Source organism: Fannyhessea sp., assembly GCF_986145555.1.
Genome location: NZ_CFRCNA010000001.1, coordinates 1 through 57671, shown reverse-complemented (window position 1 = coordinate 57671; position 57671 = coordinate 1). Strand labels below are relative to the sequence as shown.

43 protein-coding genes and 4 tRNA genes (1 of these 47 running past the window's edge) are annotated in these 57671 nt (G+C 42.2%); 29 read left to right on the top strand and 18 right to left on the bottom strand.

Annotated elements, in window-relative coordinates:
- The 4 genes from recF to AC5GD6_RS00220 form a co-directional block, all read right to left on the bottom strand.
- Positions 1-742, bottom strand: the 5' portion of a protein-coding gene (recF, locus tag AC5GD6_RS00235) for a DNA replication/repair protein RecF (protein WP_491845969.1). The gene continues 407 nt to the left of window position 1, outside the view; the window shows 742 of its 1149 coding nt (coding positions 1-742); the start codon lies at positions 740-742; its stop codon lies beyond the left edge, outside the window.
- Between the two features lie 15 nt (positions 743-757).
- Positions 758-1867 (bottom strand): DNA polymerase III subunit beta, encoded by a 1110-nt coding sequence (gene dnaN, locus AC5GD6_RS00230; protein WP_491845968.1) that lies wholly within the window; start codon positions 1865-1867, stop codon positions 758-760.
- 268 nt (positions 1868-2135) lie between these two features.
- A complete protein-coding gene (locus tag AC5GD6_RS00225) occupies positions 2136-3839 on the bottom strand; it encodes a DnaA ATPase domain-containing protein (RefSeq protein ID WP_491845967.1) in 1704 nt (567 codons plus the stop codon).
- 214 nt (positions 3840-4053) lie between these two features.
- Positions 4054-5193: an ATP-binding protein gene (locus tag AC5GD6_RS00220; protein ID WP_491845966.1), complete on the bottom strand. Its 1140-nt coding sequence runs from the start codon at positions 5191-5193 to the stop codon at positions 4054-4056.
- Between the two features lie 476 nt (positions 5194-5669).
- Between AC5GD6_RS00220 and rpmH the strand changes: the two genes are divergently transcribed.
- The 8 genes from rpmH (at position 5670) to AC5GD6_RS00180 (ending at position 10850) form a co-directional block, all read left to right on the top strand.
- Positions 5670-5810 carry a 50S ribosomal protein L34 gene (gene rpmH / locus AC5GD6_RS00215; RefSeq protein WP_006302258.1) on the top strand — a complete coding sequence of 47 codons (141 nt, stop codon included), beginning with the start codon at positions 5670-5672 and terminating at the stop codon, positions 5808-5810.
- A gap of 29 nt (positions 5811-5839) precedes the next feature.
- Positions 5840-6157: a ribonuclease P protein component gene (gene rnpA, locus AC5GD6_RS00210; RefSeq protein WP_276769469.1), complete on the top strand. Its 318-nt coding sequence runs from the start codon at positions 5840-5842 to the stop codon at positions 6155-6157.
- Between the two features lie 55 nt (positions 6158-6212).
- A complete protein-coding gene (gene yidD, locus AC5GD6_RS00205) occupies positions 6213-6437 on the top strand; it encodes a membrane protein insertion efficiency factor YidD (protein ID WP_491845965.1) in 225 nt (74 codons plus the stop codon).
- A 17-nt stretch (positions 6438-6454) separates the two neighbouring features.
- Positions 6455-7213 carry a YidC/Oxa1 family membrane protein insertase gene (locus tag AC5GD6_RS00200; protein WP_048596601.1) on the top strand — a complete coding sequence of 253 codons (759 nt, stop codon included), beginning with the start codon at positions 6455-6457 and terminating at the stop codon, positions 7211-7213.
- 30 nt (positions 7214-7243) lie between these two features.
- Positions 7244-8071 (top strand): Jag family protein, encoded by an 828-nt coding sequence (locus AC5GD6_RS00195; RefSeq protein ID WP_353585180.1) that lies wholly within the window; start codon positions 7244-7246, stop codon positions 8069-8071.
- A gap of 246 nt (positions 8072-8317) precedes the next feature.
- Positions 8318-9163, top strand: a complete 846-nt coding sequence (gene rsmG / locus AC5GD6_RS00190) for a 16S rRNA (guanine(527)-N(7))-methyltransferase RsmG (protein WP_276790096.1) — start codon at positions 8318-8320, stop codon at positions 9161-9163.
- A gap of 39 nt (positions 9164-9202) precedes the next feature.
- The gene (locus AC5GD6_RS00185) at positions 9203-9994 is read left to right on the top strand and encodes a ParA family protein (RefSeq protein ID WP_061103329.1); all 792 of its coding nucleotides are present in this window, start codon (positions 9203-9205) and stop codon (positions 9992-9994) included.
- A complete protein-coding gene (locus tag AC5GD6_RS00180) occupies positions 9987-10850 on the top strand; it encodes a ParB/RepB/Spo0J family partition protein (RefSeq protein WP_491845964.1) in 864 nt (287 codons plus the stop codon). The genes AC5GD6_RS00185 and AC5GD6_RS00180 overlap by 8 nt, the downstream gene beginning before the upstream one ends.
- Positions 10851-10981: 131 nt before the next feature.
- Here AC5GD6_RS00180 and rlmN read toward each other — a convergent pair whose 3' ends face one another.
- Entirely contained in the window at positions 10982-12232 is a 1251-nt protein-coding gene (gene rlmN / locus AC5GD6_RS00175) for a dual-specificity RNA methyltransferase RlmN (RefSeq protein ID WP_487317409.1), read from the bottom strand.
- Positions 12233-12348: 116 nt separating this feature from the next.
- Here rlmN and AC5GD6_RS00170 point away from each other — a divergent pair, with 116 nt between their 5' ends.
- Together AC5GD6_RS00170 and AC5GD6_RS00165 are read left to right on the top strand one after the other, a co-directional pair.
- Positions 12349-13302 (top strand): D-alanine--D-alanine ligase family protein, encoded by a 954-nt coding sequence (locus AC5GD6_RS00170; RefSeq protein WP_491845963.1) that lies wholly within the window; start codon positions 12349-12351, stop codon positions 13300-13302.
- A 23-nt stretch (positions 13303-13325) separates the two neighbouring features.
- Positions 13326-16352: a helicase C-terminal domain-containing protein gene (locus AC5GD6_RS00165; protein ID WP_491845962.1), complete on the top strand. Its 3027-nt coding sequence runs from the start codon at positions 13326-13328 to the stop codon at positions 16350-16352.
- A gap of 42 nt (positions 16353-16394) precedes the next feature.
- On the opposite strand, the gene AC5GD6_RS00160 is transcribed toward AC5GD6_RS00165, so the two are convergent.
- Positions 16395-18677, bottom strand: coding sequence for a WYL domain-containing transcriptional regulator (locus AC5GD6_RS00160; RefSeq protein ID WP_311431232.1), 2283 nt, complete (start codon positions 18675-18677; stop codon positions 16395-16397).
- A gap of 300 nt (positions 18678-18977) precedes the next feature.
- On the opposite strand from AC5GD6_RS00160, the gene AC5GD6_RS00155 reads away from it, so the two are divergent.
- Together AC5GD6_RS00155 and AC5GD6_RS00150 are read left to right on the top strand one after the other, a co-directional pair.
- A complete protein-coding gene (locus AC5GD6_RS00155) occupies positions 18978-22232 on the top strand; it encodes a M28 family peptidase (RefSeq protein ID WP_491845961.1) in 3255 nt (1084 codons plus the stop codon).
- Positions 22233-22302: 70 nt separating this feature from the next.
- Positions 22303-22377, top strand: a tRNA-Gly gene (locus AC5GD6_RS00150).
- A 131-nt stretch (positions 22378-22508) separates the two neighbouring features.
- Here the strand turns inward: AC5GD6_RS00150 and AC5GD6_RS00145 are convergent.
- The 4 genes from AC5GD6_RS00145 to AC5GD6_RS00130 all read right to left on the bottom strand — a co-directional run bounded on the left by AC5GD6_RS00145 (position 22509) and on the right by AC5GD6_RS00130 (position 26803).
- The gene (locus AC5GD6_RS00145; protein ID WP_276769311.1) at positions 22509-23243 is read right to left on the bottom strand and encodes a methionine ABC transporter permease; all 735 of its coding nucleotides are present in this window, start codon (positions 23241-23243) and stop codon (positions 22509-22511) included.
- Positions 23244-23270: 27 nt separating this feature from the next.
- Positions 23271-24425, bottom strand: a complete 1155-nt coding sequence (locus AC5GD6_RS00140) for a methionine ABC transporter ATP-binding protein (RefSeq protein ID WP_311431230.1) — start codon at positions 24423-24425, stop codon at positions 23271-23273.
- Between the two features lie 177 nt (positions 24426-24602).
- Positions 24603-25685, bottom strand: coding sequence for a MetQ/NlpA family ABC transporter substrate-binding protein (locus AC5GD6_RS00135; RefSeq protein ID WP_491845960.1), 1083 nt, complete (start codon positions 25683-25685; stop codon positions 24603-24605).
- A gap of 344 nt (positions 25686-26029) precedes the next feature.
- Positions 26030-26803: a hypothetical protein gene (locus AC5GD6_RS00130; protein ID WP_311431228.1), complete on the bottom strand. Its 774-nt coding sequence runs from the start codon at positions 26801-26803 to the stop codon at positions 26030-26032.
- A gap of 381 nt (positions 26804-27184) precedes the next feature.
- Between AC5GD6_RS00130 and AC5GD6_RS00125 the strand changes: the two genes are divergently transcribed.
- The 13 genes from AC5GD6_RS00125 to AC5GD6_RS00065 all read left to right on the top strand — a co-directional run bounded on the left by AC5GD6_RS00125 (position 27185) and on the right by AC5GD6_RS00065 (position 41874).
- Positions 27185-27260 (top strand) — tRNA-Lys (locus AC5GD6_RS00125).
- Positions 27261-27581: 321 nt separating this feature from the next.
- Positions 27582-28958: an adenylosuccinate lyase gene (gene purB, locus AC5GD6_RS00120; protein ID WP_491845959.1), complete on the top strand. Its 1377-nt coding sequence runs from the start codon at positions 27582-27584 to the stop codon at positions 28956-28958.
- A 29-nt stretch (positions 28959-28987) separates the two neighbouring features.
- Positions 28988-30277, top strand: coding sequence for a transcriptional initiation protein Tat (locus AC5GD6_RS00115; RefSeq protein ID WP_491845958.1), 1290 nt, complete (start codon positions 28988-28990; stop codon positions 30275-30277).
- Between the two features lie 82 nt (positions 30278-30359).
- Positions 30360-31085 carry a response regulator transcription factor gene (locus tag AC5GD6_RS00110; protein WP_006302277.1) on the top strand — a complete coding sequence of 242 codons (726 nt, stop codon included), beginning with the start codon at positions 30360-30362 and terminating at the stop codon, positions 31083-31085.
- 121 nt (positions 31086-31206) lie between these two features.
- Positions 31207-32790 carry a sensor histidine kinase gene (locus AC5GD6_RS00105; protein ID WP_491845957.1) on the top strand — a complete coding sequence of 528 codons (1584 nt, stop codon included), beginning with the start codon at positions 31207-31209 and terminating at the stop codon, positions 32788-32790.
- Positions 32791-32937: 147 nt separating this feature from the next.
- On the top strand, positions 32938-33609 hold the full coding sequence (locus AC5GD6_RS00100; protein ID WP_311438855.1) for a hypothetical protein: 672 nt from the start codon (positions 32938-32940) through the stop codon (positions 33607-33609).
- Between the two features lie 63 nt (positions 33610-33672).
- Positions 33673-33748, top strand: a tRNA-Arg gene (locus AC5GD6_RS00095).
- A gap of 483 nt (positions 33749-34231) precedes the next feature.
- Positions 34232-34537 (top strand): hypothetical protein, encoded by a 306-nt coding sequence (locus AC5GD6_RS00090; protein ID WP_048596615.1) that lies wholly within the window; start codon positions 34232-34234, stop codon positions 34535-34537.
- Positions 34538-34559: 22 nt separating this feature from the next.
- Complete coding sequence (locus AC5GD6_RS00085) at positions 34560-36725, top strand: heavy metal translocating P-type ATPase (RefSeq protein WP_006302281.1); 2166 nt, start codon at positions 34560-34562, stop codon at positions 36723-36725.
- 303 nt (positions 36726-37028) lie between these two features.
- On the top strand, positions 37029-37724 hold the full coding sequence (locus tag AC5GD6_RS00080) for a response regulator transcription factor (protein ID WP_491845956.1): 696 nt from the start codon (positions 37029-37031) through the stop codon (positions 37722-37724).
- Positions 37725-37798: 74 nt separating this feature from the next.
- The gene (locus AC5GD6_RS00075; RefSeq protein ID WP_306722883.1) at positions 37799-38770 is read left to right on the top strand and encodes a sensor histidine kinase; all 972 of its coding nucleotides are present in this window, start codon (positions 37799-37801) and stop codon (positions 38768-38770) included.
- Between the two features lie 163 nt (positions 38771-38933).
- Positions 38934-39809 (top strand): ABC transporter ATP-binding protein, encoded by an 876-nt coding sequence (locus AC5GD6_RS00070; RefSeq protein ID WP_491845955.1) that lies wholly within the window; start codon positions 38934-38936, stop codon positions 39807-39809.
- On the top strand, positions 39793-41874 hold the full coding sequence (locus AC5GD6_RS00065; RefSeq protein ID WP_491845954.1) for an FtsX-like permease family protein: 2082 nt from the start codon (positions 39793-39795) through the stop codon (positions 41872-41874). Before AC5GD6_RS00070 ends, AC5GD6_RS00065 begins: the two co-directional genes overlap by 17 nt.
- A gap of 141 nt (positions 41875-42015) precedes the next feature.
- On the opposite strand, the gene pknB is transcribed toward AC5GD6_RS00065, so the two are convergent.
- The 6 genes from pknB to AC5GD6_RS00035 form a co-directional block, all read right to left on the bottom strand.
- On the bottom strand, positions 42016-43923 hold the full coding sequence (gene pknB / locus AC5GD6_RS00060; RefSeq protein WP_276778103.1) for a Stk1 family PASTA domain-containing Ser/Thr kinase: 1908 nt from the start codon (positions 43921-43923) through the stop codon (positions 42016-42018).
- A gap of 183 nt (positions 43924-44106) precedes the next feature.
- Entirely contained in the window at positions 44107-46995 is a 2889-nt protein-coding gene (locus AC5GD6_RS00055; protein WP_416429042.1) for an FtsW/RodA/SpoVE family cell cycle protein, read from the bottom strand.
- The gene (locus AC5GD6_RS00050; protein ID WP_303869935.1) at positions 46992-48344 is read right to left on the bottom strand and encodes a Stp1/IreP family PP2C-type Ser/Thr phosphatase; all 1353 of its coding nucleotides are present in this window, start codon (positions 48342-48344) and stop codon (positions 46992-46994) included. Before AC5GD6_RS00050 ends, AC5GD6_RS00055 begins: the two co-directional genes overlap by 4 nt.
- Entirely contained in the window at positions 48341-48754 is a 414-nt protein-coding gene (locus AC5GD6_RS00045) for an FHA domain-containing protein (RefSeq protein WP_061103308.1), read from the bottom strand. The genes AC5GD6_RS00050 and AC5GD6_RS00045 overlap by 4 nt, the downstream gene beginning before the upstream one ends.
- A gap of 1 nt (position 48755) precedes the next feature.
- Positions 48756-50063, bottom strand: a complete 1308-nt coding sequence (locus tag AC5GD6_RS00040; RefSeq protein WP_311431219.1) for an FHA domain-containing protein — start codon at positions 50061-50063, stop codon at positions 48756-48758.
- Entirely contained in the window at positions 50050-52032 is a 1983-nt protein-coding gene (locus AC5GD6_RS00035) for a serine/threonine-protein kinase (protein WP_491845953.1), read from the bottom strand. Before AC5GD6_RS00035 ends, AC5GD6_RS00040 begins: the two co-directional genes overlap by 14 nt.
- Before the next feature lie 131 nt (positions 52033-52163).
- On the opposite strand from AC5GD6_RS00035, the gene AC5GD6_RS00030 reads away from it, so the two are divergent.
- A tRNA-Leu gene (locus AC5GD6_RS00030) sits at positions 52164-52250 on the top strand.
- 97 nt (positions 52251-52347) lie between these two features.
- Here the strand turns inward: AC5GD6_RS00030 and AC5GD6_RS00025 are convergent.
- Positions 52348-52569 (bottom strand): DUF6724 family protein, encoded by a 222-nt coding sequence (locus AC5GD6_RS00025; RefSeq protein ID WP_061103305.1) that lies wholly within the window; start codon positions 52567-52569, stop codon positions 52348-52350.
- Positions 52570-52750: 181 nt separating this feature from the next.
- On the opposite strand from AC5GD6_RS00025, the gene serS reads away from it, so the two are divergent.
- Together serS and AC5GD6_RS00015 are read left to right on the top strand one after the other, a co-directional pair.
- Positions 52751-54034 (top strand): serine--tRNA ligase, encoded by a 1284-nt coding sequence (serS, locus tag AC5GD6_RS00020; RefSeq protein ID WP_061103304.1) that lies wholly within the window; start codon positions 52751-52753, stop codon positions 54032-54034.
- A 151-nt stretch (positions 54035-54185) separates the two neighbouring features.
- Entirely contained in the window at positions 54186-56114 is a 1929-nt protein-coding gene (locus tag AC5GD6_RS00015; RefSeq protein ID WP_491845952.1) for an acyltransferase family protein, read from the top strand.
- 129 nt (positions 56115-56243) lie between these two features.
- On the opposite strand, the gene AC5GD6_RS00010 is transcribed toward AC5GD6_RS00015, so the two are convergent.
- The gene (locus AC5GD6_RS00010; protein ID WP_491845951.1) at positions 56244-57101 is read right to left on the bottom strand and encodes a MurR/RpiR family transcriptional regulator; all 858 of its coding nucleotides are present in this window, start codon (positions 57099-57101) and stop codon (positions 56244-56246) included.
- A 397-nt stretch (positions 57102-57498) separates the two neighbouring features.
- Here AC5GD6_RS00010 and AC5GD6_RS00005 point away from each other — a divergent pair.
- A partial coding sequence (locus tag AC5GD6_RS00005) for an NAD(P)-binding domain-containing protein (protein ID WP_491846007.1) occupies positions 57499-57671 on the top strand: 173 nt, incomplete at its 3' end.

The window sequence follows — 57671 nt, the reverse complement described above, 5'->3', positions numbered from 1 at the left end:
AACATAAGCTTTGTGGTGTATACATATAGGGCTCTTCTACCTTATGTTCTAAATCTTTTATCAAAGGTATTGAGCTCTTGTACGTAATTTCAAGTTGCTCAGCAGGAGAAATTGTATGATATACCTCACAAGCTTTATGGTAAAGCTGATTAATGAGTTTAAGGCGAGCAGCAACTACACTTGCAGATCCGTGCGCCAAAGACACGCTCCATGCATGCAATATTTCTGAGTCTACAAAATTCAGTTTAAGTATGTTGTTTCTTTGCTCGAGAGCGCGAGAAAATGTTTTAATGAGCTTTCTATAACCTTTATGGGCAAGTATGCCAAATCCATCTATCTCACTTCTACGATAACGAGCTGTTTGCTTAACAAACAATAAGTCGTCTGGAGAAAAAAGTACCGAAGGCATAACAGAACAAAATGTAGATACGGAACACTTTTTGTCGTTTTTGAGGTAGGTTTTTACATGCGTTGATATATTACATGCCAACTCAACACTATGCAGCTCATCTTCATAAACTCCGCGAAGATGGGCTGCGTTTTCGTTGTGATAAATCATTTGAGCTAGCAAAGGTTTCCTAAATGATGTACCTGTAGTAATCATTTGCACAGCTTCGATGGTATTCGTTTTTCCAACAGCATTACTACCATGTAAGACGGTTGTTTTATCACCTAAACTTATATGAAGATGTTGAAAATTTCTCCAGTTTGTGCAGGTAAGCTCACGCAATACAAAACTCATGCTACCTCAAAGCTACTAATTAGTACGAAGTGGTATCAACAAACATTGATAGTTCATTGTTCCAAATGACTTAATGACAATAGGTTGAAAACTGTCAACTATCTCAAAAGTCATTTCATCGGCATGAGTCGTAGAGCGGCAACATTCAAGAATAAACTGGTAATTCATTGAAAATGAGATAGGATTGCCTTCAATAGTTGCGCTAAACTCTTCTTTTGAGGCGCCAAACTCAGAAGAATCTGCCTTAAGTGTTATGAGTTGATTTTGAGGATCTATATCAAAGATAACACCGAGATTTTTATTCGTGGTAACTAATGCAACACGCTTAATTGCCTGCGTAAGCTGCTCAGGATTAACGGTAAGCTTAGTATTGCAAGTTTTAGGAAAGAGATTTTTATAATTGGGGAACATACCTTCAATTTTTAGGCTTACATACGTTGTATTTTCAAAACTAAAAATAACCTGATTATCAGTTAAACCTATTTGCAACCGAGGTGTAATGGTTGGTAGATTAAGAAGCTCGTGAAAACAAACGGCAGGGATAATTGCGGTAAACTCAGAATCAATAGAGGCAGTCTCTGTGTTTGTATCGATGATAACCAAGCGATGAGAATCTGTCGCATACATAGTAAGTTTATTTTCTTGTGCAACAAGGGTAATACCACCCAAAATAGGATTGGATATATCCTCTTTTGTTACACGATACACGCGTTCTACCATATCGTTAAGCAAATCACTCGGCAACTCAATGCTTTGCGAAGGTGTAATATCTGGAAACTCGGGGAAGTCAGCGGCATCAAGGGTAGAAAGTTCATACGTTGACTTAAGACACGTTAAAACCGCCTGAGTTGGTGTTGTTTCTACAGTAATAGGTGCGTCAGGTAGGTTCTTGACCAACTTTGATAGAAATAAACCAGGGACAACGGTTTGGCCTTCTTCTTCTACCGCAGCTTCAAGCTTGTGACGTATTGAAACTTTAAGGTCGCATGTTTGTAAGGTTAGTGTTGATCCTTGCGCGTGGATATAAATGCCACCCAAAACAGGAAGCGTAGCTTGAGAGGCAACTCCACGTAAAACTATGGTAATCGCCTGATTAAATTCCTTTTGACTTACAGAGAATTTCATATGCTTCCTTTCAATTAAAAGTATCTACATCTCATTATATAAATAATAATAAATATCTAAATACTTTATTACTAATAAGTAATGTTCATATGTTAATAACCTGTCATTTATGCAGTTGATTCCTACTTTTTTACTGACCAAATCTTTTATAAGTTCTCATCACTTTTAACACAAAAATTCAATCATCTCTGTTTGTGTAGGTATTTGAAGCTGTTTATATACAACAATCAACACGTGTTAACAAAATTATAAACATACACTGGTAAATCTATTCTTTTGTTAAGATGTCTTTCAATTTTTGTAGTTGATCATAGAACACTCTGTCTTTCTTCTTTTTTTCGATAATTGCAATACTGTGTTTTATAGTTGCATGCGTGCGGTTGCCAAACTTTTGACCTATGTCAGCTAATGTAATATCGGTGAGCTCGCGTGCTAACCAAATACAGATATGGCGTGGTTCAGTAAGCTCTTTATTTCTATGATCGCCTACTAAATCGTTATGAGAAATGTGATAGGTATCCTCTATGCATTTTTGGATTTCTTCAATAGTGGGGATATGCTGACGAGGTTTCCATTTGGTAGCTGCTATCTGTGCGATATCGTTATTAGAAAAAATTCTCCCCTCTTTTTTTCTTTTACCTGCATTAATTAAGCATGTTTGAACAAAGCCTTCGATAACTCTAATATTGCTTCCTGCAATTTTTGCCATATACATTCGCTGTTCTTCGGTGATTGTTCCAAAATCGATAAGTAGATGTTCTACCTCAGCATCGTGACGAATATATTTATAAAAGTTGTTAATCAGATTAAGTTTTAGCTCATAATTTGGTACCTGAATGCTGATAGTTATACCAGAATCCATACGACTCGTTTCGCGTTCGTCAAACTTACTTTCACCTAATTGAAGCTCTTGAGGCGATCGGTCAGCCGCACATACAATTTGTTTTCCATTAGAAATAAGCGAATTAAATGTATCAAAGAAAAACTTAATGGTTCCAGCTGCTGTTCGCATGTTTTGAATATCGTCAATGATAAGTACATCAATATTTTTATAGCTTCGAGCTAAAGCATTTCTTTCGAGTGGTGACTTTTGCCATGCTAGTGTGTACTCTTCAATAAACTCTGTTGCCGTTTTGTAAGCACAGGTGCGCGTGGGGTCGTTCTTTATAATGTAGTTTTGTATGGCACGTAAGAGGTGAGTTTTTCCCAACCCACTTTTACCATAGATAAAAAGCGGATTATATGATTGATTACACGATCCACATGCAACCTGATTTGCCGCTTGATATGCTAACTGGTTTTCCTCGCCTTGTACAAAACGGTCAAATGTAAGCTTAGAATCAATTTCGCTTTGTATGGGGTTTTCTACTTGTCCTGTTTCAAACGAAATGATTTTATGATCGCGATTAAGACGTTCCATATGAGAAGTTTTCATTTGATCAAAATACTGATCGATGAGCATATTATCCTGGTTTTCAAGCTTGTCTAACTCATCCTTAGTAATTTGAGTTTGCACGTTAATTAGTTTATCGCTTGTCTCATTGGTATTTGGTATGGTAGTTTCATCAACTTGTATTTGATGAGATGGCTGTGTGGTAGCTGATTCTTGACTTGTTTGAACTGTATGTGTTTGGCTGTCTATATGAACTGCATTGCCATTATCTTGTACGCCATTGCTAAAAGGTTTGAATAGAATTTGCAGCGAAATTGGCTCAAATGCCGCTTCTTCCATTTTTGCAACAATTGCGTCTTTATGTGTTGTTAATTTTTTGTATGCAAAATTTAAGGATGTACTGATGGTGAGAACGTTGTGAGTAAAGCTCACAAGAGTGCATTTTTCTAACATCGCTATAACCGAAGGAATATAGCCGTCCTCACGAAAGAGATTGATAACATCTTGCCATAAACTGTATGCGTCGGACATATCATGCTCTGTTGCCTGCAGGTCTGATGTGGTAATCTCTTTATCCATCTATACTCCTGAATTATAAATAATGTCTTACTAAGGTAGTTTCCTCAATAATGTTGAAAACTTGTTCTAGTATATGATGAAAACTCATAAAATACAAAAATTGTTGAAAACTCCCCTAGCATATCTGGGGAGCAAGATGTATCAATATAAGATATGAGATGTGTCACTATAGAATAATTCTAAGGTGATTCATATAAATATCTACCACGAAAAACTATTGTTGTAGATGAGAGCTTATATATGCATATCCAAGTTTGGTTATGACTCTTTTTTGTTCCTTAGGATTTTTGTGGAGTATACCCATATCTTCTAATGCTTTAAGCTCGCGCGACCATGTTGGTTGTGACAAGCCATAAAGTTTTGTCAATTCAGTTGGTCCTACATATCCATAGGTTTGAGCACATCTTAATATTTGTTGTTGTCTGGCTGTTAACGGTAATGTGGTAAGAGGAGATGTGACTTGCGTTTGCTGTACCTGCATGGGATATGACATTTGTGCTTGTTGTTGCGGATATTCTTGTGGTGGCATTTGTTGATATTCTTGTGACGGTATCTGCTGATATGTTTGTTGATACATAGGAGCATAATTTGTAGGTATGTGTTCAGCGGTATATGCCGCATAGTCGTTAACAGGATAGCTGGTATTAGCTTGATATGCTCCGTTAAAAGCATTTGAATTATTAACTCCGTAGTTTTGTACAGGATTCATGGGCGGATGAGCTGTATACCCTTGCGTATCGGGGTATGTATTATCTGTTGATGTTTTATCATATGTTTTACGTGAGTATTGTGTACCGCCTTGCGCACATAAGGTAACGATAGTTCCACCATTGATATTATCTTCAACATCTAAAAATCCGTGTGTGCTTTTCATATACTCACGAACATAAGGAAGTCCCGATCCTACACCGCGGATATAGCGTTTCATCTCGGTTGTCGCAGATGTGGTGCCAAAATCCAGCGCCTTGTCCTTTTCTTTAATTCCAGGACCTTGGTCTGCAAATCGTATGGTCATACCTTTATCTAAAATGCTAATTGAAGGTTCAATAAAATATGCATGAATAAAATTTTCGACAATTTCTCTAATGACCATAAAAGGTATAGTACCTCCTTGCTCGGAGGCAAGTTTGGTTACTTGTTGAGTGATTTCTTCCAAATAATCGCGCACATTACAAGGCTCAATTACTACCACGCGTGGCGCGGCATTTGCAGCGTCAAATACTGCAATTCTAGCTGCGTAATGAGGTAATAAAGCACTGTCTTTAGAGGTGGAGTCTGACACTGTTTTGTCTTTACTATCTAGTTCCTTTTTACGTTCGTGATCCTCTACGAAAGGATAAAACGCATGTGCCATATTCTCACCTCTTTTACCATACATAGATTTTATTGAGTGCTGCAAACTTATATATTACGACACATACCTTCTTTTTCATTGTTCAATCTCAGTTTCTTTCATAATAAATGCATTCTCTTTCATAAATGAAAGGTATTGAAAATAAGTTTTCAACAATTGTTAAAAAGATGTAGATAACTTTATAAACATAGCTAAAAAAGAATGAATAAAACTGTGAAAACTTTTATAAAACAGCAGGTAATATATGGTTATTGCAACAAAACTTTCAAACATCTCTCATAAATTTTCTTAAACGATGAAAAGTTATGAAAACAAAAGAGAAAATTTTCTAAAGGTTAAAAACGTTTCTAAACACGGTGAATTTAAGGTGTTCATGTATAAATATTGACATACACCTGCATAAACTCCTATACTTTTTTAGCTTATTACAAACAGGCATCGTATACCGTATATAAAACTAGTATAAAGGGGTTTTTATGAAACGTACGTATCAACCTAATAAGTCTAAACGCGTTAAGACTCACGGCTTCCGTGCTCGTATGGCTACTAAAGCAGGTAGACTCGTTCTTGCTCGTCGTCGTGCTAAGGGCCGCAAAAGACTTACCGTAAGTCTGTAATAACGTAGATAGTTTATAAGGAGAGGGGTATGCAAACCATAAAGTCGAAACAAGACTTTGCTATGGTTTTCAAAAACGGGAAAAGATTGTTTCATCCTGCTGTGAGAATAATTTATATCCCGTCTACACAAACAACCCGTATTGCGTACTGTGCACCTAAGAAAATAGGATGTGCACCTCTTAGAAACAGATGTAAAAGACTTTTAAGAGCGGCTGTTCGTGACGTAGATTGTGTTCCGCAAAATTTTGATGTGATTTTATTTGCCACATACAAAACAAAAGCGTACTCCTCTTGTGAACTAAGTAAGATTGTAAATAAACTCCTACATTCCATAACAACAACATAGGTGTTATAGACCATAAACTGTAAGGTACTTAAACACTTATCTTAAGAGCTATAAGATGAAATTAGGCAAAACAGAAAACGTCTTTATTATGCTTATCAGAGGATATCAAAGGTATCTATCCCCTCTTATGCGTCCTTCATGTATTTATAGCCCTACCTGCTCTGAATATGCATGTGAAGCACTTAGAAGGTATGGATGGTTAAAAGGAAGTTATTTAGCTCTTCGCCGTATTTTACGTTGTCATCCCTTTCATAAGGGAGGATTTGATCCAGTGCCCTAAACAGTTACGGAGGACGTATGTGGGATTGGTTTATAGGAATATTAACTCAAATTCTTGAGCTTCTACAGTCGCTGTGTGGCGATTGGGGCTTAGCGGTTATTATATTAACTTTGATTATACGTGTGTTGTTAATACCACTTATGACCAAATCAACCGAATCTTCTGCACAAATGCAGGTACTGCAACCAAAAATGCAAGAGATTAAAGACAAATATGCCGATGATCCTGCGCGTATGAACGAAGAAATGCAAAAGTTTTATTCCGAGCATAAATTTAATATGCTTGGCGGATGTTTGCCAACACTTTTGCAAATGCCTATCTTTTTTGGTTTGTTTACCGTTGCAAGTAAGATTCCTCAAGACGCTTCGTTCTTTAATATACTTCCTTCTATTTCATTATCACCTCAAACAGTTTTTGAGCAGCAAGGTTTGTCTGGTGCGGCAATTTACATTCTTTTAGTTATTACCTTTAGCGTTATGACATTTATTCCAATGGTTATAACTTCTTCTACAACATCATCTCAACAACGTTCTCAAACGATAACTATGGGCGCTGTAATGAGTGTCTTTATGCTTTGGTTTGGATGGACTGTTCCAACTGCAGTTTTGCTGTATTACAACACTTCATCGGTTTGGCAAATTATCCAGCAAAAACTTGTAACCGATAGAGTTATGGCACGCGTTAAAAAAGAAACCGAAGAAAAAATGAAAAATCAGAGCGTGCAACCAGATGTTGTGAGAAAAGAAAAGAAAAATCGTCCTCATAAAAAGGGATAACCATTCATATCACTAAGGAGAGTTTATTTTATGAGTACCGAGTCACAATTTATGCCAGATAGCTTTGATTCACTGGATGAGTCTGATTCTCAGGTGAATCGTAGTGATTCTATGTTTAAAGATACTAAAGCTTCACTTGATGCGTTTTTAGCTCAACAACGTGCAGATGGTTTCTTTTCTGAAATTACTTCCACATCAAACCAGGAATATAAACCTTCCAAAGACGATAAGAAGCCTGTTCAACGTGAATTTTCCTCAAGAGCACTTAAAGATCAACACATTAAGGATGAACATATAGAAACTGAATATGTTCCAAGTGATAACCCTGTTATCAATGCAATTCATGATCATATGGTTGCTCGTGAGCCCCTGTCTGAAGAGGAAAAAGACTTTATTGCCTCTATTGTTGTAACACATCTTAAATCTATTCTGGGATTTTTTGGTGAAACAAGTGTTTCTATAGATGAATATGAAAGCGAAACAAACTCTCTTATTTTTGATATTTCTGGTGGCGATTTAGCTGTCCTTATAGGACGTCATGGCTTTACCCTAGAGGCGCTGCAAACCATTATTAATGCATTTGTAAGTAACGAACTGCATTTTTATTATCCAGTTACTATAGATGTTGAAGAATATAAGGTTCGCAGGAAAAAGAAAGTTGAAGCTATTGCCTTAGCCGCTGCTGCACGTGCACGTAATCGTCATGGCAAAGTTAGTTTGTCACCTATGAGTCCTGCTGAACGTAGATTAGTTCATATTGCACTTCTGGGGGATTCTTCTGTGGCAACACATTCCGAGGGCGTTGAACCCCATCGTAGAGTTGTTGTTACCTATGTAAGAAAAAATAGACAACGTTAATATCTTTTGTATATATTTTGAAAGAGCTGCAACTGTATGTGTTGCAGCTCTTTTTTATTAGACTTAAAACTATGTTTGTTTGTTACAAACTTTTATATGGCTAGCGATAAGTGATTGACCATAATCTACAATAAGATTTATCTAATAGGTATGAAGACTGCTTGAGATTTTGTATTTTACAATAAATAACATTTGGGTTAGCAGCTCATACTATTGTTCTGTTTGTTACAAAGAGAAATGATATATATGACAGCTTCTAATACTCAAACTAACATTACTTTACACGACATACCTCTGCCCTATCGTGACTTCTTAGCAACAGACAATAGTTCATACAGTTTTAATCAGACATTTTTAGATAAAGAGGAATCTTTTTTTATTAATGTGCTTTGTTATTTAGCGGATATGTTTGGTATAAGTCTTACCAGCAGCGAGGCAGATGTGTTGTATAAGCACTTCTGTTCAATGCGTGAGTATAACAAAGTTACAAACTTAACACGTATTACTGATACATGGAGCGCCCTTGTTCTGCATTATCTTGATTCGCTTTTGAATATGTTAGTTATGCAAAACTTAAATATTAACTTGCAGACACAAACTATTCTTGACTTAGGCACAGGCGCGGGATTTCCAGGTATTCCTTTATCAATAAAGGTGCCAAAAAAACTCGTATTATGTGATTCTGTCGGAAAAAAGACAAAATTTCTTTCACATTATATTAAAGAAAATCGTATTAATAACCCTATTTATATTGAGAATAAACGTGTCGAAGAACTTTCCCCTCAATACAATCAGCAGTTTACTCTGATTGTAACAAGAGCTGTAGCGCGTCTTTCTATTCTTCTTGAGTACGCTTCTCCCCTCTTACACAACAATGGTTTACTTATATGCTCTAAAGCACAACTCTCAGAAGAAGAGTTTCAACATGCAGAAAATATATCGTCTACATGCGGATTTAGATTTGTTTCACGTGAAACATTTGAGTTACCACTTCAAATGGGTCATAGAGAATTTGTTGTATATCGTAAAGAAAATAAAGCAAAGATAAAACTTCCAAGAAATATCGGTGATGCTGTTCATAAACCGTTGTAAAATGTTTCACGTGAAACAATAATCTCTGAGAGGTGTTTAATGGAGACAGAAGCTCAAACGAAACAATATAGGGGTCATATTATCCCAATCATTAACCAAAAAGGTGGTGTAGGGAAATCTACAACTGCTATAAATCTTTCATCATGCTTAGGCGAGCAGAAAAAGCGCGTTTTGGTTATTGATTTAGACCCACAAGGAAATACAACATCTGGTTTTGGCATTGATAAAACCTCACTCGAAAAGGATATTTATAATGCATTGCTGGATAACACTCCTTTGGAAGATCTAATTTATGAGACACCTCAAAAAAATGTTTGGGTTATACCAGCTACAATCCAACTTGCAGGTGCTGAAATTGAACTTGTGTCAAGTATAGCTCGTGAAAATATACTAAAAAGTTTGCTTGAACCCATTAGATATCAATACGATTATATTTTTATTGACTGTCCCCCATCACTTGGATTGCTTACTATTAATGCTCTGGTAGCAGCAGAAAACCTTCTCATTCCTATTCAATGTGAGTTTTATGCTCTTGAGGGAGTAAGCAAACTTATTGAGTCGATGAAAATGATTAATTCGAGGCTTAATCCAACACTTGATGTTTTTGGAGTAGTAATGACAATGTACGATCCACGTACCACGCTCTCAAAACAAGTGGTAAGTGAAGTAAGAAAATATTTTGGTTCCAAGGTGTTTAAAACGATTATTCCTCGAAGTGTTAAATTATCCGAAGCCCCAAGTCACGGACTTCCAATTAATCTTTATGCCCGTTTTAGCAAGGGGTCATTGGCATATCTTAAACTTGCAAAGGAAGTGAGTCGTCGTGGCTAAAAAATCTGGGTTGGGAAGAGGTCTTGAATCTCTTCTAACAAGTAGTGATACTGAGGCTGGAACTCCCAAGGAATCTGAGCTTATATCACTTGATAAAATCAAACCAAATAAAAATCAACCGAGAAAACATTTTGATCCAGTTCAACTACAAGAACTGGCGGATTCTATTAAGCAAAACGGTGTTTTACAGCCAATTTTAGTAAGAAAAAAAGGTTCAGCTTATGAGATTGTTGCAGGGGAGAGGCGTTTTCAGGCGGCAAAACAGGCTGGTCTAAAAGAAATACCAGTATGTGTTCGTAATATTTCAGACGAGGAAATTTTCAAACTTGCCTTGATCGAAAATCTGCAACGAGCAGACCTTAACCCCCTTGAAGAAGCTTTAGGCTACAAAAAACTTATTAAGCAACTTAAGGTGACACAAGAAGAACTGAGTAAGGTGTTATCAAAGTCGCGCTCGGCTATAAGTAATACTATGCGTTTGCTCGATTTACCTCAAGAAATCCAAAATTTGCTTGGTGATATGCTTATAAGTGCTGGACACGCTCGGTCATTATTGAGCATTCCTCAAGAAGAAGCACAAATAAAACTTGCAAAGAAGATAGTTGAAGAGCATTTATCGGTAAGAGAGACAGAAAAACTTGCTCCATTGTTTTCTGGCGCTACGTTAGATAAAAAACCTCGTACTGTGTTACCACAAGAATACAAGCGCGCTGCTCGCCAATTACATATTGCCCTTGGTGCCAAAGTTAAAGTTAAACAATCTGGTACCAAACATAGGATTGAAATTGAGTTTGCAGATAATGACGACTTAATGAGGCTTGTTAAGCGTATACAATCAGGTTCGTTAGAGGAATAAAGTCTTTAACATAGTTCTTTAACATAACAGTAAAAAGTGCCCATCTTATACAAGGTGGGCACTTTTGTAGAAATAATAATAAATTAAAATGTATGAAAGATAAATGTTGTTTTATACACGAATTTACACAGTTATATGCGTTTCTTTCCTACTACTTTTTGTTTAAGTTGGCCGCATGCAGCATCTATATCTGCGCCACGTGAATGACGAATAGTTGCCTCGACACCAAAACGTTTAAGTGTTTTAACAAAATGTTCAGCACGTTTTTCGCTGGTTGGTAAAAAGGGAGAATCATCTATCTTATTAAGTTGAATGAGATTGACATGTGCAAGCGTTCCAGCGCAAAAATCGCACAGTGCTGCAAGCTCTTCATCAGTATCATTAACACCCTTTATCAGTGCATATTCATAGGTTGGACGTCTGCCTGTTGCTTCTACATATAAATTCATGGTGTCGTGTAAGTGCTGCAGATTAAACCGTTTAACACCAGGCATGAGATAATCTCTGGTAGATTGAACGGCGGAATGCAGAGAAACGGCTAAGGTAAATTGCTCTTTTTCGTGAGAAAACTTTATGATGTTCGGCAGTATTCCACAGGTAGAAATAGTAAGATGTCGAGCTCCTACACCTAGGCCGTCAGCTGAGTTCATCATTTTAAGTGCAAATATGCTTGCGTCATAATTAGTAAGCGGTTCGCCTTGTCCCATAAGAACTGCACTCGCAACGCGCATTTGGAAATCGTCCTGTATGAATAGTGCTTGTTCGTAAATTTCATAACCCGTAAGCGAACGAGTAAGACCAGCTTTGCCCGTTGCGCAAAACACACAGCCCATGGCACAGCCAGCCTGTGTTGAAACACATATCGCAAGCTTGTTTTTAGTTGGCATACCCACACATTCTGCCATAACCCCATCTTGAAAGCGTAAAAGATACTTTCTACTACCGTCTTGTGAAACCTGCTTGCTTACGAGGGTAGGGGAGTATAAAGCAAATTTTTCTTCGAGCTGAATGCGCAACTTTTTAGACAGATTTGTCATATCATTAAAAGAGCGTGCATTCTTTTGCCACAACCATGCCTCAATTTGCTTAACTCTAAACGCAGGTTCTCCCATAGACGAAAGCGCATATGTTAGTTGATCATGGTTCAAACTTCTAATCTCAACTTTTTGAGGTATTTTTTGTTTATGCGAAGAATCTCTATGAGCTTCATTTATGCAACTACAACTTGGTTGCCGCGTTGATGTATGAGTGTTTGATTCATCTTCATCACCTGCGCTTGATGTTGGTTGCTGTGGATCTTTTTGTTTCTCCTTGTACAGAGCATGAACCTCATTGGCGATAGCTGTACGGTCTACTTTGGTTTTACTGTCTTGATTGTTCATATGCCTACGGTGAGCCTCTCTCGTAAGTGATAAATGTTGTATGCTAATACCACTTAACTACGTTGTATATGTATGTTTTCATTCTACCCAAATCACAGGCACGTAAGGAGACGGTTATGCAGAAAACTGATGTAACACATTATCGCGTTGCGGTATTGGCGGGGGGTTGGGCTGACGAAGCTCAGATATCGCTTCAATCTGGTACCGAATGTGTAAAAGCTCTTAAAACAGCTGGTTTTACAACAGTTGAGATGTTTGACGTTAAAGACCTTTCATTTATTCAACGACTTGCTGCGCATGAGTTTGACATTGCTTTTGTTGCTATGCATGGACGCTACGGTGAAGATGGCTGTATTCAAGGTTTGTTGGAAATTCTTCATATCCCTTATACATGCTCTGGAGTATTGGCGTCTGCTATGGGTACTGCAAAAGATATTGCTAAACTGGCATACGAAAATGCAGGTATTCCTACTCCCAAAGATATGTGCCTTGCTTCGGATGCCGAAGTTGATGAAAATGTAGTACAGAATATTGTAGATAAACTAGGATTGCCATTATTTGTAAAACCCACAGATAATGGTTCGAGTTTTGGTGTGTTTAAAGTTGAAGAACAAAAAGACCTTGCAGACGCAATTAAGGAAGCGCAAAAAACAGGAACACATGTTCTGATAGAGCAAGCTATTGTTGGTACCGAGATAACGGTACCTGTTATTGGAAACCATCATCCTCACGCGTTGCCTATTGTTGAAATTGTATTTAACGCTCCGTTTTATGATATACAAGCAAAAGCCGAGCCTGCAGCCCTTCACCATGTTATACCTGCACGTTTGGATAAAGATGTTTACGCTCGTGCACAAGAACTTGCCGAGCAAGCTCATGTGGCGCTTGGTTGTCGTGGTGTTTCGCGTACCGATTTTATTGTTGATAAAAACGGCGTGCCGTATGCTTTGGAAACTAATATTATTCCAGGTATGACTGAACGTAGTTTAATTCCCGATTCTGCAGCACATGAAGGCATGGGATTTCCTGAGCTTTGTAAGCGCTTGGTAGAATATGCATTAGAAAAATAATCCAGCGAATTTGGGTGACTGACGTGGAACAAGACAATCAACAAAGGCAAGATTTTGAGAAGAGAGTCAATGAATTCTTGCCCATGGATATTCATCCTCATATTCGTAAAAGATATACAACGCTTATGGAGCGCGCGTCTTTATACGATTTTGGCTGTTTAGAATCCGATATTGTGGCGCTTGACACCGAAACAACAGGGCTTTCGCATAAAAATGATCAGCTTACCCAAATTGCTGCCGTAAAGCTTGAAGAGGGGAGTGTGGTTGATGAGTTTACAACATTTGTAAATCCATCTCGTCCCATACCGCATAATATTGAAAAACTTACCAACATTTACAGCGTTGATGTAGAACACGCGCCAACTCCCCAAACAGCGGTTGCGCGTCTTGCTGATTTTGTTGAACTTGATCCTATTCTTGCTCACAATGCAAGCTTTGATAGGGCTTTTATTGAAGCTGCACAAAACAATACCTGTGTAAGTGATACCTGGATTGATACGCTGGCGCTTTCTCGCATAGCGTTTCCTGCGTTGACTTCGCACAAACTGCAGGATTTAGCGTATATCTTTGGCTGTGAAAGCGTTACTCATCGTGCGAATGACGATTGCACTGCCTTAGCAGGTGTGTGGCATTATATTTTGGCTGGTATTTGTGACATACCTCAAGGGGTTTTAACAACATTAGTAGAAGCGCATAACGAGGTTAACTGGCCATATAGATTCATTTTTTCGTATATACTTCACGAAGTGCTCCCAGAAAACAGCGACGCTCCTTTTGTGTATAGTTTAGCTGTTGAGAATACATCTGTTGGTATGTCAAATACGGGCACGATTTCCGAAATTAGACGAGATCTTTTTAACACGCATACCTATACGTTTCAAGCAGAGCATGCAAATCAAGATAAAACGGTTGATGAAACTCAAACAAAGCATGATTTTTCGTCTACGGGCTGTGTGGCTCAGATGTTTTTACCGCAAAATTACGAAGTGCGTCCAACACAACAAGAAATGGCTGTACGCGTAACGAGCTTGCAAAATAGCGGTCAATGCGGTGTTTTAGAGGTTGGAACAGGTGTAGGTAAAAGTCTTGCATATCTACTTCCTTCGGTTTCTCGTGCGGTACAAAATGATATACAAATAGGAGTTGCCACTAAAACCAACGCACTTGCAGAGCAGCTTATCAAAAAGGAATTGCCTCATTTACATGCGGTTTATCCCAAAGACTTTTCATATCTTATTGTGAAAGGTGCTGAGCACTATCCCTATCTTGAAGGGATTGATATGCTCTTGCGAGAAGAGTTTGATACATCGCAATTTAAAGATATTAGATTTTCCTCGTCAAAAATCAAGGCTGAAATTCTTACTACGGCGGCTCTTATATACAGTGCTTGTTGCGAATTAGTTGATGTTGATGTGGATAGCTTGGGTATTAGGTGGAACATGATTCCTAAAGGGGATTTTGTTGCATCGCATCACACAGGCTCAAGCCACACTTTGTCTACTTGTGCACCGCATTATATGTTAAGCGAGTTGCGCGAAAGAACTCAACATGCACATCTTGTGGTTACCAACCATGCATTACTTGCAACTGATATCGCGTTAGGGCATGTATTATTTCCACTTGTTTCCAATTGGATTGTTGATGAGGCTCATGGATTTGCTGATCAAGTTCGTGATCAATGGGCACAAGAGTTGTCTCAAGACGCCTTTTACGATCTGTTTTATACATTAGGTGGTATAAAAACTGGCTTGTTAGGTGACGCGTTTTCCAGCTCGTCTAACAGCGAGCAACAACCTCTTTTGCAAAAACTTATTTCAAAAGCGGCTGTGTTGGTGGCGCGGTTGCATGTTAAAAACGAAGATTTATTCGATTGTCTTAATGCTGTTACGCTTGATGACCGATATCGCTTTTCTCGTGGCGCGCATACACATATGATTCAGCGTGTAGACAACTCTATTGTTTCTCAAGATGCATGGAATGCGTTTTTAGACAAAATGAGCGAGTTTGCTAAAACATTCGATACGCTCGAGGCGGTGCTTACTCAACTTTGTAAGGTAATTTCAAGTGAGGCATCTCAGCATCGTGATTCTGACTTTAAGCGTGTATGTGCTTATGTTGCCTCGTATCTTGAGGTAATGACTCGTCTGACTCAAGGTTCAGAAGATGGGTTTGTATATACGGTTGAGCGAGTAAAGCAAAAGAAAGTATATCAGACCTATTTAAGGGAAACGTGTCTTGATATTGGAAAGCGTCTGTACACCGATTGGTACTTAGGTGCACAAAGTGTCCTATATACCTCTGCAACACTATCGATTGAACAATCATTTGAGTACTTTAATCATTTGGTTGGACTTGACAGGCTTAACAGCGATCGTGTAGAAACTAAAATGCTTCCTTCGCCATTTGATTACGAGAGTCATATGGGGGTTATTGTTCCTAATAACCTTGTGTTGCCACAGCATGAAAAATATATTCAGCACCTATCTAACCTGCTCTTTGATATTCATGTAGCCATGAATGGCTCGGTGCTAACGCTTTTTACCAATCGTCGTGAGATGGAGGCTGTGAGCTCAAAGCTTGCACCGCGCCTTGAAAGTCATGGTCTAACACTGCTTGAACAGCTTCCCACAACATCGGCACAGCAAATTATGCGTGGATTCAAAAAAGATACCACAGCGTCACTGGTAGCACTCAAGTCGTTTTGGGAGGGTATCGACGCGCCTGGGGATACGTTGCGTTGTGTTGTAATTCCTCGACTTCCGTTTTTACCACCAACCGATCCTATAGTTGAAGCGCTTACCGAACGCGACTCATCTACCTGGTGGAACTATGTGTTGCCTCGTGCAATTACCGAAATTCGTCAAGCAGCTGGGCGGCTTATTAGAACGCAACATGACAGTGGACTGGTGATTATTGCTGACGCGCGTGTTTTAAGCAAGGCATATGGAAAACACGTGCTTCACGCTTTACCAAATGCACGTCATCAGGAAATATCCTGTGAGAACATGAAGTCGTACATACAGATGTGGCGAAAAGCTCACGAAGAATAAACTTGTGTTCTTTACGTTCTTGGCGTTGCGTAGTGTTAAGTGTTATGCGATGTTTTGCTCTTTTAAGGAACTCGCTGTTGCAAGAAGCTTATCCGCATATACTTTTACCTGCTGAGAGAAGTTTGCATTGCTTGTACACACGCTATCAGCACAAGCGCACATGCGCTGTATAAGCCACGAGCTTGAAAACAGACGATACGATATTTTGATAACACCATCTAGTTCTTGCGGTTTCTTTGGTGAGTTTGGCCACCATAGTTTTTGTAGAATAGTAGGATCGGTAACAAAGAAGTCTATTAAATCCGTAGTTTCATGAGTGACGTGCAGAGTCGTGGAGTGTAAATCTGTAAGGTTTTTACAGGACGTAGAGGGGAGTTCTGTAATAGTATGCATGTTCTTGCATTTAAATACCCGTATGGCGCGCTTGTCCAAATCATATGCTTGAATATACCACGCTTGATCACGCCGTTGTAATTCAAGCGGTATTGCACGACGTTGATGAGATGAAGTTTGAGTTTGGTTGGTGAAAGAATTAGGTTTTTGTGACTCATTCATCGTGCGGCAACACGAGAAATGTGATTTTACGTAGGTAAATTGTATAACATGCTGATTGCGCAGAGCGTGAGTTATGACTGACAACTCTTGCATTGTGCTTGCCACCTGCTGTGACTGCGCTTCAGATTTGTGCACTTCAGGCGTACACGAGCTGTTGTGAGCGCTTTTTACAACATTTGTTTGTAAGTAGGTTAAAAATTCATCTTTGTTTGCAAAACCCTGGAGAGCCAGCGCTTCGGTAAGTGCTTTGGTTTCGGCCAGCGTTAAACACATGCTTCGTCCTTTAATGCCATATGAATCGTAATGTGGATCATAGAGCGTTACGCTTTGAATAGGCGCGTCCTGACAGGATTCGTCCTGCGCAACACAAGACGCTGCGTTAATTGAATTATTGCTGGTGGTATTAGGACTTTCAGCATCTACACATGTGAGAGTTAAGCCAGGAAATTGCGTGTCGCCACCGAGCATAAGTAACAATTGCAATATTTTTTGTGCTTGGTCGCGCTGGCAATTCGTGATTTGCATAATTTGCTCTTCGGTAAGCGTATCTCCATTGTGTTGAAGCCTTCCCACAAGAGAAATGAGAAGTTTAATAAGCGATTTTGTATCTTTTCGTCCGCGCGTATGTTGTGATGTGGCCTTGTTGTCAGCTGATGAAGGCGTCTGCTTTATAGTATTAGGTTGCTCAACATAAAAATTTTCTGTGCAGTGCAAAAGTTTTTTCCATGCAGTGCGTAACGCAGATGGCGCAAGGGGAATACAGTTGTTTTCGATAGCCCAGCGCACCGTAAGATCAATATTAGCAACCTGTGTTTTCCATAACGCAACATGCTGTAGTGCAGTTGCTCGTTGCGCCTTGGTGATTGTTTGTTTACTTTTGCAAAGCTGCGCTGGATGCAAGTGCATATGACATGCTTCGCGCACTTCTTCGGGGCAGCTATTCAGAACAGCAAACGTTGCTTCTAAGTGGTCATTTCCCAGTTGATAGGGCATAACACGATAATCAAGCGATGAAAAATCTTGAGGTGGTGTGTAAGTTTTTGAAGTGAGTGTAACTTTTACAAATCGATCTAAACGAAACACACGAATGTGCTTATGAGTACAGGTTTCAGACGATGATGGTTTGCCGTGTTTTTCGTTCTGTTTTTCGTCGCTTTTTTCGGCAACAAAATAGGTGTGCTCGTGAAATCCAAAAGTTCCGAGTGGCGCAAGATTATAAGAGCGAGCCTCTCCATTTTGTACGGTATACACGCAGCTCACATAATGATGTGTGCTCAGCGCTTGAATTAGGGTGGCAAGTACAGTTTGTTTAGTTTGCTCGTTTGCGCAGGTATCTACCGGAAAAGATGATGTCTGCTTAGCAATGGGTAAGGTTGATATATGTGGTTGGGAGTCAAGTTTTATAAGCGCGCTTCTTAATTCATCTCTCCATGCAAACGAATTATCACGCGTAAGGGGATCGCACAGAACGCGTAGTGCCTGCATGAAAATTGGTGAAAATCTATGGATGATAAAACTCTTTTTCTCATTGACTTGCCATGATATGCATGGTTTTCCTTGTTGTAGATCTGTGTGTTTCATAAAAACAAAGCCACAAGATTCAAGGCGAGCTATATCGCGTTTAAGTGCTTTAACTTGGGATTCTCTTTTTTCGATTGAAGTGTAAAACATCGACAAAAGATGATCTTCGCTTACGCTTGATGCATTGTTCATGAAGTACGTTGCTAATGCAACAATCCGTCGAACGGCATAATCATTTTCGGTAAACATATCTCACTGCCTTGTATTCTTTTTGAAGAAGCTTTGTGGAACAATCAAAATCTACGATATTAGTATACAAAACTCAATCAAATCATGACATGAGTGAATTATGAGAATATCTTTTGTAACAAATTCTATATTTTGCGTGCGTAAAGAGGAAATTTGTGGCAAACTTATACATAACTGTATGTGGAAGAAAAACACATGTTTCTCTATAAAACGGATGCGCGTGTTTGCATAAAATAACATAGGTTATTTATTCCATATCTGTTAAAGAAGACGGCTTACAGCAAAACAAAGGATACTCGCATGGCAGATATTCGTACATATCTTGATTACTTAAATGAATCCATTGAAATTGCGCCCACAAATAGTCAAGAGGAGCTTGACGCCGCTGAACTCATCGAAAAACTCATGAAAGATCACAGCCTTGAACTGCACCGTCAAGACGTGGTTTCGCATGGCTGGGGCATAGTTATACACGACAGTTTGTATATCGTGTTGTTTATCGGCATGCTTATTTCTGGTTTCACAGGTACGTTTGTGAGCTATTTTGGATTTATCGTTTGTCTTGTGGCAACGGTTTTGCTTGTACTTGAAAAACTTCATATTTTTGAAATAAGTTCGTTTGGCCCACTTGCACAAAGTCAAAATATTATTGGCGTGCACCGCGCGACAGGTCCATTGGTTATGAAGGGTAATCGACCCATTGTTGTGGTTGCTCATTACGACACACCTAACGAGGATATTCTTTCCAAACCACAACTTGCACCGTATCAAGCACGTATTAAGAAACTGGTGTATTCAGCTGTACTTTTTACCATGTTTTGTGCACTCGTGCAGGTTGCATTTTTCTTACCATTTTTAAATGATATTGTTCGCCGTGCATTTTGGTTATTGGGAATTTTAAGTGCTTTTTCGTTTTTGGCACTGGGAGTAAACACGGTATATAAGAAATTTGCTTCGTGCACCGAAGGTGCAAACAGTAATAAAAGCTCTTTGGCTGCCATGATGGACGTTGTGAATACCGTTCGTCCTGCAGATGACGAGGCAAGCAGATGGGGTTATGTTCATCCTCAACAAAAGTTTAGTGAAATAGCAGAAGTACCCCAAGAGAGTAAAGCAAGTTCATTGTCTTTGGTTGACGATGAGCGCGAGTCGATTTCCGAAAAAGAAGAACACATATCTGATTCTGCTCAGCTTCAAAACACGCTTAAGACAGCACCTGTTTTGAATCAAGACACTCATAATCTTATGGAGAACAACCTAGATGAGTCAGTGTCTGAGGTAAGTAAAAAGGATACACCTGAAAATGTACAGAGTGAGGTTGCTGCAAACGAGCAGCAGCAAGACGATCCTTCTGTTACACATGTTCAAAATGAGCAAGCCGTACAGGCGCGCGCAACATCTGTGCCCGCGTCTAACGAAGCCTCTATGGACGACAATCGTGGGGTAGAAAGCGCGGTAGACCAAACCACGCACTTCCAACGAGAAGATTATGCTGGAAGCCAGGCAGCTGCGCCAAAGATTATTGGTTACGATGTCGCAACCGGTATTGTTCGTCGTGGAAAAGATACATTGATAAATCTAAACCTTCTCCCTGAGGATTGTGAGATAGATTATACTGTGGGTCTTAAATATGAAACGCCTGTAGTAGTAACTGCGGCTACACAGCCAGAATCTAATCTAGAACAAAGTAACGCTTTGAAATATAGTGATGTGCCGCTTATGGAGGATGGTGCTCCCCAAAACTTAAGTGACGGTCAAAAAGCGAACACTCCCTCACGCACGAAAGTTCGCAACACATACATTGCTCCTACCTTTGAAGAAGATTATCCAATTGCCAGTTGGAAGCCAGCAACTGCAGAACAAAAAATGTCTGTAGTTAAGAATTCAGAAACCCATGAGAATGAAGACATTCAGATTCCTGCGGACTCACAAACAGACACGCATGAGTCAAAGGACGAACCTTCCGTTGTTACAGATGTTGATGCAAGCACCCAAAGCGCTGCTGCAGAACAAACCAAACCACTTGATGAAGTTGCCGATAAAACGGACGAAAACAAGAATTCTCAAGTTGTAGAAAAAGAACCCAACAAATCACTTTCGCCCGAAGAAGTAATAATTTCTCAAATTCATCAAGAGGTTCAAGCTCGCACACAACGTGATGACTCGCAAATTGCTAACGCTTCACAAATACTTAAAGACGAACAAAGTGCTCTTGGTGGTTCTGCTTCGAGCATTGCTGTGGCGCGTCGTGCAGTTTTGTTTGATTTGCCTGATCCGCGTGAGCAGGTGCAAGATCCATTTGCGTCAGAAAATGACGACCAGCCTGCTCATGAAGTTTCCCATGAAGAAGTAGAGGAAAAGAAATCGACGAACGCTCCCGCCGATGAAAAAACTATTACTTTTACACCTCAAGGCACGCGCGATATAAAAGTATTAGACGGTGTTGCTAAACCCCTAGATGAACCGCGCACATCTTCTGCCGATCGTCATGCAAAGCTTTCCAATGAAAAGAAACAACATGGTTTGGGCTTATTTGGTAAGAAGAAAAAAACAACTGCGGATAAAAACTCAATGAGTTCATGGTTAGGCGTTGATGATAATTTTGATGCCAAGAAAGATGGTCGTCAGATTGGTTCGTGGGATAACTTTGTGCACGAAGAAGACAATAACAACCAAGCTTCCTCTCATCCAAAGTCGTGGAAAGGTGGCGCAACAACACGAGTTGGTTTGCGTGTTCATGAGGGAACAAAGGGTACGCAACCGCAAGATTTGCCAAGCGTTGATGATGTTGAGGCACATGCAACAACTTCTAACGAGGCAGATTCTCATACGTTGAGTTTGAAAAATAACCCTTTTGTCCAAGGTGGCGTCGTTGATACAGGCGTTGCTCCTGCGGCTTCTGGCGATGAAGATGCGGCACGCTCTGCCGCATGCTCATCAGATGTTTTGAGTGATGAAAACATTTCAGAAAAAAGTGCATTATGGGAAGACGCTAAACAAGACGCAGTACAGTCAACTTCAAGCAAACTTAAGCAAAAAGATAAGCCTGTGTCATCTGATGAACAAATTCAAGAATTGAAAGACGCTGTTTTGTCGATGGGTTCAGATGAGCTATTATGTCACGACATTTGGTTTGTAGCGCTTGGTGCTTCTGAAAATAATCATGCAGGTATGAAACAATTCTTATCTGAATACCGTCGCGAAATACGTGGTGCTTTTCTTATTAACCTTGATTGTGTAGGAGCGGGTTCTCTTACGGTGTTAACGGCAGAAGATCCGTATAACACGCGTCGAGCAGATAGAAGAATTACACGCCTGCTCTCCAAAATTGCCGAAGATTTGCACATTCAACTGCAAAATAAAGCATATGATTACGGTCGCACTGACGCAACACCAGCTATGCATGCGTCTGTGAGATCTGCTACTATCATGGGTTGTGACGAAAATGGACTTCCTGCCCTTGCTCATACACAAGACGACGTTGCTCATATGATAGATGCAAAGCAGGTAAAACAAGTAGCACAAATGGTGTGTGAACTTATTCGTCGTGCATAATATAAACTTTATATCGCGTGTGCATATGATACAATGTAGTGCGCACCTTTGCTAAGAGGCGCTCTATTGCGCGGGCATCGCCAAGAGGTAAGGCAATGGCTTCCCAAGCCATCATTCGCGGGTTCGAATCCCGTTGCCCGCTCCAGATAATAAAACGCTCTTGCTGAAACTTTCAGCAAGAGCGTATTTTATATCATCATATTTATATCAACGACCCTGATTTGGTATATTTGGTATTACACCTATTGATCAAGCTTATACAAACGCCTCAAGCAGCTATTTTGTTCTTCTAAGTAAATGATTTGCAAGGCGATTAGCGATAAACTGTACAAGCTGAACAAGTACAATCATGATGATTACGCAAGTCCAGGTGACATAGGGATTAAACTTTTGATATCCATAAGCAATAGCAAAGTTACCAAGACCGCCACCACCGATATATCCAGCCATTGCACTCATATCTAGCACGCCTATGAACAAGAACGCATAACTTAAAATGAGCGGAGCAAGAGCTTCGGGTATAAGAACGGTTTTAACGATTCCCCACTTAGAAACACCCATCGATCGTGCGGCTTCGATAACACCAGAATCTACTGAAAGAAGATTCTGCTCCACCAAGCGTGATGACGCAACAGAACACGCAACAATCATGGGGCATATAGCTGCTGCTGTTCCAATGGAGGTTCCAATAAGCGCAATAGTTACTGGTTGGATGGCTGCTAAAAATATGATAAACGGAATGGGGCGTATAAGATTTATGCAAACATCAACAATGTTATATACGGCAACATTTTCAAATAAGCTACCTTTACGGCACCCCCATAATACAACGCCTACAGCAATGCCGATGATACCACCTGCAACGAGGGTAATTGCAACAATCTGCAGCGTTTCAATAAGTGCTCGTATAAATTCGCCATCTGCAACATAGGACGAAAAATCCATCCATGCGGCAGAATTTAGTGCGCTTGCCTGTGTAACCCACAAGTGATTAAGAAATTGAAAAGACATAATAACCTCTTTTACGTAGCTTAGATATTAGTTGGCGTCTGTAGTGGTGTTGCTATATGCACTACAGCGTTTTTCGTCCAAAGTTTGATAGGCTTCATATGCCTTAGACCAGGGTACGGGATGTTCTGCCGAACCAAAATCAACGATTGTGTTTTCGCGCGCCAGATCGGATATATATTCATCCATGCGCGAGGAGTCACCGTAAAGTTCATAGGTAAACGTTCCTAACGACTTGTCTCCTATCATTTTTACGCCACCGCACAAAATAGCATTGGTAATACTTCTGTGTGTGAGCATCGCTGAAATGTGATCTCCCGATGAAGCAATGCCGTTGAGAGCGTCTGCATCGCGCATGATAACGCTTATAAGGCGTCCTGGATGCTGCGTACGCAGAACCTCAAGTTCTTCTTTGGTGGGTGCACAATCAACAGCTGCACGCACAAAATTCTGTGTAATTGATGTTTGTGGACGTGCAAAAATCTTAAAAGCTGGACCTTGCTCAACAATGCGCGCTGTTTCCATAACAGCTACATGCTTAGCAATTTTTGCAACAACGTCCATTTGGTGCGTGATAAGCACAACGGTAATTCCAAGCTCGGCATTTACGCGCTTAAGTAAATTAAGCACTTCTTGCGTTGTCTTGGGGTCAAGTGCGCTTGTTGCTTCGTCTGCAAGTAAGATTTTTGGCTGCAGCGCTAGCGCTCGCGCAATACCAACTCGTTGTTTTTGTCCACCAGACAGCTGCGAAGGATATGCATGTGCATATTCACTAAGACCAACATAATCTAGCAGCTTTGCAACGCGTCGTTCTTGAAAATCGCGACGCCAACGATCTTGCACCAAAGGATATGCAATATTTTGTGCAACTGTTTTAGATGAAAACAAATTAAACTGCTGAAAAATCATGCCAATTTTTTGGCGGAAGGGGCGAAGTTGTGTTTCGCTTAATCGTGTAATATCTTTATCGAAGACAGAAATGTTACCGCTATCCACTTTTTCAAGACCGTTAATAAGACGTACTAACGTAGACTTTCCCGCACCTGAATATCCGATAATGCCCATGATGTCGCCTGTTTCGACTGAAAGCGATACATCTTCAAGCGCTGTGTGGGTATATTTTGACTTTCCGCCTTGCGTAAAGGTTTTATGAGCGTGATTGATTGAAATAATAGGGTTTTCCATAGTTACCTCTATACCTGCAAGGCTCACCCATAACATATGGGTGAGCCGCATATGACGTTATTGAAATTACACACGCATATCTATTGTACTTACTTTAGATATAAGTTTGCGAGGTTATTTTGCAAGGTTTGTAACAAGTTAAACCTGTTGTAGCAAGTTAAACCTCGCGTATGCGTATTATTTGGTCTGTGCTTCTTTGATGCGTTGCTCTAAGTCGGCAAGATCTTGTTTCAACAGGTCTGCGGGGTCATCGTTAACGATAACTTGACCTTGCATGTGCTCGACAACAGCGTCTGAAACTTCCTTATCGTGCCAAATTTCGGTAACCTTTTTGAACGCAGGATTGTTTTCGTCTTCTTTACGCGCAACCCATACGTTGATATAAGGTCTCGATGAAGGCGAATCCGCACTATCGGCAAAAATGGCATCCTGAGGATTTAAGCCAGCGTCTTTGGTAAACGTGTTATTAATTACAGCTGCTGCAACAGAAGGATCTTGAAGAGAAGTTGCCACTTTTGCTGCTTCAACAGGAACAACGCGAACTTTAGAAGCCGCTTCGTCCACGTCTTTTGGTGTAACGAGGGCATTCCACTCGCCTTTAAGCTTGATAAGGCCACAAGCACTTAAAACGCCCAACGCACGAGCTTGGTTGGTTTCGTCGTTAGGAAGCGTGACTTGCGATCCTGCTGGAATGTCGGCAGGCTTCTGGTATGTTTTTGAATACAAGCCCAAAGGAACAACAGCGTCACCAGCAATTGGTTGAAGATCCTGGTTGTTTTTAACGTTGTAATTAGCCAAGTAAAGCGTGTGCTGGAACAAGTTAAGATCAAGGCTTCCTTGTGCAAGGGCTGGATTTGCCGAAGTGTAGTCAGAAAAATTCTTGAGCTCAACTGCAACACCAGCTTCTTCGCATTTTTTCAAAAACACTTTCCACTGTGGATCATTGGAGCCAACGGTACCTATGATAACGGGGTTGTCTTTGGTTCCTTTTTCGGCTGCTTGTGCGCTCTTGGTGTTTTGATGTAGATAAATTCCTCCGCCAACAAGAGCTACTGCTATAAGTCCAAGGCCACCCAAAATGAATGTTCTGCGTGAGGTATCTGTACGCACAACATCATTTATATCATCGTCAAACAAGCTTTGGGCACTTTGTTTTGAGTCACTTTTGTTTGAGGTGCACATGCTCTGGCTCTTCTTATCTTGCATGGAACTCTGCACACTTTGTTGGTTGTGACTGGTGGTATCTTTTATCTGAGCCATAAACGCCTCCTCAAATTACGTGACTACGTATGTAGCCAGTTGGTCAGATAGTGAACTATGCAAAATAGAACTCATGTTCATATTGAATTTCCCTTGCATACGTTCACACGATAGCTTTATAAACTACGTTGGTAAGCATAATACACACAATTTCTTACGAATCAAAGTGAAAACGTAAATTTTTGAGAATTTTGTATCTATTTCGTAACAATTTAATAGTTTCTACACAAGTGTATGACGTTAAGTTTCTTGGATGCAAATTATGTCAAAGTTAACGCAGACTCTTAATAGAAACGTATATTTTGACTGGTATAGCGTGTATATTTTGTTTTGCACTTTTGATTTTAAAGTTGTGCAACACCTGTTAAATCGTCCGAAGGCAGAGATTGTTGGATATCAACCTTATTCCACCTATCTTCAGAAAAATCTCGTGGCGTATTTTTCGATTGATAAACTTTATGTTCTACTTTGCGATACGAACCATCAAAGCGTGCATATAAATCAGATGTGTAGGTAGACCCTTTAACACCGGTAACGGCGCATGTATCGTCTTTTTTATTGGTGGACAAATAATACGTATCGCCTAAAGAAGGTGAAAACTCAAACACGTGCGCTGGCTGCGCAATCTTTTTACCATCGGCAAAGCATAGTGCGATACTAAATGTTTTTGGATTGGTTCCTGGCTCATCTGAGCCAACAAGAATAAGGTCATCTACTTTATCCGAGCTTGCGTCGCGAACAAGGTAGCGATAATACTTAAACGAAGATCCGTCTTTCTTTTTGAGATATGTTGCAGGTTGCTTCAGCGCTTCTGCATAAGCGTTGTGAACGTCAGCTTGTTGGTGTTTGTTTGGCGCTTGGGGCGTATCTGCATTTGTATTTGTACTTGTGTTTGTGTTCTGGCTGTTTTGCTGTTCATCAGAGGTCATTTGTGTACCTGCTTGATTGTTGTTGGCTGACGATGTCATAAACGTATAGAGCCCCCAGGCTGCGCTCATTACAGCTACACCAATAATAAAAGCAAGCACAACACGCAGGACCCCGCGCGATTGTTGTGTTGTATTGCGCGCTTGATCTGATGAAGGGCGGTGCGCTGTGTTTGAGCTGTGTTGCGGCATACGTGCTCCTTAAACTGCTGATACGCTTATAGTAATGGTAACGGTAAGGAACAGTTTTTCAAAGCGTCAAACGGTAAACGGTTTATGTGAGGGCGTTATATATGTGGCTTTAGCTGTGGCTGGTCGTGCATGGACTGTGCCGTATTGACGGACCGTATCTTGTAGACTTAATCGGTGTTCAGGTGATGTTTTGTATCGGATTAAGTTTTAAGAGCTGTATGAGCTTAATAAGAAGGTGGACATATGGAATTATCTCCATAATTGAAACTTTTTTGAGATTTTCGCTGTAATTACAACTGGTTTGTAAGAAAATAATTAAGCTTACTTGAGGTCATGGTCTAATTGTTGCAGAATTTGTTATCTGCACATGCCTGACATTTTGGGTCGTTAGCTCAGTTGGTAGAGCAGGGGACTTTTAATCCCAAGGTCGTGGGTTCGATTCCCACACGACCCACCACCTTTTTTCTTCCCTTTTTACATAATCTACCAGTGCAAATGCGAACATTTTAATACGTAAATATTCATCAATTGCACTAAGTGTTGCAAAGTGTGTATAACCATGTTTAACTGGTGTGACAGGTTGTGATCGATACACCAAAAAATGCGCGTGCAATTAACATACAATAATAAATTTAAGTAATTGAGCGTTCAGGCTGTGCTTCGCCATGCATTTATTACCACTTGTTTATTATTTTTTGTTTTTATTTTTAGAATATATATCGTTGGTATACTTAACACGTACATTATTTTACAAGGGCTTGGTAAGAAAGGTTCTCTTATGATAGACCGTTATACTCAACCTGCTATGGGGCATATTTTTTCTCTTGAAAACAAATATAACGTCTGGAAAGAAATAGAAGTATGTGCCTGTGAAGCACAAGCAGAATTAGGGCTTATCGGCATTACCAAAGACGAAGCAGCGTGGATTCGCGCTCATGCGGCCTGCAATAAAGAAGAGATTGACGCTCTTGAAGCGCAGGTAAACCATGATGTTATTGCCTTTCTTACTAATATGGCTTCCTATATTGATAAAGATGTTCCCGCAGAGGCGCCACATCCTAGCCGCTGGGTGCACTTTGGTATGACCAGCACCGACTTGGGTGATACGGCTTTATGTTATATGCTTTCGCAAGCCCTTGATATTCTAAAAGACGATGTTGCTCGTTTGGGTGAAATTTGTAAGCGTCGCGCGTTTGAAGAAAAATCAACGTTGTGCGTAGGGCGTACCCATGGTATTCATGCCGAGCCTATGACCTTTGGTATGAAATTTGCAAGCTGGGCTCAAGAGCTTAAACGCGATTTAGACCGTCTCAACAATGCACAGGAAAGTGTGTCTTACGGAGCTATTTCTGGTGCTGTTGGCACGTATTCTTCGATTGATCCACGCGTTGAACAAATGGTGTGCGAAAAACTACATCTTAAAGTAGATCCGCTTTCTACGCAGGTTATCAGCCGTGATCATCATGCATATGTTGCAAGTGTTTTGGCGGTTTGTGCCGCAACCTGTGAGCGTATTGCTACCGAAATTCGTGGATTACAAAAAACGGATACGCTTGAGGTCGAAGAGCCATTTAAGAAAAAACAAAAAGGTTCAAGTGCTATGCCTCACAAGCGAAATCCTATTACCGCAGAAAAAGTTTGTGGTCTGGCTCGCGTTGTTAAGGCAAACGCGCAGATAGCTTATGACAATGTGGCACTGTGGCACGAGCGCGACATCAGCCATTCCTCAAACGAGCGCGTGGCACTTGCCGATAGTTTTATTGCACTTGACCATATGTTCACCTGTTTAATTCGTATTGTTGATGGACTTGTTTTGTATCCCAAACGCATGCTGGCAAATCTCAACAAAACGCGTGGTCTTATTTATTCGTCCAAAGTTTTGCTTGCCCTAGTAGATACGGGTATGACGCGCGAGGACGCGTATCTCATTGTTCAATCTTGTGCAATGAAAACATGGAAAGAAATTCAAGAGTGTGAGCAAGGCACTACGTTTAAGGAAAAGCTTAAAGCAGATCCCGCTTGTGTTTTGTCTGACGATGAATTAGATACCATTTTTGATCCGCAACAATTTTTAACACACACTTCTCTTGTGTTTGATCGCTTGCAAGCGCTTGATTTCACATGTGCTTGTCATGAAAAAACCAACGGTGAATAACGTAACAATAACTTAAGGGATTAGCTTTTATGACACAAGTTTTTGGTCATCAAACAAAGGGCGGTGCAGAGCATTCGCCTGCGCAAAAGCCGCAGGCTCTGTTTTCCCGCCGCGCCTTTTTTCGCGCGACGTGTGCAACAGCGGCTTCTGGTGCACTGGCGTGTATTGCGGTATCTGCAGGAGGATGTAAGCACCGTGCTGTGGATGACCCGCAAAGCCCCGTGGTCGTAGATGACGCCCAAGCGGAATACATCATTGATCCTCAAACAAACGAAAGCAAATATTCTTCTGTTGATTTTGAGCTTAAACAAACAGGAAATTGGGAATTGCCGCTAGGAAACATGTTGTATCCTTCGGACGGCGTATGGATTGCGGCTACAACTGCTGGAACTTCTGCAACACCCGTTATTAAAGCGTCGGCATTTAATACAAAAACCAGCCAGTTTGTTCAAGTGCTTGAACAACCCTATGGCAAGAACTCAACAAATTGCATTATTTACGATGTTCGCATGTCGGACAAGGTGTTTGTATGGCTTGAGTTTGATATCGTTATGCGTGACTGGACGCTGTACGCCTCGCCGTTTGCCGATGGAAAATTGCATGGTCAGGTCAGTGAACTTTGGAAAGCGGACGCCGATTATCTTCCTGCACAGTTTTGTGTTCACGAAAACTATGTTGTATGGCAAGTATCTCCCTCACCGCAAGGATCTCGTGCAAAAGAAAATTCCTATTGCTATTTATGGAAATTGGGCGATGATAAAGCGGCTTCGGTTGTTGAATCGCTTTCGCGTTTTGCATGTGCACCAACCTTTTCTAAAGGATCGGTGGTAATTGTTCCTAAAGTTAAAACAAAGTCTGCACCGCTGTACGTTATGCGCGTTTATTCGTTGACCGATTCTATGGAAAAGCAACAAGACGAGCTGTTTTTGCCGCCTTCTGTGGCGCCTCTATACGCAACGTATATTAACTCGCTTTTTGCGTTTTCCATTGAAGCAAATCACCAAAGCGGTGGTTTGCTGGGTAAAATGGGAACATATATAGGTTCTCGCGATAAGGGATTTGTCGTAGTGCCTCGTGAGCCATCTGCCCCCGTTGTTGGAAACAATAATACATTTATTGTGCGGAGTAAGGCTTCGTATTTTGTAGTAGACACTGCTCAAAAAAGTTACTCTATTTTGGCTGCTTCTAACCGCTGCACCAATTATGGCGAATATCCTGCGTGCACAGGTGAGCAAAACAGTGTGGTAACATATGCAACTATTAAGGATAAAACAACCGGATATCCTAAAAATGTTTTAGTAAGGCAATTTAGAGTGTAGAATAGTGCTGTTAGAAGTTTATTTTGATGTTAAACTACTATCAGAACCATTGTTTGACGATAAACATTAAAGGAGGCTGTATATGGCTTCAGATGAGAAACGTATTCTTTTAGTAGAAGACGAAAAAACCATTCGCGATGCTGTTGCCGCGTATCTTGAGCGCGAAGGCTACTTTGTGCGTAGTGTTGGCGACGGTCAAAGCGCACTTGAAGAGTTTGAAAAACATTCCTTTGACCTGATTATTTTGGATCTTATGCTTCCTAAACTTTCTGGTGAGCGCGTGTGTCGTGCGGTGCGTGAGACATCTAATGTACCCATTATTATGCTTACCGCAAAAGGCGAGGTAGAAGATCGTATTATTGGTCTTGAATTAGGCGCAGACGACTATCTTATTAAGCCGTTTTCACCACGCGAGCTGGTTGCACGTGTTCGTGCGTTGCTCAGACGTGCCCACACCGAATCAGAGCCCGCACTTGAGGTTCTTGACTTTGGCCAGCTTGTCATTGATATTTCGGGTCATAAAGTATTGGTTGAGAATAAAGAAATCGACTTAACTGCGTCAGAATTTAAGCTCTTAACCACACTTGCTCGTTTTCCTGGTCGTGTTTATACACGCATGGAGCTTGTTGAAAAAGTTTTGGGCTACGATTTTGAAGGCTACGAGCGCACCATAGACTCTCATGTTAAAAACCTTCGCGCAAAATTGGGCGATGATCCACGCAATCCACGTTGGTTGTATACCGTTCATGGTGTTGGATATCGTTTTGAAGCTCCGCAATCTCAAGATGCGCCGTCACATCAAGAATAGACGTTTGCACGCGTGCACATGTTAAAAGCATGTGCACGAGTTGTATAAAGCGCTGTTATAAGCTATTGGGTGGTGTGGATATAGCGTAGATGAGTTTTTCGGAATATAGGTGATTGTATCAGTGAAAAACAAACCATCAATAACGTCGTATGTAAAGCTTGAAGAACAAATGTATGACAATCTTAAAGAAGATGGTAAAAACACCTCTAAGGTGTCTTTTAATACCATGTCTCATACTCCGTATAGGGTTCGTCCTTCTGAAACGGTAACAGGTCGTTTGACCATATACTTTGCCCTCACCGCCTTTATGACTGCTGTTATTCTTTCAATTGTTTTGGCAGTTGTATGGGAAGATCAATTTCAAACATATACGCGGCGCGGCATGCAACACATGGCGCAAAAAATTGCGCTTTCGCTTGGAAAGCAATACAGTGTTTCTGGTGGTTGGAAATCTACGTTTATACGCAGCTCGTCTTTAACATTTCCCGTTCCTTCAGACGTTGGTATAGAAATTGTAGACGCTCATGGGCAGCTTATTTATGGAAATGTACCAGCTAGTTCTTATGCGCGCGATAATGCGGATCACATTGAAATTATTGATTCTAAAAGCGATAAAAGCAATTCAGCTTCTGAGGTAGGAGGACCTCCCGAAGGAGAGCGTGCAACTGCTACTGCAGATATTGTTGACAATAGTGGCGAATATGTAGGCAACGTGAGGTTGTGGGCATTTGGCTCGGAAACGCTTATTACTAAAAGTGATGATGTGTTTAGGAAAAACTCCTATGGAGCTATTCTTGCGGCTGCGGTCATTGCAATTTTGTTGGCGTGTGCTTTGTCGTATGCTGCGTCGCATGTATTTGTAAAACCAATTAAAAAAATTACGTCCACTGCAGCGCAGATTCGCAACGGTGACCTTACGGCGCGCACCAATTTAACAGGTGATGACGAGATTGGACGTTTGGGCGAAACGTTTGACTCGATGGCGTCTGAGTTAGAGCGCGATATTAAGTTTGAGCACCGCCTTACCTCTGACGTGGCGCATGAGCTTCGCACGCCGCTTATGGCAATGCTTGCAACGGTTGAGGGCATGCAAGATGGTGTCCTTCCTGCTGATAATGAGCATTATGAGACAGTTGCACAAGAAGTAAGACGCTTGTCTCGTTTAGTGGACGCAATGCTAAGGCTTTCTCGTATCGAAAACGGTACCCGTGTTCTTAAAATTGAAAAATCTGACGCAGTGTATATGGTTAAAAGTCTTGTTTCTATGCAAGAACAGCTTTTTGCTGAACGCAATTTGCGCCTCAAGTTTGATGACAAGATCCCTGAACACGAATGCATGATTGAGATGGACAGCGATCTTATTAGAGAAGCCATCACCAATATTATGTCTAATGCCATGCGCTATACCCCAGCAGGTGGCTGGGTTATTGTAAGCATTAGTAAATCGCGTAACGAAGTGTTGATTTCTGTTCGTGATACCGGTATTGGTATTGCAAAAGAAGACATACCACGCGTTTTTGCTCGATTTTGGCGTTCGGACGCAAGTCGTGGCCGTGTTTCTGGCGGTTTGGGTATTGGTCTTGCGCTTACCAAAGAAATTATCGACAAACATAATGGCCGCATAGCAGTAGAATCGACGCTTGGCAAAGGCACAACATTTACACTTGCTATTCCATGTGAGCATAAGGCACAGCAAACGGCTTAAACGCTAAGCTCTTTTCTTTACGTGTATGTATGCTTGAATAAAATGCGTTATTATTTTCATAGTTATGGGGCAGTGCTTGTACTTTTTAGGTACAATCATATGTGTTCATGGTCTTAAAACACAAAATGAAGTGCGGATGAGGTTTTTATGTCAATTAAAGAAACAATTACCAATGCAATGGACGAGGCGCGCGCCGCGGGTTCGCTTCCGTCTTGGTTAGCAGGAGAAAAAGCAAGTACCAAACCAGCAAAATCAAAAAAGGATGATGAGAAAAAGGGTGCACTGAAGGCCTCTCTTGCTCAGGCAAAGCCAGCAAAGGAAAAGGCGTACGGTGTTAGAGACGCTCACAGCGTAAAACAAACTCATCAAAAAACTGCCGTAGAAAAGCGTGCACAACGTCGCGCAGAGCGCGATGAACGTGATAGAAGGGTTGCGGTATCTCGTATTTTGCTTAATCAAGATCCTGTATATCGTAAGCGTCAAAACATTTTGTGGATTACGCTGTTCACAGGACTTGTTTGTATTGCCTTGTCATGGGTTATAAATTATTACAATCCGCAAGCCATGTATCAAATGGATCACATAGAAGGCATTGCAGAAGTTGTGCTCCTTGTTTTGGCGTATGCGCTGGTAATTTTGGGATTTATTTACGATTTAAAATTTGTAAAACCATTTAGAAACGCTGTTGATAGAAAAGTGAGCGCGCTGACTTCAAAAAAGGTGTATCAGTTGCTTGATAAAGATGCAGACAACATTGAGCACCAGCACGCAAATAAGGCGTCTTTTATGAATAGGCTTAAGCGCACGTTTAAGAAATAATTGTAAGCACGCGCGCCGCGTCAAGCGCGCGGTGCATGTGAGCATGATACAATACATGTATATGGCCTCGTAGCTCAGGGGATAGAGCACAAGTTTCCTAAACTTGGTGTCGTTGGTTCGAATCCAATCGGGGTCACCATTTAAGATTAAACCCAAGCGTTGCTGCTTGGGTTTTATTTTTGCGTCTGTAGCGGTGGTGCCGTATGCGCTCGTGGTACCGCATGAGGTTGTGGTACCGCATGTGCACGCTCGGCAAGCGCCGTCCTAAAAGTAACCATAAGTTAACCCGCTACTTACTTTCTTCATATTTGAGTTTACCATGGTTTACCTGCGTTTATATTAGTGCAGGTACACGCGTTGCAGCCTCAAAAAGAAAAAATTCTTTCGTATTCTCAGAAAGTTTTGCTTGCTAAACGGTAATAAACAGCATAACGTAAAAGTAAGGCTTAGGCTAACTCGCGCTTACGAGTGAATGAGTTAACCTGCCGCGCACGCACAAGTTTGTTGTATCACATCGATATGGCGCCACATCGAGAGGGGCGAAAGTTTTTCGCTACACGTGGCGAAAAACTCAATGCGCGCTTTATACACAGGGCAATTGCCCAAAGAGGAAGGAAGTATCATGAAACACTCATCATTGGTTTTTGGAGCATTAGGTGTTGTAGCAACAGGTGTAGTTGCTGGTTTGGCACAATGTGGAGTTCTTCGTAAAGCTGCTGTTAAAGCAACTGTGGTAGGACTGCAGGCAACAGATGTTTGCTCGCGCGAGTTGCAAAATATTGTGGACGAAGCTCAAGATGTAAGCGCTGAAGCGCGTCGCGAGGCTCGTATTGATGCGTGCGTTCGCCAGCGTTTGGCAAAACTTGAGCCGGGTATACGCAGCGAGGTACGCGAACAGTTTGACAAGCAGCAAGACACTGCAAATTAATTGCTTGTTGTAGTGGTGTACCATGCAAATTAACATATGTTCAGATCAGCCGCAGCGCCTGCGTTTACGCTGTGATATGGGTTATATTTCGCTTGCCGAAGCACGTGGAATTTCATCTGAGTTGCTTGCGATAGATGGGGTTACCTCGGCACATGCACATATTCAAAATTGTGCATTTGTTATTCAGTACACCTCTATACAGGCGCGCTTAGATGTTTTAGCGTATTTTGAACAACTCGACGTATTGAATATTCCCACAAAAGAAGAGGCTGCGCTTGACGCGCGGTCCGTGGAGTTTGAAGCGGCTGTCGAAAACAACAGATTTTATGTTGAGCTTGCTTTTTTGTTTGCGCGCAGATATGTAATTAAGCTTTTACCCCTGCCGCCAGCGGCGCTCTGTGCATATGTGGTTGTTCGAGCTTATGGGTTTATAAAGAAAGCTCTGCAAACGCTTCGCACTAAAAAACTGCAGGTTGAGGTCCTAGATGCTACGGTTATTGGCATTTCTATTTTCCGTAAAGAATATATAAGCGTTGCAACGATCATGTTTTTGCTCGACCTTAGTGACGCGGTGCAGCGCCATGTTTCGTATCGTTCTCGCCTTGCGCTTAAAAGTGGCATTATCACGCGAGCGCAGAAAGTTTGGAAGGTAATTGATAACGAAGACCGCTGTGTTGACCTCAATGAAGTTGTTAAAGGCGATGTGATTCATGTTTTGTCGGGAAGCGTTCTTCCTATAGACGGCGAAATTATTAAGGGTTTTGCCGATCTCAACGAATCGTCGCTCACCGGAGAATCGCGGCTTTCTCATAAAGAGACGGGTGCCAGCGTTTATGCAGGTACTGCGGTTGAAGATGGTGACATTTATGTTCGTGTGAATGCCGCTGCAGGTTCTGCACGCATTGACGCTATCGTAGACATGGTTGAAGAGTCAACAGCACTTAAAGCGCATTTGCAATCTAGGGCAGAACATCTCTCTGATGCTTTGGTGCCATACAGTTTTGCTGCGTTTTTTGTTGTGTTGCTCTTAACGCGCAGGGTTTCTCAGGCGCTTAGTGTATTGATGGTAGATTACTCGTGTGCCATTAAACTTTCTACTCCTATTGCCATTGCTTCGGCTATGGAAGAGGCTTCTAGCTATGGAATTACCGTAAAAGGCGGCAAGTTTTTTGAGGCTCTCTCTGATATTGATACCGTAGTCTTTGATAAAACAGGCACGCTTACTAAAGCATTGCCGCAGCTGAGTCGCACTTTGAGCTTTACCGAGTTGAGTGAAGATGAAACTTTGCGCATAGCTGCATGTATAGAGGAACATTTTCCGCACAGCATTGCCAAGTCTATCACGCGCGCTGCAGAAGAGTTGAATCTTGATCATACCAAAGAGCTTCATACAAAAGTTGAATATGTAGTTGCACATGGTATTAAAACCCATGTTGGTGACGAAGAAGTGTGCATAGGTTCAGAGCGCTTTATCTTTGATGATTTGGGCGTGCGTAGGCCTCAAAACCTAACTTTGAGGTTGGCAGAACTTGAGCACGAGCAAGGTTCTTTAGGAACGCTTATTTACATGTCGCGCGCCTCAGAGCTGGCGGCTGTGTTTAGCATTAAAGACCCCATCCGTGAGGACGCGCCTGCTATGATTGCGGCACTTAAAAGCGCTGGTATAAAACGTCTTGTTATGCTTACGGGGGACAGCGAAAAAACGGCTCGTGAGGTTGCTCAAACCCTAGGCATTGATGAATATCACGCCGAAATCTTACCCGAGGACAAGTCTGAATTCATTAAGCAATGCCAACGAGAAGGGCATCGTGTTGCTATGGTTGGCGACGGCATTAACGATTCTCCTGCCCTGGCCTGCGCCGATGTGTCAATTGCTATGTCCGATGCAAGTGATATTGCGCGCGCGGTTGCCGATGTTTCTATTCACAATACCTCGCTTAATTCACCGGTTATTGCGCATAGAATTTCAACATTGCTTATGCGTAGGATTCATGAAGACTTTTACGGTATTGTAGCTGTTAACACGTCTTTAATTGTGCTGGGTTTGCTTGGCTTAATTCCTGCGATTCATGCAGCGTATGTGCATAATGGCTTTACCTTTGCAGTGACATTAAGGAATACATTGCCGCTGCTTAGAGATGTGCAAGCTCGTGAAGTTCAAGACGATAGACGCTTAGGCATTGTTTAGTTATTACAAAGTGAGTTAGCGCAGAAATACGATAGCGCTATTTGGTACTATCTAGCACTATCCAAGCGCAAACAAAACGACCTAGACGAGGTGTTTAGGCCGTTTTTTATTAAGCGCGTGCGTGGCATTGGGCACACACATGCATGTGCACGAGATTCCTTGCCTTTACAAGGCGCGCACAAACGCTTGTTGGTAATTTAGTATAAAATAGCATAAGCACTTAAAAGCGAATGAGCACTTGATTGCAAGGCGTGCTGTATATTGGTAAAACATCACAAGACACCTGTCACAAAGGTTTGTGCTATGGCAAAGATATGTGTTATAGAAGACGATAATCAAATACGTTTAGAGCTTGTGCACCTTTTGCAGGCCAATGCGTATGAATGCTATGCACCTTGCAATTTTACTAATCCTGATGAGCTTATGCATGAAATTGTATCGCCGCGCCCTGACTTACTGCTGTTGGATTTGGGACTTCCTTCGGTAGATGGTAATGTGCTTGCGCGCGAGTTTCGCCAGAGTTCAACAGGTGCAATTATTGTGCTTACGTCTCGTAATTCGGAGCTTGATGAGCTTGTTTGCCTGTCAAGTGGCGCAGATGACTTTATAGCTAAGCCGTATAATCCTCAAATATTGCTTGCACATATTGCTTCGGTTTTGCGTCGCGCAATGCCTATGTTGGACAAACAAGCATCGGTTCTTAGGTGTGGAGCTATTGAACTTAATTTAAAAACATGTACCGCAAGCGCACATGGTAAAACAATTGAATTGACTAAAAATGAGCTTAAGATTTTAACGCTTCTTATCCAGCGTCAAACAGAGGTGGTAAGTCGCACGCAAATTCAAGAGGCACTCTGGCAAAGCGATGAGTATGTTGATGACAATACGCTTACCGTAAATGTTTCTCATCTTCGCCAGCGCTTGGCATATATTGGTGAGCCTCACGCCGTAGTAACTCATCGAGGTCTTGGCTATCGTATTTTACCTTCAGCAGAGTAAGCGAGTAAGATATGCATGTTTTTGGATATATACGCAGCAGAGCGTTTCTTCTTTTTACTATGGTGTTCATAGTTGTGTTGATAAGCGTTATGCTATTTTTGTTGGGGATAACCTGGGATTTAATTAATGTTTTGTTGTCTGGTATTTTGCTGTGCGTCTTTTTTGGCATAGGTGGCGATTATTTTTTGTATGCGCGTCATTTGAGAGCGCTTAAGAATTTGCAAGCGCTGCCAAATACACGTGTATTGCTTGACGAAGATAATTATAAGACTTTTTTGCAGGAGCTTCCTCGCGAAATGCGTGATGCACTGGGGCATACGGTTTGGCTTGTGCATCAAGAAGTTAAAAATATGGCAGACGAACTTTCAAATCAAAAAGAGTATACAGAATTATGGGTACACGAAATAAAAACGCCTCTTGCGGCAATAAAGTTATTGCTACAAAATAAAAATCGTGGTTTTGTTGAAGACACATCTTTTGAGGTTGACCGTATAGATCATCTTGTTGATCAGGCGCTTTATTACGCGCGGAGTAGCTCGGTTTCAAATGACTTCTTTATTAAGGAGATCCACCTTAAAACCGTGGTCACACGTGCCCTGCAATCGTATGCAAAAACACTTATAGACGCTCGTATTGTTCCAAAGCTTATCAATCTTGATGTGGTGGTTGAAGCTGATGCAAAATGGCTTCAATTTATGATTGAGCAGATTTTCTCTAACGCTGCAAAATATCGAAAACCCAACGGCACAACTGCTGAACTTATAATTTCTGCTGAACACGCCCAAGGCGAAAACGGTGTATGGGATACGCGCCTTTCTATTCAAGATGAAGGTATTGGCATTAGCGCCAGCGACAAAGAGCGCGTCTTTGAAAGGGCGTTTACGGGCGAAAATGGAAGACGCTCGGCAAAATCAACGGGCATGGGGCTGTATTTGGTTCGTAAACTTGCAAACAAAATGAATTTAAGTGTTGCGTTGGAGTCGCAGGTTGGACGCGGTACTTCTGTTTCCATATATTTTAGTTCGTCACTCCATGATGTTTTGTAATAAGGCTTGTATAGGAAATTTTGCAATGAGATTCTTATTCGAAATATGCCCGTTTATTCTCAAGGTGATAAAAACGTAAGAATTCTGTAAGGTTCTTCTATGGTGATATATGCCACCTTGTGAAATAGTAGGTAATCATCACCTACAACAATAAGGAGGAATAATGACCGCTCAGCATGCTTTACATACCAAGGAGGCACGCACTAACACTCATGGTATATCTGCACATACACATTCCAGCGACGCCTCAAAAGGCGGCAATGTCTTAAACGCTGATTCTATGCTTGTGTGCACAAACGTAGAAAAATATTTTGGCACGCGTACCAATATTACCAAAGCGCTTGCTGGTGTAAGTTTTACCATGAAGCAAGGCGAATTTGTTGGCGTAATGGGTCCTTCGGGATCGGGTAAAAGTACGTTGCTCAACTGCATTTCTACCATTGATAAACCTACACTTGGTACTATTACGGTAAACAACCAAGATGTCACGCGCTTGCGCGGACGCCAGCTTGCCAGTTTTCGCCGCACGCAACTAGGGTTTATCTTTCAGGATTCAAACCTTCTAGAAACGCTTACCGCTTACGAAAATATAGCTTTACCGTTATGTTTAAGCGCATGTTCTGTGCGCGTTATGGACGAGAAGGTTAAAAATCTTGCCAGCCTTCTTAACATTGCCGATGTACTTAAAAAATATCCCAATCAGATGAGTGGAGGTCAGCGCCAACGCGTTGCTGCTGCGCGTGCCCTTATTTCTGATCCAGCAATTGTTTTAGCGGATGAGCCTACAGGTAGCCTTGATTCAAAAAATTCTCGTATTCTTCTGGAGTCTTTTGAGGAAATCAACCATAAACGCTCTGCAAGTATTCTGATGGTCACACACGACCCGTTTTCGGCTTCGTATGCAAGCCGCATTATTTTTATTAAGGATGGGCGCGTGTTTAATGAGCTTGTTCGTGGCGAAAAATCGCGTCAAGCGTTCTTTAAGGAAATCATGGACGTTGTGTCGTATTTAGGAGGTAGTGATGCTGCTTTACATTAAGCTGGCATGGGGCAACCTCCGTCGCGCCTTAAAAGATTTTACTGTCTATTTTGTAACGCTGATGCTTTCGGTTTCTCTCTTTTATTCTTTTAATACGCTTACTAATCAGGCGTTTTTTGTAGAACTAAGCAGCTCAACATCACGCCTTGTGTTACGCATGGCAGAGCTAATAACAGGGCTTTCGATATTTTTAATGATTGTTATTGGTATTCTTATTGTGTATGCCAATGTCTTTTTTATGCGTCGTCGTGTTCGTGAGTTTGCAACATATCTTCTGCTTGGTATGAAAAAATCAAGCCTTGCGTTTGTGATTCTCATTGAAAATTTTATAGTAGGCATATGTGCACTTATAGTTGGTTTGCTTGTAGGCGTTGTTGTTTCTCAATTTTCTTCGCTTGCCGTCCTCAAGCTTTTTAATTCACCCGTTGAGCGGTTCCACTTTCTTTTGGTACCTCAAGCGGTGATATTTACCGCCTGTATGTTTGGCGTGGTGTTTGTGCTTTCTACACTGTGCGCTACGTTTGTGATTTCGCGTACGAGGTTGTCGGTACTGTTTCGCTCAAGTTTTGCGTCCGATCGTTTTAAGATCAAAAATCCATGGATTACCTTGGTGCTGTTTGTTGTATCGGTTCTTCTCATTGCTCAAGCCTATCGTATGTTTTCCTATGAAGTGCTCACAGCCAATGACGGGGGAACCTTCTTATACTGCACCGCATTGGTGGTGCTTGGAACCGCGCTTTTCTTTTATTCGGTTTCTACAGCGTTTACCCAAATTGCACGCGCAATCAAGCCCCTATATTACCGAGGTCTTAACTTATATGTAGTACGTCAATTTGCCTCAAGAATTAATTCCTCTTGGATTTCGATGACCATGATCTGTGCAACCATTTTTATTGCGCTCTGCACACTTTCCATAGGCTTTACCGCAGTTGCTTCGATTCGTACTCAAGAATCTCTGATGGCTCCTACCGATTTTTTTGCAGATTTCATTTGCAAAGATGGGTATGAACCAGAACAAACAGATAAATTAGTGAGCCTTATGGCAGAGGAGATTCCATCCTGGAATACAACTGTACGAGGAACTGCACGGCTTACCAGCTATACTTTGGGAGAAGCTGACAATGTATATACGATAGCAAACCTTATTTCAGACTGCGGGCTATCAAAAGAACAGGCAATTGACGGCGTTCCTATAGATGTTGCTGTTAATCCTGTGTATTTTGTAGGATGTTCTGAATACAACAGGTTTAGAGCATTGGCTGGACTTCAGCCCATTGAACTTGCCGACAATGAAGTGAGATTTGCATCATATCCTGGCTTGGCAGATCAAACGGATAGTTTAGCTGCATCGGGCAAGACATTTACGTTAGCAGATAAGTATCATAATGTACGCATAAAACCAAAGCTTAAACTCTCAGATCTTGCTGGTCTTTCCAGTAATCCGTGTTCACTCATTGTGCCAGATTCTTGGGTGCGCACTATGAAACCACAGCAAACGCGCCTTTTTGCCCAGTTCTATTCTAGTAGCAAAGAAGTCAACGAGCAGTTTTCGCAAGAGCTTGCAGACAGCAACAAACATGCACAAGGGATTTTAGGACAAAATAACGCATACCATTTGCGTGCAGTGAATACCAGCTTGCGCTATGAAATTCTTGAAGCAGCGCTTGCCATTCGTGTAACGGGAACGTTTGTGGCGGTATATACAGGTATTATTCTGCTTATTACCTCGGCGGCCATTCTTTCTATTCAACAGTTGAGTGAGCTTACGTATATGCGCGAAAGTTATACAAAGCTTCTTCAACTTGGAGCTACACGCACTTGCTGTTCGGGTACTATTCTTACGCAGCTGGGTATATGGTTTATGCTTCCCTGCTCGTTTGCGATTTCTCATGCATTTTGTGTTATGAAAGAAATGGATGCCCTGTACCGCCTTATGGGTGCCGATCCCGAAGCAAAACAATGGCTTTTTATTACAGCAGGTATTGTTCTTGCTATCTATGCGCTGTATTTCCTTATGACCTTTGTTGTTATGCGCGCTTCAGTGTTAGGGAAGCAAACAAGATAGGGTGCGTTACGCCAGTGCCATGTTGGTGCATTGATACATATTTGAGCGCTGCAAACATTGCTATCGGCGGTTAGAAAGGTTACAAATATGCGGAGTATCCGTTGTGGATGCTCCGCATATGTTTGTCTATATTGTTACGTATTAGTGTGAGTCGTTGATAAGCGGCAAACCATCAGAAACGACAAGAGTTACCGTTTGTCCTTTCTTTGCTTTATCGGGGAAGGATATAACGGTATCTTTTTTCACCAGTGCATCTGGTTGACGTTTTACTCGTACACCAAAGCCTGCGTCAGAGAGCTTTTGTGAGGCTTCGGTAGCATCCATTCCTTTAGAGACAAGCGTTGACAGGCTTACCTGTGAGGGTGCTTTTGCAACCGTAATAGTAACGGTTGATTTTCGAGCAAGTTTACCTGTTGCGCTTTGTTTGGTAACGGTTCCCTCGGGTTTGTTGGATTCTTCTCGTTGTACCGATACATTAAATCCTGCAGCTGTAAGTGCTGCTTGTGCCTCGTCCTCTGTTTTTCCTACCACGTTAGGAACATCGGCTTCGTTTGGACCTTTTGAAAGCTGATAAGTAATGGTGTCTCCTGCTTTAGCGGTAGTACCAGCAGCAGGGGTTTGGGCTGCAATTTTGCCCACTTCTACATCGTCGGAGTTAACGGAGTCACCAGCCTGACTTTTAAGACCAAGCTGCGACAAAATAGCTTCTGCTTCCGAAGGCGATTTTCCTTTAAGATCGGGAACCGTTACATCAGCTGCAGGCTCTGCTCCCTTTGAAACCACAATATTGATTTGCGTACCCTTAGCAACTTTGTGTCCTGCATCGGGGTCTTGGTCGATAACTTTTCCTTTTTCTACAGTTGACGAAAATTCTTCTTTTACGGTACCGCGCTGGAAGAAGTTAGAATTATCTATCTTCATTAAGGCTTCTTGTTGTGTGAGGTTAAGAAGATTTGGAACTTCTTGTGTTGCGCCCTGACCCATAAAATAGCTTACCAGAGCAACGATAATGGCAATGAGGGCTAAGGTTCCCCCTAAAACGCCTGCAATCACCTTGTTTTTATGGCGTTTTTCATCTTCTTGTGCGCGCAGCTGTGCACGATGAGTTGCGCTTTTTCTGTTTTGCGTTGCGCCATTGGCAATATGTGGAAGTGCGGTAGTTGAATTAAGTGGCGAAACGGCATTTGTAGCCATAACGGGCATTTGAGCTGTTGCATTGTTAACTTCATTCATTTTGCCTGCTAGATAGTCGCGCAATACCTTAAAGACTTCTTCGGCAGTTTGAAAACGATTTTTGGGATCTTTTTGCATGCACTTTAAGATAATGCGTTCGAGAGCTTGGTCAACGCGGGGGTTTCGAGCGCTTGGTGGAACGGGCTGCTCGTTAACTTGTTTAAGTGCAACGCTAATTGCATCGTCACCATCAAAGGGAACAACACCTGTTGCCGCTTCGTACATAACAATACCAAGCGAGTAAATATCGGTTGTAGGACCTAAAGGCTTACCTTGCGTTTGTTCAGGCGATACATAGTGCGCTGTACCAAGAACCGAGTTATCTGTGGTCAGGTGACTATTTTTTGCGCGCGCAATACCAAAGTCCATGACTTTGATGTTGCCGTCGGGTTGAACCATGATATTTTGCGGTTTAATGTCGCGGTGAATAATATCGTGACGATGTGCTACCGAAAGTGCTTGCGCAATTTGAGAGCCAATTTGAGCAACCTTTTTGCAGTCAAGCGCTCCGTGTTTGCGAACGCCGCTTTTAAGGTCGGTACCGCGCAAGTATTCCATAGCAATGAAATACGTGTCATTATCTTTTCCCCAGTCGTACACCGAAACAATAAAAGGGCTTTGAAGTGCTGCAGCTGCTTGAGCCTCTTGCTTAAACCGTGCGGCAAACGATGGATCGGCAGCATATTGGGGTAGCATAGTTTTAATTGCAACAGGTCGTCCTAAGCGATTGTCAATGCCACGATAAACAATAGCCATACCGCCTGTTCCGATTTTATCTTGTATGATGTATCTTCCACCAAGAACTTTATCGGGCATTGTTACTCCAATCTGTTGTGTTTAATGTTGTTATAGGTAATGGTAGAAGCGCTTTATACGGCACATGCGCGCTTGTTTGTGTACACCTTGTTTGAGACGATTGGTGCGTGTGCCATTTGTTATGCACCATACACGGCAGGTGTGCTAAGCGTTTGTAACGCAGGTAGAGCAGGTAAAATCGTATCATTTTGCCGCTCCTAACGCTTGTATGTTTAGACATCCTGCAAGAATTTTTCCTGCAATAGCAGCAGCTTTGTTATGTACGTCTTGTTCAGAGGATCCCTCTACACATACCGAGATTGCAATAGTTGGTTTGTCAAAGGGTGCAAAGCCAATGAACAAAGAGTTTGACACCTGAGGCGAAACTTCGGCAGTACCCGTTTTACCTGCAACCTTTACGCCTTTTATACGTGCGGGTTGACCTGTTCCTTGTTCCACAACGTCAAGCATTGCTTCTTTAAGTTTGTCGGCTGTTTGCGCAGAGATTACCTGACCCAAAACCTTTGGTTGCGTTTTAGAAGTGCTGACGCCTTCTGAGGTGAGTAAATGATCAATTACAAATGGATTCATAACCACGCCGCCATTTGCAACAGCTGCAGCAATAACAGCATTTTGCATAACGGTGATTTGAGGACCAACGGGGCTTGCGTGCATACCTACAGGCTGTCCGCATGCAGCCCAGGCGGTTTCCCATTCGGTCATTTCTGAAGGCTTAGGCATAAGCGAAGATGAAGTAGTAAAGTCTTGACCTAAAGATGATCCAAAGCCAAAGCCTTGTGCATAATTGACCAGTTTAGAAGCGCCTACCTGTGTTCCCAGCTGACCAAATGCTGTATTCGCCGAAAATCTAAGCGCATCTTTAAGTGTTATTTGTCCAAAGTCTTGATTTTTGTAATTAAAGTCTTGATTTTTGTAATTAGAGAGATCTCCGTTGCCAATCGTTATTTTTGCGGGTGCTGAAATTTTTGAATCAAGAGAAGATATTCCTGAGTCAAGAGCGGCAGCCAAAGTAACAACTTTGAAGGTAGAACCAGGTGCGTACAGCGTTTGTGTGCTTCTATCAAGTAATTGACCTTTGGTGCTTGAGTTGCTCATCACTTCGTCGAGATTATCGGGGTTAAAGGTTGGATTGGAAGCTTTTGCAAGAATTGCCCCCGTGGTTGGATTAAGCGCAACAACAGAGCCAGTGTATCCTTCCAGTGCTTTCTCAGCTACTTTTTGCATTTGAGAGTTTATCGTAAGTACTGCCGACGACCCTGGTTTTGCAGCTCCTGCCAAAGATAAGAGTACATCGTTAAGTGACGTATAGTTGCCGTTGTTAATGAGTGTGTCGTTAAGACGCGCTTCTACACCCGACGTACCATATCGAACAGAGGCATATCCCAAGGTATGCGCCGCCAGCGATCCTTCAGGGTGTTTGCGCACATATGATTTTCCATCGTTTTGCTTAACGCTTTCTGCCAGCGTAACGCCATCGGAACTGATGATGGATCCACGTTTTATGTTTGATGTTTTTGCAATGGTGTGGTTGTTGCCAGGCATTTTTTGGAATGTTTTTGCGCTGATAACCTGGATGTTCGTAAGGTTTGCAATCAGAAGTGCAAAAAGGATACAAAACGCGGTAACCAGCTTTACGAGCCTATTTCCAAGTGCAACTCTTCCTAGTATACCCGATTCGGGTGTGTCGATCTTAAAACCACCTCGTACGTGCGCGCCATGCAACACGGACGCATGAGATGAATTTTCGTCTTCTTGTAACAGTATTGAAGAACTTTGCTCGCAAACGTTAATATCGGTGCTTCTGCCCGTTCCTTCGTCACCCGCTTTAAGTAAAAGCGCAACAATTATAAAGCTTGCCAGTAAAGAGCTTCCTCCTTGGCTAATAAAAGGCAAGGTTACGCCAGTAAGCGGTAAAAGTTTGGTAACGCCACCAACGATGATAAAAGCCTGTATAACAAGCGAGGCAGTAAGTCCAGTTGCGGCAAATGCGGCAATATCTGATTTTGCACGAGCTGCCGTTGCAAGGCCTCGTATTGCCAGTACAACATACGCCAGCAAAACGGCTGAACTCCCTAACAGGCCCATTTCTTCACCAATTGCCGAAAAAATAAAGTCTGAGGCAACTACCGGAATAAGGGTTGCAAGACCGCGTCCAATACCGCTTCCTACTAGGCCACCATCTGCAAGTGAGTAGAGCGATTGCACTATTTGAAGGCCTTTGTTGCTAGGATCACTAAAAGGATTAAGCCAAATTTGTACGCGTGTTTGTACATGGCTGAACAGGTGATAACACAGAATTCCACCAAGTATCAACAACACAAGCGAGATAATGACATAGCTTACTCTACCTGTGCAAACGTAGAGCATAACAACAAAGAACGCAAAGAACAACAGTGCGCTTCCTAAGTCGCGCTCAAAGATGACAATTAACAGCGAGAGTCCCCACATTACCAAAAGCGGTGCCAACATGCGTGGCTGTGGGATTTTAAAGCGTCCAATATGAAGAGCCGAAGCAGAAAGTAATTCTCTATTTTTTGCTAAGTAGAAGGATAAAAAGAGAACGATAAGCACCTTAGCAAGCTCGCCCGGTTGAAACGAAAATGCGCCAAAACTGAGCCAAAGTTTTGACCCACCGCGCTCTGTTCCTATAAGCATAGGAATAAGCAAGCACATAACTCCTGCTGCTCCCAGCGTAAATTTATACGAGGAGAGCTTTTCTATGCCGGGTACTACAGCCAATGTTACTACCAGTGCTACCACTCCTAAGAAGAGCCATAAAACCTGACTAATTGCCAGTTCGGGGGAAAGCCTAGTAACAAAAGCTATGCCTGTACCTGATAAGAAAAAGACAATTGGTAAAATAACGGGATCGGCACCTGGTGCATAGATTCGGACAGCAAGATGAGATACGGCAAAAGCCGCAAACAAACCAAGTGGAACCGACAAAGAAAATACAGATAGTTCTACATGCGCATTCATAATGTAGAGTGCGTAAAGAAGCGTGGTTGGAATAGCTGCCGCTATCAACAGCCCCAGCTCCATGGTTCGTCTTGTGTTGGCGTTTTGGCTCATTTATTCACCTCACTTGTTGGTGTGGAGGATTTAGAATTGGTATCTTGTGTAGACTCATTATCCGTTTGATCGTCTGCTTCGGGAGTTTTACTACCAGCAGACGTTCCTTCCGAGGCGCGCTGCTCCGCTATAGCGGCTGCGCTTTTTTCGGCATCAATTTGATCACGATAATTTTCTACCACACTACGCGCTTCTTGTTCGCTTCCTACGCGAACCCCTCCTTCGAGGTCTTTTTGCGTGGTAAGTGGCAGATCTTTTACTTCAACAGAGGTTGAACCCGACAGATGAGAAAGTTGTATGCCAAAAATCCTATTGTTTACCCCTTGATAAATTCCTACGGTTTTATCGTTTATGCCTAAATACCAAGATGTGCTTACAACCATAAGACCCATGATTAAACACATAATAAGTGATAAAAGCGCACACGCGCCAGTGACGTATAAACGTCTCATGTGCATATGTTTGCTTTTTTGCGGTGCGCCGTCGTCTTTAATGTCTACAACAACTACCGTAACGTTATCAAGTCCTCCAGCTTCAAGAGCTGCGGCAACTAAATTATCTGCGCATGATTGAGGGTGCACGGCACTAACTGCAAGCGACTCGATTTTTGCATCTTCTATCATAGATGAAAGACCATCCGAACAGATAATAATGCGGTCACCCGTGTTAATATCTAGCTTAAAGTGATCGGCATACATGTCGGGATCAGAGCCAAGGGCGCGCGTAATAATGGAGCGTGATGGGTGAACACGCGCTTCATCGGCTGTAATTTCTCCTGCATCTACCAGCTCTTCTACAAATGAGTGGTCGTGCGTAAGACGAACAAGCGAGCCGTTGTGTAAAAGATAGATGCGAGAATCGCCCACATGCGCAATAGCAATTTTGTTGTTTTCTATTAAAGCGCACGAAGCAGTACAACCCATGCCTGGTTTTCCGTGTCCTTGCGCTGCCTGATTTATAATTTCGGTGTTTGCAGCCTCAACGCTTGCGCCCAATAAAACATCGTTCGCGCAATGAGGCGCTTGCTTTCCAATTGTTTCAACCGCAATAAAACTTGCCACTTCACCTGCGGCGTGACCGCCCATGCCGTCACACACAGCAAAAAGGGGAGGTTGCACCAAAAACGAGTCTTCGTTATGCTCGCGCACTAAACCAACATCGGTACGCGCGCCCCACATAAGGCGTGCATTGGTTCCCGACCTAGAATCGGTGCCTTCTCTATTTTCTACCGAAATTGATTCGTGACCAGGACTATTGGCAACTTTGACATGCGCAAGACGGGAAATTTTCTTTGCGTTTGCGCCAAAAAAATCCTCCAAATCTTTTCTTGATAAGGGAAAAGATTTCATCGGCGATTCACCTTCATGATGGTATCTCCAATTTGTATTTCATCGCCGTCGCGCAGCGCAACAGGTTCGTCGATAGGACATCCATTAACAAGGGTGCCATTCGTTGAGTGGAGATCTTCTAATACCAATGCGGGCCCTTGCAGCGAAAAGCGTGCATGAGATGCAGAAACAAAGGGTTCGTCAATAACAATATCCGATGAAGGAGAGCGCCCGATAAGCACTGGTCCAAGAACGTCTATATGCAAGCCGCGCAGTTGTTTGCTGCCTTTCTCGCAATCAATATACCAAATCGCATCATCTGTTCGCTGTCGTCTGACAAGACCTATTCCTGTCTTCATAACTAAAAACAAAAACAGGTACAAGAACACGACCAATATGATTCGACCTGCAAATAATACGAGGTCAAACATGCTAGTTCTCCCTAAATTCCAAGTTAGTAAGCGCAAGCGTTATGATGTCACCGTTGCGCAAAACGCAACTGTCTACCGTCATGTTGTTTACCTGCGTTCCATTGGTTGAACCAAGATCTTGTATCAACCAATTTCTTCCGTTGTATGTTATTTGCGCGTGACGACGCGAAATATTTGAATCGCGTAACACAATTTGCGCGTGCGAACGTTCGCGCCCAATAATGGTTTGCGGCGCAAAGACCTCGTACGTTTCGCCTGTCTGATGATTGATAAGCAGCGAGGTAGGAGTAGCTGTTTCGGCATAATTTTGCGCAGGTTGCGAGAATGAATCTCTTCTTTGCGTGGGAGCCATGCCATCAGGAGCTGCAGGATAGGCGTTTTGTGCGTACCTATTGGAGTTTGCGTCGTCTGCTACGGTTGCGTGGCGAGCCCAATTATCTGCGCGCGCGTTAACTAAAGGTGTGTGCTGGACGTTTTGGACTGCAGGCATAACGCTTATGGGAGGCGTGTTGATGGAAGCCGAGCCTATGGTAGCAAGGTTTGAAGGCAAAACGCTTAAACCTGCAGATAAATCGAGGTCTTGTCCGCCAATAAGCGGCGCAAAATCTCCTGCAGAAGTTTCGTCGGGAATAGCAACCACACCTCGTTTGTACGAATTTTGCGGATTAGCTGCTGCAACTTCGTTTTGCCGAGGCGTTGGCTTATATGCTGGTTTGCTTTGTGCGACGCGTGCTCCCTCATTGGGCACACTAGACAGAGCGTTAGGCGAGCTTACGGGTGGCTGAGGAGTTGCTTGCTCAGAAAAACGAGCGTTTCGCTGCCGAGCGCGTGGTGGATTAACCATTTTAACTTCACCATGAAGCTGTTCTTGTGCGGCGCCACCAACGCCCAATGAACCCGAAAGGAACGCGTCTTCTTCAGCGCGAAGACGCGCAAGCGTGGACGCATCTATGTTTTCGGCAAAGACGGCAAATTTTCCGCTTTTAAGTCCGGGGTCAACCATAAAGCGAATGAGTGGCTTACCTGTAAAAACATAGGATTTTGACTGTGCTTTTGCTTCGATAAAAGCAGAGATTTCGCTGATGAGCTTTACATACAATGATCGCATGGTAGCGTCATCGGTGGGGGAAACCAGTACGGTATAAAGAGCGGGAGCGGTGTTGATCCCGTCTATTTCAAATGTTTCTGCTTCCATTTCGCGAGCTGCGCGTTTAGCAAGCTTTTTTATCGAAAAAGGTGCGGTAAAGCCCTCGGTGGAGCTCCCGAATATGGTGTTCATTCTTTCTTCAAACGTTTTAATTAAGTTCATAGACATTCTCAATCTCCTCACCTGCAGGTTGTGAATCGTCTAACTTCATCACAATAAACATAAGGATACTTAAGCATAACGCAAGAGCGATTCGCGTGATATCCACAATTGAGTATATACCGCAACTCTCCATGTCAATAATGGTATGCGATGTAATAAACGCATAGAGCATAAGGGTGCTTGCAGCGATTTGAACGGTGTATCTAAGCCATGCGCTTTGGGTTTGTTGCAAAAGGTATGCGGCAAGAGCCGTGCTTGCAGCGCTTATACCAAGAGCTATAAGTGCTGGTTGTTGTATAAGATGAAACAGGTACGCGCAAACCTGTTGAGGGTTGGATGCAGCCATGGTGGTCCAGCTTGTAAGATGAACGATGAGCCACAATGCAAAACAGTGTATACATGCAGGAATCGGCTGCACATGAGAGGGAATAACCAGTGCAGCCATGAAGGGATTCTGGGTAGCAATTCCAATAAGTGCGCAGCTTGATACCCATGTATTTTTGCGTACGCATACGATGAGCCAGGCAAGGCTTAAGACAGCTAACACGATGGGGAGTAAGGCACCAATGCCTGTTAGAAATTGTGGATGTAGTATAAGCGAAAATGCATATATAAGGCATATAATGCCTACTGCACTAAACGGTATAAAGGCTGATAAAACACCTATAACGCAAGCACATGCAAAAAAAACTATCAAAGGAGTGCCGCCAAGACCTTGCGTAAAAAAGGAAATGCCTTCAAATGTACATGGCGCGCACAAATGAGCAAAAAACCGCACGATTCCTGCCAGAGGAATCCATACGCCACTTATTCCGCACGCGGCGTTAAGCACCTTTTTTGCATAGGGAAGCACATGAGGGTGGCGATACCCAAAAGGAAGTTTGTACTTATCAAATTCTGTAGCTCCCTCGTCTGTTTCAAGAGCTTGTTGCACCAGTTGCGCAATAGAGCGCTTACCCTCGTTTTCGTCGCCTAATACTTCACCAATTTGATGTGAGAGATTTTCTACATGTGCACACCTAAGCGTTGGATTTGCGGTGAGCGCCGCCTTTAAGCTTTGATCAACAAGAGTTTGACTTACAGGAGCAAGATCGCTTGCGTAGTCGGAAAGCGACTTTTTAATTCCCTTTTCAATGAGCTTGCGCGATGCTTCTGCCGTGTTTGCTGCAAATGGACATGTGCCTGTAAGACACTGCCACATTACGGTTGCAAGCGAGAAGATATCGCTTCGCTCGTCTACCAAATCTCCCGATATTTGCTCGCAAGACATATAGCCCACGGTTCCTCCGCGCGCATCGCCGTATCCAGTTGCCGAAGCCAGCGACGCCATGCCAAAATCGCAGAGTTTAACGCAGCCGTTTTGATCAAACATGATGTTTGACGGCTTAATGTCTAGATGAAGCACCCTATTTTTATGTGCGCATGCCAGTGCCGAACAAAGAGCTCGACACACATAACTTGCCTCATCGCCCGTGAGCGTGCCACCTTCGACGCGTCCAAGCAACTCTTGCAGCGTAAGACCGTCGATATACTCCATAACAAGATAGGCATACATACTATCGGTTTCAAAGTCGTACATCGATACAATATTGGGATGCGAGAGTCTTGACGCGGCTCGTGCTTCTTGTAGCGCCTCTTGCATGGTTGAACTTATGTGGTTATATGCGCCGTCTTGACTTGAAAAATCATCATATTCAGCGCCGCTAAAAAGCGGAATACGCTTAATTGCAACACGACGTTGAAGGCGTGTGTCCCACGAAATAAGAATATCGCCAAAACCTCCCGTGGTGCATTCGTCCATAACGCGATAACGACCTTGTAAAACGCTGTTTTGGATTTGTTGGTCGTATGAAGTTTCGTAAGCGTCAGCTCTTTGCGAAAAATCAGAATCCGCAGCAGTGCTCCCGTTATGAAATGCACGGGATTGCTGTGGCGAATAGGCAGGTGGCGTGTAATGATCGTTCCTCATAATGTGTCCTTTTGAACTTCGTTTTTGGTTGGCATGACACATTGCTGCACATGTGATGTTATACTTTTTTCTTCAATACGCACATGCGTTATTGCATAAGTTTACCAAATTGGAGTAAAATTTCTACCCATGCGGGCGTGGCGGAATTGGCAGACGCGTATGCTTCAGGTGCATATGAGGGTTCCCTCGTGAAGGTTCAAGTCCTTTCGCCCGCACCACGATTTACTAACAAATCTCCTAGCTGTGCAATTACGTTGCTACTTTACGGCTTTTATGACTTCGTGTTTTTTGCGCTCTACCTGTGTTTTACAGCCTCTATTTGTTGTCTTCTTCAAAATCGCTCCAACCACTTTCGTCATCAGAATCAAACAAATCCCAATCACCTTGTTGCTTTTTGTGGTTTTTAAAGCGCTGACGTGTTTTGATTTCAAGGAAAATAGAAATAAGGACAAAGAACACAATTCCGCCTAAAACAAGCACCAAAACACCTTGTCGGCTTGCGAATAACCAGGTAAAAAAGTCATTTATTGCGTCCATATACATCCTTTCCCAAGGAGTGTGTAAATCTTTTATAGAACAAGTATATACTTTAGTGCGTATATATAGGTAATTATGCCTGAATGGCGTATAGTTAAACACATATTACGTACGAGTAGTTTAACAGTTTTTGTATAACAGTGCTTTGATGAGCAAAGTTGGTAACGCAAAAGGAGTAGCAATGCTTGATATCAGGTTTGTGAGGGAAAACCCCGACGTGGTAGATAAGTCGTGCGCATCGCGACAGAATGCACATTGGGATAGGGAACAATTTTTTAAACTTGATGAGTTACGCCGATCAACCATTGTAGAAGTTGAGCGTTTGCAAGCCGAGCGCAATAGTGCCTCAAAGCAAATTGGTAAGCTTATGCAAGAAGGAAAAAAAGACGAGGCGCAGGCTGCAAAAGAACAGGTTGCAGCTGGTAAAGCTCGCATTGCCGAGCTGGAAGAGCAACGCGCGTCTGCCGAAAAGCAGCTTCATGATTTAGTGAGCGCTATCCCTAATATTCCTCATGAAAGCGTTCCTTATGGTAAAGACGATAGCGAGAACAAAGAAGTTCGCAAATGGGGAACTCCACGCTCCTTTGATTTTGATGCAAAAGCTCACTGGGATTTGGGTACGCAAACCCATATGATCGATTTTGATCGTGGTGTAAAGCTTGCGGGCTCGCGTTTTTATGTGCTTGGTGGTTATGGTGCGCAAATGGAGCGTGCGCTCATCAATTTCTTTATTGATATGCACAACGAGGCAGGCTTCAAAGAGTGGTGGCCTCCTGTATTAACCAACTATGATTCGCTCTTTGGAACAGGACAGCTCCCCAAGTTCGACGAAGACTTGTTCCATGTAAGCAACGACCTCTATCTTATTCCAACTGCCGAGGTTATGCTTACCAACCTGCATCGCGATGAAGTGCTTGACGCTTCACAGCTGCCACTCAAATACACTGCGTTTACGCCATGCTTTAGAGAAGAGGCTGGTTCTGCAGGTAGAGATACACGCGGTATCATTCGCGTTCATGAATTTGATAAAGTTGAAATGGTAAAGTTTGCAAAGCCTGAAGACTCCATGAATCAGCTTGAGTCTATGGTTGCTGAGGCCGAGAAGTGCTTGCAGGTATTAGGGCTTGCATATCGTGTTGTTTCGCTTTGCACGGGCGATATTGGTTTTTCTGCATGCAAGTGCTATGACCTTGAGGTTTGGCTTCCAAGCTACAACAATTACAAAGAAATTTCTTCGTGCTCAAATTGCTGGGATTTCCAAGCGCGTCGTGCAAATATAAAGTATCGTGATCCAAGTGAGTTTAAGGGTACACGTTATGTTCACACGCTTAATGGCTCTGGTTTGGCGGTAGGAAGATGCATGGCGGCTATTATGGAAAATTATCAAAATGCCGACGGATCTATTAGTGTGCCCGAGGCTTTGCAGCCGTATATGAGAGGCCTCAAAACCATTCCTGCATGCTAATTGTGCTCATTTGTGCGCGGATAAGTATAGAACATATGTTTGTTTTGTGATTGTGCTTCGGACGGTTTATGTGCTGTGCGGAGCACCTTTTTGAACTTACATAATGAGTTAAAATAAAAATGTAGATGTTGGTAATTCTTGAGGAAACATTATGCGTCAAAACCCAGCTCACATGATCAAATCCTTCACGGCTTGGCGCGGTCTTGCCGTTCTTTTTGTATGCCTTTATCACTGGTTTCCTCATACCGTTCAAGGTGGCTATTTAGGCGTTATTATTTTTCTTACCTTATCGGGATACCTTGTAACAGATTCTTTTTTGTCCGAATTTGAACTGCATAAAAAGATTTCGATTATAAGATTTTATGCACGGCGTATTAAGCGGCTTTATCCACCAATGATATTGTTTATGCTGGTTGCTACCTTATGGGCAAACTTTTTAAACCATGACCTGTTCTACAATTTCTCTGCAAGTGCATTTTCAACCCTGCTTGGTATTAATAACTGGTGGCAGATTAGCCAAAATCTATCGTATTTTCAGCACTTTGCTCTACCCGATATGTTTACCCACATGTGGGCATTAGCAGTTGAAATGCAAATTTACTTGTTTTGGCCGTTTGTCGTATGGATCGTGGGCAAACTGGCTTCGCGCGCACCTCGTCGTGCACTGTTGAGAGTTTCCCTTATAGGCGCAGTGGTTTCTGCTGTATTGTTAGCCGTTATGTATCAGCTATCTATACATAATATTACGCGCGCTTACTATGGAAGTGATACACGCGTCTTTTCGTTTTTGCTAGGGGCTGCATTGGCGTGTCGTTTTAGCCGACAAACACTGGTTGATTGGTATCAGCGTGCTCGTACGTTAGGCACAGTTAAAAGCCTGTTGGCGTGCATTATTACAATTTGGTGCATGATGTTTCTGGCTGGTGATACGTGGTTTGCATATTATGGCGGAATGGTCTTGTTTAACGTAGTTCTTCTTGTGGCGTTGGCAACGTCAGTTGATAAGTCTGGCTTTTCTGCACGTCTGATTGGTAATCCCGTCCTTATGTATTTGGGCAAACGTAGTTATAGCCTTTATCTGTGGCAATATACCTTATGGGTATTTGGCAAAGCTGGTTTTAACCCTCCGGGTGTTTCTTATGGATCGGCAGTTATTATGCAAGCCGTTTTTCTGCTTATTTTGGCGGAGCTTACCTATCAGATAAGCGAAAAACATTTGATGGCTTTAGTTAACTGGTGTGCGCCTTATGCGTTGCATAAAAATCAAGCGCATGGTCGGGCAAAAATGCTTGTACTTTTGGTATTTTCGGCTCTTATCGCCTGCTTTGCGTGGACGTGCATACATGCGCCTGTTGGTGCGCCTGAAGATGTGCGCGAAATGCAAAGTCGTCTTGCTGATGATGACGACGAAAACGCGCAGACCACAACAAACGATACACAGCAATCGGACGAGGACGCTTCGCAGCAGGAGGAAGAAGACAGTACTGCTGGTACGACGCCATGTGAAAAGCCTGACAACATCGCGCAGTTTGATAAGGTTATTGCACAATATCCTGAACTTGGGATTACTAAGGATGAGGCAGCAATTGCAAACAACATTAAAATTTTTGCTGTGGGCGATTCAGTGCTTAAAATGTGTCGTAAACAATTGGGCAAAATTTTACCGAATATGACTATTGACGCAACGAATAGTCGTCAGATACCTGCAGGTTTAAACATTTTGCGCGAGCTAAAACACTCGGATAATTTTCCGGATGTTGTGTATTTTGCGCTCGGTACCAATGGCATAATTAACGACGATATGCTCGACAGCCTTTCAGCCGAATTTAGTGACACCGATATATACATCAGCACCGTTGTTTCAAACGACTCGTACGAGCACGATGTAAATGATTACATCACACGAGCTGTTAAACGCCACGATAATCTGCATCTTATTGATTGGCATCAATTTGCTAAGGACAAAACTGAGCTGTTTTATAAAGATGGAACACACCCTAATATAGGGGGATCTGAGGTGTATGCCCAATTTGTCGCTAAAAGCATATTGCAGTCACAGCAAGAAAAAAGCTCATCATAACGAAGAACATTGGAGTGCTCTGTGAGCGCGTATTTTGCCAAAGAAAATTAAACTACGCAGGTATATGCATGTGCGCATCATGTTTGTGCTTGATAAAATGAGGCTCCTAACACTGTCTTATTTGAGGCGCTATTCCTCAATTTTTGTTCGATTAATTGCGCTGCGTATATTATGCAACGTTTGCGCTACGTTTTTATCATCAGATTTAAACATTACAGCACAAAAAAGCGTGTCCAAAATTACCAGTTGTGCAACGCGGCTTGTAAGCGATTCGCTTCGGTATCCAGTTTCTTCTGAGGCTGAGATAAACACAACATCGGCAAAACGTGTAATGGGCGTATTCAGGTAACTTGTAATAAAAATAATAGGGACACTATTTTCGCGTAGTATTTCAGCAATCTGAAGGGTTGTTCTAGATAGACCTGAATGGCTAATAATAATTGCAACATCTTGCGCGGTTAAAAGCGAGGCTTGCATAATTTGAATATGTTCGTCTATTGCGTTTTGACAATGCAGCGGTGATCGCAGGAATTTATGATAGGCGTCTGCAGCCACAATGTTTGATCCACCGCAGCCAAAAAATGTAAGCGTGTGCGCGTTGTTAATGAGATTCAACGCGCGCTTGAGATTGTCTTCATTAAGTAATGCCAGCGTGTTATGTAAAGAGGTTACACTTGAATGAAAAATGGTGGCAGCAATAGTTGCAAGAGAATCACGTGTTGTTATGTGCTCGTGAACTGAAACCTCGGGATCGTAGGCTTCGGTTAAGAGATCGTTTCTAAAATCACGAAACCCTTTATAGCCCATCTTTTGCGCAAACTTAAATATTGTTGAATCGGCAACCCCAAGTTTATCTGCCAATTCATGAATTGTCATATACGAAGTCTCTCGCACATGCTGAAGAATAAATTGCGCAATAGCCTGTTCTTTTTCTGCGCATGAGGGAAGTAGCGACTTTATTTTTGCGGTAACTGAGATTCTTTTCATGCGATACTCTTTCTTTACCTTTCCTTTTTGTTTGGACATGTTTTATGCGTGATTTGCCGTCCTTTGCCGTTGAGCTTATACTATGCAGCTCCGCGGTCTTTTCATAAAACCCAAACTAACCATAGTGTAGCAATAGTGTAGCGTGTAGCGTGATAGAAGATTTTAATCGACCGTTGAGCTTTCGCAAATGACCGTTTAAGAAAAAATATTTCCTAAATAGGGGTATAATAAGAAAAAATAATTATAGTGTAGATAGATGCTGATTATGCTAAAACGCGTAATCACGCGCACACACTTGTAAGTAAGATACCCTGTTGGTGGGTGCTAACTTGTAAGTTTAGAATGGTTGGCAAAGTGTACGAATAACCTTTGCTACAGGTAAAAGGAGGCAATAAGCGTGGCTTGTTTTGTGGGTGTTTACGGAATGGGCGTTATGGGTCAAAGCCTTGCGCTTAACATCTCTCATCATCACTATACCCTTGCGGTTTATAATCGTGATGGGGATAAAACGCGTGAATTTATGCAGAATAAAGTGCAAGAAACCGATCAAATTACTCCTTCATATTCGCT

What these genes read in the sequence shown, in the direction of transcription:
- dnaN (WP_491845968.1), bottom strand. Translation starts at nt 1,867, where the DNA reads ATGAAATTCTCTGTAAGTCAAAAGGAATTTAATCAGGCGATTACCATA.
- AC5GD6_RS00225 (WP_491845967.1), bottom strand. Translation starts at nt 3,839, where the DNA reads ATGGATAAAGAGATTACCACATCAGACCTGCAGGCAACAGAGCATGAT.
- AC5GD6_RS00220 (WP_491845966.1), bottom strand. Translation starts at nt 5,193, where the DNA reads ATGGCACATGCGTTTTATCCTTTCGTAGAGGATCACGAACGTAAAAAG.
- rpmH (WP_006302258.1), top strand. Translation starts at nt 5,670, where the DNA reads ATGAAACGTACGTATCAACCTAATAAGTCTAAACGCGTTAAGACTCAC.
- rnpA (WP_276769469.1), top strand. Translation starts at nt 5,840, where the DNA reads ATGCAAACCATAAAGTCGAAACAAGACTTTGCTATGGTTTTCAAAAAC.
- yidD (WP_491845965.1), top strand. Translation starts at nt 6,213, where the DNA reads ATGAAATTAGGCAAAACAGAAAACGTCTTTATTATGCTTATCAGAGGA.
- AC5GD6_RS00200 (WP_048596601.1), top strand. Translation starts at nt 6,455, where the DNA reads ATGTGGGATTGGTTTATAGGAATATTAACTCAAATTCTTGAGCTTCTA.
- AC5GD6_RS00195 (WP_353585180.1), top strand. Translation starts at nt 7,244, where the DNA reads ATGAGTACCGAGTCACAATTTATGCCAGATAGCTTTGATTCACTGGAT.
- rsmG (WP_276790096.1), top strand. Translation starts at nt 8,318, where the DNA reads ATGACAGCTTCTAATACTCAAACTAACATTACTTTACACGACATACCT.
- AC5GD6_RS00185 (WP_061103329.1), top strand. Translation starts at nt 9,203, where the DNA reads ATGGAGACAGAAGCTCAAACGAAACAATATAGGGGTCATATTATCCCA.
- rlmN (WP_487317409.1), bottom strand. Translation starts at nt 12,232, where the DNA reads ATGAACAATCAAGACAGTAAAACCAAAGTAGACCGTACAGCTATCGCC.
- AC5GD6_RS00170 (WP_491845963.1), top strand. Translation starts at nt 12,349, where the DNA reads ATGCAGAAAACTGATGTAACACATTATCGCGTTGCGGTATTGGCGGGG.
- AC5GD6_RS00160 (WP_311431232.1), bottom strand. Translation starts at nt 18,677, where the DNA reads ATGTTTACCGAAAATGATTATGCCGTTCGACGGATTGTTGCATTAGCA.
- AC5GD6_RS00155 (WP_491845961.1), top strand. Translation starts at nt 18,978, where the DNA reads ATGGCAGATATTCGTACATATCTTGATTACTTAAATGAATCCATTGAA.
- AC5GD6_RS00145 (WP_276769311.1), bottom strand. Translation starts at nt 23,243, where the DNA reads ATGTCTTTTCAATTTCTTAATCACTTGTGGGTTACACAGGCAAGCGCA.
- AC5GD6_RS00140 (WP_311431230.1), bottom strand. Translation starts at nt 24,425, where the DNA reads ATGGAAAACCCTATTATTTCAATCAATCACGCTCATAAAACCTTTACG.
- AC5GD6_RS00135 (WP_491845960.1), bottom strand. Translation starts at nt 25,685, where the DNA reads ATGGCTCAGATAAAAGATACCACCAGTCACAACCAACAAAGTGTGCAG.
- AC5GD6_RS00130 (WP_311431228.1), bottom strand. Translation starts at nt 26,803, where the DNA reads ATGCCGCAACACAGCTCAAACACAGCGCACCGCCCTTCATCAGATCAA.
- purB (WP_491845959.1), top strand. Translation starts at nt 27,582, where the DNA reads ATGATAGACCGTTATACTCAACCTGCTATGGGGCATATTTTTTCTCTT.
- AC5GD6_RS00115 (WP_491845958.1), top strand. Translation starts at nt 28,988, where the DNA reads ATGACACAAGTTTTTGGTCATCAAACAAAGGGCGGTGCAGAGCATTCG.
- AC5GD6_RS00110 (WP_006302277.1), top strand. Translation starts at nt 30,360, where the DNA reads ATGGCTTCAGATGAGAAACGTATTCTTTTAGTAGAAGACGAAAAAACC.
- AC5GD6_RS00100 (WP_311438855.1), top strand. Translation starts at nt 32,938, where the DNA reads ATGTCAATTAAAGAAACAATTACCAATGCAATGGACGAGGCGCGCGCC.
- AC5GD6_RS00090 (WP_048596615.1), top strand. Translation starts at nt 34,232, where the DNA reads ATGAAACACTCATCATTGGTTTTTGGAGCATTAGGTGTTGTAGCAACA.
- AC5GD6_RS00085 (WP_006302281.1), top strand. Translation starts at nt 34,560, where the DNA reads ATGCAAATTAACATATGTTCAGATCAGCCGCAGCGCCTGCGTTTACGC.
- AC5GD6_RS00080 (WP_491845956.1), top strand. Translation starts at nt 37,029, where the DNA reads ATGGCAAAGATATGTGTTATAGAAGACGATAATCAAATACGTTTAGAG.
- AC5GD6_RS00070 (WP_491845955.1), top strand. Translation starts at nt 38,934, where the DNA reads ATGACCGCTCAGCATGCTTTACATACCAAGGAGGCACGCACTAACACT.
- AC5GD6_RS00065 (WP_491845954.1), top strand. Translation starts at nt 39,793, where the DNA reads ATGCTGCTTTACATTAAGCTGGCATGGGGCAACCTCCGTCGCGCCTTA.
- pknB (WP_276778103.1), bottom strand. Translation starts at nt 43,923, where the DNA reads ATGCCCGATAAAGTTCTTGGTGGAAGATACATCATACAAGATAAAATC.
- AC5GD6_RS00055 (WP_416429042.1), bottom strand. Translation starts at nt 46,995, where the DNA reads ATGAGCCAAAACGCCAACACAAGACGAACCATGGAGCTGGGGCTGTTG.
- AC5GD6_RS00050 (WP_303869935.1), bottom strand. Translation starts at nt 48,344, where the DNA reads ATGAAATCTTTTCCCTTATCAAGAAAAGATTTGGAGGATTTTTTTGGC.
- AC5GD6_RS00045 (WP_061103308.1), bottom strand. Translation starts at nt 48,754, where the DNA reads ATGTTTGACCTCGTATTATTTGCAGGTCGAATCATATTGGTCGTGTTC.
- AC5GD6_RS00040 (WP_311431219.1), bottom strand. Translation starts at nt 50,063, where the DNA reads ATGAACTTAATTAAAACGTTTGAAGAAAGAATGAACACCATATTCGGG.
- AC5GD6_RS00035 (WP_491845953.1), bottom strand. Translation starts at nt 52,032, where the DNA reads ATGAGGAACGATCATTACACGCCACCTGCCTATTCGCCACAGCAATCC.
- AC5GD6_RS00025 (WP_061103305.1), bottom strand. Translation starts at nt 52,569, where the DNA reads ATGGACGCAATAAATGACTTTTTTACCTGGTTATTCGCAAGCCGACAA.
- serS (WP_061103304.1), top strand. Translation starts at nt 52,751, where the DNA reads ATGCTTGATATCAGGTTTGTGAGGGAAAACCCCGACGTGGTAGATAAG.
- AC5GD6_RS00015 (WP_491845952.1), top strand. Translation starts at nt 54,186, where the DNA reads ATGCGTCAAAACCCAGCTCACATGATCAAATCCTTCACGGCTTGGCGC.
- AC5GD6_RS00010 (WP_491845951.1), bottom strand. Translation starts at nt 57,101, where the DNA reads ATGAAAAGAATCTCAGTTACCGCAAAAATAAAGTCGCTACTTCCCTCA.